At 71.9% G+C, this 42,787-nt stretch carries 45 protein-coding genes; 28 read left to right on the top strand and 17 right to left on the bottom strand.

All coding sequences use genetic code 11. The features are described from left to right. Positions 1-1,232: hypothetical protein (locus tag IT347_12065; GenBank protein MCC6350312.1), on the bottom strand; the 1,232-nt coding region annotated here is incomplete at its 3' end. A gap of 334 nt (positions 1,233-1,566) precedes the next feature. Here IT347_12065 and IT347_12060 point away from each other — a divergent pair. The 8 genes from IT347_12060 (at position 1,567) to IT347_12025 (ending at position 8,620) form a co-directional block, all read left to right on the top strand. Further along, positions 1,567-2,196 carry a MerR family transcriptional regulator gene (locus IT347_12060; GenBank protein MCC6350311.1) on the top strand — a complete coding sequence of 210 codons (630 nt, stop codon included), beginning with the start codon at positions 1,567-1,569 and terminating at the stop codon, positions 2,194-2,196. Next, positions 2,193-2,516: an iron-sulfur cluster assembly accessory protein gene (locus IT347_12055; GenBank protein ID MCC6350310.1), complete on the top strand. Its 324-nt coding sequence runs from the start codon at positions 2,193-2,195 to the stop codon at positions 2,514-2,516. Before IT347_12060 ends, IT347_12055 begins: the two co-directional genes overlap by 4 nt. A 95-nt stretch (positions 2,517-2,611) precedes the next feature. Next, a complete protein-coding gene (gene sufC / locus IT347_12050; protein ID MCC6350309.1) occupies positions 2,612-3,406 on the top strand; it encodes a Fe-S cluster assembly ATPase SufC in 795 nt (264 codons plus the stop codon). Next, on the top strand, positions 3,403-4,812 hold the full coding sequence (gene sufB, locus IT347_12045; GenBank protein MCC6350308.1) for a Fe-S cluster assembly protein SufB: 1,410 nt from the start codon (positions 3,403-3,405) through the stop codon (positions 4,810-4,812). The genes sufC and sufB overlap by 4 nt, the downstream gene beginning before the upstream one ends. Beyond that, positions 4,809-6,152 carry a Fe-S cluster assembly protein SufD gene (gene sufD / locus IT347_12040; GenBank protein MCC6350307.1) on the top strand — a complete coding sequence of 448 codons (1,344 nt, stop codon included), beginning with the start codon at positions 4,809-4,811 and terminating at the stop codon, positions 6,150-6,152. Before sufB ends, sufD begins: the two co-directional genes overlap by 4 nt. A gap of 4 nt (positions 6,153-6,156) precedes the next feature. Continuing rightward, a complete protein-coding gene (locus tag IT347_12035) occupies positions 6,157-7,449 on the top strand; it encodes a cysteine desulfurase (GenBank protein ID MCC6350306.1) in 1,293 nt (430 codons plus the stop codon). Beyond that, positions 7,446-7,847 (top strand): SUF system NifU family Fe-S cluster assembly protein, encoded by a 402-nt coding sequence (locus tag IT347_12030; protein MCC6350305.1) that lies wholly within the window; start codon positions 7,446-7,448, stop codon positions 7,845-7,847. The genes IT347_12035 and IT347_12030 overlap by 4 nt, the downstream gene beginning before the upstream one ends. Next, a complete protein-coding gene (locus IT347_12025; GenBank protein MCC6350304.1) occupies positions 7,844-8,620 on the top strand; it encodes a Rieske 2Fe-2S domain-containing protein in 777 nt (258 codons plus the stop codon). The genes IT347_12030 and IT347_12025 overlap by 4 nt, the downstream gene beginning before the upstream one ends. Before the next feature lie 36 nt (positions 8,621-8,656). Here IT347_12025 and IT347_12020 read toward each other — a convergent pair whose 3' ends face one another. The 4 genes from IT347_12020 to IT347_12005 all read right to left on the bottom strand — a co-directional run bounded on the left by IT347_12020 (position 8,657) and on the right by IT347_12005 (position 11,925). After that, on the bottom strand, positions 8,657-9,520 hold the full coding sequence (locus IT347_12020) for an ADP-ribosylglycohydrolase family protein (GenBank protein MCC6350303.1): 864 nt from the start codon (positions 9,518-9,520) through the stop codon (positions 8,657-8,659). Positions 9,521-9,539: 19 nt separating this feature from the next. Beyond that, positions 9,540-10,175 (bottom strand): hypothetical protein, encoded by a 636-nt coding sequence (locus tag IT347_12015; protein MCC6350302.1) that lies wholly within the window; start codon positions 10,173-10,175, stop codon positions 9,540-9,542. 217 nt (positions 10,176-10,392) lie between these two features. After that, a complete protein-coding gene (locus IT347_12010; protein MCC6350301.1) occupies positions 10,393-10,926 on the bottom strand; it encodes a CBS domain-containing protein in 534 nt (177 codons plus the stop codon). A 276-nt stretch (positions 10,927-11,202) separates the two neighbouring features. Next, a complete protein-coding gene (locus IT347_12005; protein ID MCC6350300.1) occupies positions 11,203-11,925 on the bottom strand; it encodes a glycosyltransferase family 2 protein in 723 nt (240 codons plus the stop codon). Positions 11,926-12,068: 143 nt separating this feature from the next. On the opposite strand from IT347_12005, the gene IT347_12000 reads away from it, so the two are divergent. The 5 genes from IT347_12000 (at position 12,069) to IT347_11980 (ending at position 15,199) form a co-directional block, all read left to right on the top strand. Continuing rightward, on the top strand, positions 12,069-13,586 hold the full coding sequence (locus tag IT347_12000; protein MCC6350299.1) for a glycosyltransferase family 39 protein: 1,518 nt from the start codon (positions 12,069-12,071) through the stop codon (positions 13,584-13,586). A gap of 80 nt (positions 13,587-13,666) precedes the next feature. Next, positions 13,667-14,362: a hypothetical protein gene (locus IT347_11995; protein MCC6350298.1), complete on the top strand. Its 696-nt coding sequence runs from the start codon at positions 13,667-13,669 to the stop codon at positions 14,360-14,362. Then, a complete protein-coding gene (locus IT347_11990) occupies positions 14,355-14,771 on the top strand; it encodes an NUDIX domain-containing protein (GenBank protein MCC6350297.1) in 417 nt (138 codons plus the stop codon). Before IT347_11995 ends, IT347_11990 begins: the two co-directional genes overlap by 8 nt. A 19-nt stretch (positions 14,772-14,790) precedes the next feature. Further along, entirely contained in the window at positions 14,791-14,943 is a 153-nt protein-coding gene (locus IT347_11985; GenBank protein MCC6350296.1) for a hypothetical protein, read from the top strand. A 7-nt stretch (positions 14,944-14,950) separates the two neighbouring features. Beyond that, complete coding sequence (locus tag IT347_11980; GenBank protein ID MCC6350295.1) at positions 14,951-15,199, top strand: hypothetical protein; 249 nt, start codon at positions 14,951-14,953, stop codon at positions 15,197-15,199. Between the two features lie 14 nt (positions 15,200-15,213). On the opposite strand, the gene IT347_11975 is transcribed toward IT347_11980, so the two are convergent. From IT347_11975 to IT347_11940, 8 genes are all read right to left on the bottom strand, one after another. Beyond that, entirely contained in the window at positions 15,214-17,118 is a 1,905-nt protein-coding gene (locus IT347_11975; protein MCC6350294.1) for a GWxTD domain-containing protein, read from the bottom strand. A 65-nt stretch (positions 17,119-17,183) separates the two neighbouring features. Further along, entirely contained in the window at positions 17,184-17,804 is a 621-nt protein-coding gene (locus tag IT347_11970) for an RNA polymerase sigma factor (GenBank protein MCC6350293.1), read from the bottom strand. A gap of 113 nt (positions 17,805-17,917) precedes the next feature. Further along, on the bottom strand, positions 17,918-18,487 hold the full coding sequence (locus IT347_11965) for a hydrogenase (protein MCC6350292.1): 570 nt from the start codon (positions 18,485-18,487) through the stop codon (positions 17,918-17,920). A 23-nt stretch (positions 18,488-18,510) separates the two neighbouring features. Further along, entirely contained in the window at positions 18,511-20,112 is a 1,602-nt protein-coding gene (locus IT347_11960; protein MCC6350291.1) for an NADH-quinone oxidoreductase subunit C, read from the bottom strand. Further along, on the bottom strand, positions 20,109-21,575 hold the full coding sequence (locus IT347_11955; protein ID MCC6350290.1) for a hydrogenase 4 subunit F: 1,467 nt from the start codon (positions 21,573-21,575) through the stop codon (positions 20,109-20,111). Before IT347_11955 ends, IT347_11960 begins: the two co-directional genes overlap by 4 nt. Positions 21,576-21,580: 5 nt before the next feature. Next, on the bottom strand, positions 21,581-22,255 hold the full coding sequence (locus IT347_11950; GenBank protein ID MCC6350289.1) for a hydrogenase: 675 nt from the start codon (positions 22,253-22,255) through the stop codon (positions 21,581-21,583). Then, the gene (locus tag IT347_11945) at positions 22,252-23,193 is read right to left on the bottom strand and encodes an NADH-quinone oxidoreductase subunit H (protein ID MCC6350288.1); all 942 of its coding nucleotides are present in this window, start codon (positions 23,191-23,193) and stop codon (positions 22,252-22,254) included. Before IT347_11945 ends, IT347_11950 begins: the two co-directional genes overlap by 4 nt. After that, complete coding sequence (locus tag IT347_11940; GenBank protein ID MCC6350287.1) at positions 23,190-25,232, bottom strand: hypothetical protein; 2,043 nt, start codon at positions 25,230-25,232, stop codon at positions 23,190-23,192. Before IT347_11940 ends, IT347_11945 begins: the two co-directional genes overlap by 4 nt. 236 nt (positions 25,233-25,468) lie before the next feature. Between IT347_11940 and IT347_11935 the strand changes: the two genes are divergently transcribed. From IT347_11935 to IT347_11910, 6 genes are all read left to right on the top strand, one after another. Then, positions 25,469-26,245, top strand: a complete 777-nt coding sequence (locus tag IT347_11935) for a glucose 1-dehydrogenase (protein ID MCC6350286.1) — start codon at positions 25,469-25,471, stop codon at positions 26,243-26,245. Positions 26,246-26,416: 171 nt separating this feature from the next. Further along, on the top strand, positions 26,417-27,238 hold the full coding sequence (locus IT347_11930; protein ID MCC6350285.1) for a hypothetical protein: 822 nt from the start codon (positions 26,417-26,419) through the stop codon (positions 27,236-27,238). Between the two features lie 2 nt (positions 27,239-27,240). Then, the gene (locus IT347_11925; GenBank protein MCC6350284.1) at positions 27,241-28,068 is read left to right on the top strand and encodes a hypothetical protein; all 828 of its coding nucleotides are present in this window, start codon (positions 27,241-27,243) and stop codon (positions 28,066-28,068) included. 52 nt (positions 28,069-28,120) lie between these two features. Further along, positions 28,121-28,699, top strand: coding sequence for a LemA family protein (locus tag IT347_11920; GenBank protein ID MCC6350283.1), 579 nt, complete (start codon positions 28,121-28,123; stop codon positions 28,697-28,699). A gap of 255 nt (positions 28,700-28,954) precedes the next feature. Continuing rightward, entirely contained in the window at positions 28,955-30,022 is a 1,068-nt protein-coding gene (locus IT347_11915; protein MCC6350282.1) for a Gfo/Idh/MocA family oxidoreductase, read from the top strand. Then, positions 30,019-30,888 carry a hypothetical protein gene (locus IT347_11910; GenBank protein MCC6350281.1) on the top strand — a complete coding sequence of 290 codons (870 nt, stop codon included), beginning with the start codon at positions 30,019-30,021 and terminating at the stop codon, positions 30,886-30,888. The genes IT347_11915 and IT347_11910 overlap by 4 nt, the downstream gene beginning before the upstream one ends. Before the next feature lie 42 nt (positions 30,889-30,930). On the opposite strand, the gene IT347_11905 is transcribed toward IT347_11910, so the two are convergent. From IT347_11905 to IT347_11890, 4 genes are all read right to left on the bottom strand, one after another. Then, a complete protein-coding gene (locus IT347_11905; protein ID MCC6350280.1) occupies positions 30,931-31,104 on the bottom strand; it encodes a hypothetical protein in 174 nt (57 codons plus the stop codon). 138 nt (positions 31,105-31,242) lie between these two features. Beyond that, entirely contained in the window at positions 31,243-32,574 is a 1,332-nt protein-coding gene (locus tag IT347_11900; protein MCC6350279.1) for a glycoside hydrolase family 1 protein, read from the bottom strand. 59 nt (positions 32,575-32,633) lie between these two features. Continuing rightward, positions 32,634-33,911 (bottom strand): MFS transporter, encoded by a 1,278-nt coding sequence (locus IT347_11895; GenBank protein ID MCC6350278.1) that lies wholly within the window; start codon positions 33,909-33,911, stop codon positions 32,634-32,636. Between the two features lie 49 nt (positions 33,912-33,960). After that, positions 33,961-34,983, bottom strand: coding sequence for a squalene/phytoene synthase family protein (locus tag IT347_11890; GenBank protein ID MCC6350277.1), 1,023 nt, complete (start codon positions 34,981-34,983; stop codon positions 33,961-33,963). A 332-nt stretch (positions 34,984-35,315) separates the two neighbouring features. On the opposite strand from IT347_11890, the gene IT347_11885 reads away from it, so the two are divergent. From IT347_11885 to IT347_11845, 9 genes are all read left to right on the top strand, one after another. Next, a complete protein-coding gene (locus IT347_11885) occupies positions 35,316-36,260 on the top strand; it encodes a heme A synthase (protein MCC6350276.1) in 945 nt (314 codons plus the stop codon). Then, a complete protein-coding gene (locus IT347_11880; protein MCC6350275.1) occupies positions 36,257-37,159 on the top strand; it encodes a protoheme IX farnesyltransferase in 903 nt (300 codons plus the stop codon). The genes IT347_11885 and IT347_11880 overlap by 4 nt, the downstream gene beginning before the upstream one ends. Positions 37,160-37,380: 221 nt before the next feature. Next, positions 37,381-38,022 (top strand): c-type cytochrome, encoded by a 642-nt coding sequence (locus IT347_11875; protein ID MCC6350274.1) that lies wholly within the window; start codon positions 37,381-37,383, stop codon positions 38,020-38,022. Between the two features lie 159 nt (positions 38,023-38,181). Further along, complete coding sequence (locus IT347_11870; GenBank protein MCC6350273.1) at positions 38,182-38,907, top strand: cytochrome c oxidase subunit II; 726 nt, start codon at positions 38,182-38,184, stop codon at positions 38,905-38,907. An 11-nt stretch (positions 38,908-38,918) separates the two neighbouring features. After that, positions 38,919-40,631, top strand: a complete 1,713-nt coding sequence (locus IT347_11865) for a cbb3-type cytochrome c oxidase subunit I (protein ID MCC6350272.1) — start codon at positions 38,919-38,921, stop codon at positions 40,629-40,631. 43 nt (positions 40,632-40,674) lie between these two features. Further along, positions 40,675-41,214 carry a cytochrome c oxidase subunit 3 gene (locus IT347_11860; GenBank protein ID MCC6350271.1) on the top strand — a complete coding sequence of 180 codons (540 nt, stop codon included), beginning with the start codon at positions 40,675-40,677 and terminating at the stop codon, positions 41,212-41,214. Between the two features lie 13 nt (positions 41,215-41,227). Next, entirely contained in the window at positions 41,228-41,659 is a 432-nt protein-coding gene (locus IT347_11855; GenBank protein ID MCC6350270.1) for a cytochrome C oxidase subunit IV family protein, read from the top strand. Between the two features lie 7 nt (positions 41,660-41,666). Beyond that, positions 41,667-42,257, top strand: coding sequence for a cytochrome c oxidase subunit 3 (locus tag IT347_11850; GenBank protein MCC6350269.1), 591 nt, complete (start codon positions 41,667-41,669; stop codon positions 42,255-42,257). Then, the gene (locus tag IT347_11845; protein ID MCC6350268.1) at positions 42,254-42,544 is read left to right on the top strand and encodes a hypothetical protein; all 291 of its coding nucleotides are present in this window, start codon (positions 42,254-42,256) and stop codon (positions 42,542-42,544) included. The genes IT347_11850 and IT347_11845 overlap by 4 nt, the downstream gene beginning before the upstream one ends. Positions 42,545-42,787: the final 243 nt, after the last annotated feature.

Genomic DNA, 42,787 nt, shown 5'->3' with positions numbered 1-42,787 from the left:
GTGAATGCGCCGTTCTGGCTGCACGCGCCGGTGTACTCGACGAGGCCCTGATTGGTCACCGCGCCCGTGAAGTCCGAGCTCGCCATCTGCAGCGTCGCGCCCGCCTCGACCACGGCCGGGGCGTTGATCGTGCTCGAGGTCATCTGCACGGTCGTGCCGCCGCTGATCGTCAGCGTGGACGGCCCGTTCACGATCGAGGTCGTGCCGTCCAGATGCGCCATGCTGCTGGCGATCCCGCTCGTCAGGTTGAGCGTCGAGTTGAGCAGCGCGATGGTGCCCGCGCCGCCGAACGTGCCGCCATTGTAGAAGTAGTTCATGCCGGCGCCGCCGGCGACCACGCCCTGCAGCGTCAGGGTACGGCTCGCGGCGACGTTGATCGTGCCGGTGGTGGTCCACGACGGCGTCGTGCCCGAGAGCACGACCGTGTAGTTGCCGCCCGTCACGTTGATCGTGCCGCTGTTCGTGCAGTCGGTCGACGCCCGGTTGGTGGACAGCGCCTGCGAGACGTTGATCGTGCCCTGGTTGTCGTACTGGGCGTGCAGGTTGCGCGCACCGCCGGAGCCGGCGAGCGCGTTGATCTGCGCGCCGGGGGCGTTGACGAGCGTTCCGGCGGTGAGCGTCAGCGTCGCCGCGGTGGCGGCGCCCGAGCTGGTCAGCTCGATCGTCGCGTTGTTCGTGAAGCCCGTCGCCACGGTGAGCTGGCCGTTCGCCGCGGCCGTGCCCGAGATGCGCAGCATCGAGCCACCGACCGTGGTCAGCGCGCCGCTCTGCGTCGAGGTGCCGGTCACGACGAGCGTGCCGCTGTTCGAGAGGGCTTGCGCGATCGAGGTGGATGCGAGGTTGAAGGTGCCCTCGTTCGCGATCGCACCGGCGCCCGTCACGCTGCAACTCGTCCAGTTCGCGACGCACTGCGCGCCGAGCGTGACGGGGCTCGAGAACGTGAGCGTGCGCGAGACCGCGGTCAGGGTCTGGGTACCGGACGCCGAGCCGTTCACGCGCAGGCCGGCGATCGAGACGTTCTGGTTGACGGTGATGGTGTACGTGCCCGGCAGGTCGACCACCGCCGTGTCGGTCGCGGTCGGGAGGTTCGCGGGCAGCCAGTTTCCGGGGACGTTCCAGTTGCCTCCGGCGGGGTTGTTCCAGCGCAGGGCCGCTGCATTGGTAATGGAGGGGGCCAGAATGGCGGCGAGCAGCAGGAAGGGTGTGGCGAAACGCAGTCGGCGGCACGACATCAGGGGCCTCGTGGAGATGTGGGAGACGAGGTGCGGGTACGCCCTCCCCGCTGGGCAAGCGGCGGAAGAGGTCTGAGGGCGGCAAATTCTCCACCAGGCGGCCGGGCGGCTTCAAGATCCGAGTTGGGCCGGGCGCTTCTTTCGCGGCCTCCGCCAACTCCCTGCGGGCGTTGGCCGTGCCTCCCGGTCGGGTCCCAGGTTCGGGTGTCCGAACGGACCCTGGACCGGCCGGCCTTCTTCCGAGCCAGACATCGAGATTGCAGGGCTGGCACGTTGACGCAGCGGCCACGAACCCCGTAGGTTCCGGGTGGACTCTAACGTTAACGTAAGGGTTATGGGCGCCACCTCACAGACCATCACGACCGACCGGCAGGGGCTCCTCCGCGTCGGCGACATCGCCCGGGCAACCGGCAAGACCGTCCGCGCCATCCGTCTTTACGAAGAGCTCGGTCTGCTCAAGCCGGCGACGCGCTCGAGCGGCGGGTTCCGGTTGTTCGACGCCTCGGCCGTGGATCGCGTGCGCTGGATTGATTCGCTGCACGGCCTGGGCTTTTCGCTGCAGGAGATGCGCGAGGTGTTGCGCAACTGGTGGACGGCGGATCGGGGTCCGGCGGCGATGGCGGACCTGCGCGAGTTGTTCCAGCGCAAGCTCGCGCAGACGCGCGAGGCGATCCACCGCCACCGCCGGCTCGAGACGGAACTGGAGGAGGGGCTGCGATACCTTGAGACGTGCGAGAACTGCGATGCGCCGGGTCCGGTGCACGCATGCGTGAATTGCCAGCAGGACCACGGCGTCGTCTCCGCACCGTCGCTGGTCGTGGGGATCAGGAGCACCCCTGACGGCGCGCCGCGAACGAGCAGGCCCGCCTTCGTGCGGGTCGAGGGCATGAACGAAACGGCCGCGGGCTCCATGCCCGGCACCGAGGCCGCCGGAACCGCTTCACGAAAGGAGCAGTCCAGATGATCACGCTGACGCCCATCGCCGCGACCAAGGTCCAGGATCTGCTCGCGCAGCGCGGGACACCCGAGATCGGACTGCGCATCGGCGTGCGCGGGGGCGGCTGCTCGGGCAACTCCTACTTCATGGAGTTCTGCGAGGCGGAGTCGCCCGGTGACGAGGTGCTCGAGGCGAACGGCGTGAAGCTCTACGTGGACCTGAAGAGTGCCGTACTGCTCGGAGGTACCGAGATCGATTACGTCGAGGGCCTCATGGGCGCCGGATTCAAATTCAACAACCCGAACGTGAAGCACAGCTGCGCCTGCGGCGAGAGCTTCTCGGCCTGATCCCACACGACGACGCGCCGCACGCGCTCCACGCCGGAGCCGCTCGCGCCGCTCGCGAACGCGCGACCTTCGAAGGACGCGGGGAAACCGACGACATGAGCAACACTCCCGAACTGGTGGTGAAGGACCTCCACGTCTCCGTGGAGGGCAAGGAGATCCTCAAGGGCCTCTCGCTCGAGATCGCGAAGGGCGAGATCCACGCGCTGATGGGTCCGAACGGCTCGGGCAAGAGCACGTTCGCGAACACGCTGATGGGCCACCCGAAGTACGAGGTGACGTCGGGCGAGATCCTGTTCCGCGGCGAGAACGTCCTCGAGATGGAAACCGACGCACGCGCCCGCGCGGGCCTGTTCATGGCGTTCCAGTACCCGGTCGCGATCCCGGGTCTGACGTTCGCGAACTTCCTGCGCGCCGCGCTCAACGCGCGCATCGCGCCGACGGCCGGCGAGGACGGCAAGATGCCGAAGAAGAAGGGCATCCCCCCGAAGGAGTTCCGCGAGCTGCTGCGTCAGAAGATGGCGCTGCTCAAGATGGACGAGAAGTTCGCGAACCGGTACCTGAACGACGGCTTCTCGGGCGGCGAGAAGAAGCGCGCCGAGATCCTGCAGATGGCGATCCTCAAGCCGGTCATCGCGATCATGGACGAGACGGACTCGGGGCTCGACATTGACGCGCTGCGCATCGTCTCGGAGGGCGTCAACACGCTCGCCGGCCCCGACATGGGCGTGCTCGTCATCACGCACTACAACCGCATCCTCAATTACATCAAGCCGCACCGGGTGCACGTCATGAAGGACGGCCGCATCGTCACGCACGGCGGCCCCGAGCTGGCGCTGGAGCTCGAGGCGCGCGGTTACGACTGGGTCCGCGAGGAGGTGGGGACGCGATGAGCACGGAACAGAACCTCGACCTTCGCGAAGGTTACGCGGAGAAGTACGGCTTTCACGACGAGAGCAAGCCGGTCTTCAAGTCCCGCAAGGGGCTCGACCGCGGCATCGTCGAGGAGATCTCGAGGATGAAGGGCGAGCCGCAGTGGATGACGGACTACCGCGTCCGCGCGCTCGAGATCTTCGAGAAGAAGCCGCTGCCCACGTGGGGCGGCGACGTCTCGACCATCGATTTCCAGGACATCTACTACTACGTGAAGCCGACCTCCGAGGAGGCGAAGTCCTGGGAGGACGTGCCCGACGACATGAAGCGCACGTTCGACAAGCTCGGGATTCCCGAGGCCGAGCAGAAGTTCCTGGCCGGCGTCGGCGCGCAGTACGACTCGGAGGTCGTGTATCACAAGATCAAGGAGTCGCTCGAGAAGCAGGGCGTCATCTTCCTGTCGTGCGACCAGGGCCTGAAGGACCACCCCGAGCTGTTCAAGCAGTACTTCGGCACCGTGATTCCGTCCTCGGACAACAAGTTCGCGGCGCTCAACAGCGCCGTCTGGTCGGGCGGCTCGTTCATCTACGTGCCCAAGGGCGTGCACGTGGACGTTCCGCTGCAGGCCTACTTCCGGATCAACACCAAGGACATGGGCCAGTTCGAACGCACTTTGATCATCGTGGACGAGGACGCCTACGTGCACTACGTCGAAGGCTGCACGGCGCCCATCTACTCCAGCGACTCGCTGCACTCGGCGGTCGTCGAGATCATCGTCAAGAAGGGCGGCCGCTGCCGCTACACGACCATCCAGAACTGGTCGAACAACGTCTACAACCTGGTCACCAAGCGCGCCGTCGCCTACGAGAACGCGACCATGGAGTGGGTGGACGGCAACCTCGGCTCGAAGCTCACGATGAAGTACCCGGCGATCTACATGATGGAGCCGGGCGCTCACGGCGAGGTGCTGTCCATCGCGTTCGCCGGCAAGGGCCAGCACCAGGACGCCGGCGCCAAGGCCGTCCACTGCGCGCCGAACACCTCGAGCAAGATCATCTCGAAGTCCATCAGCAAGGACGGCGGGCGCGCCGGCTATCGCGGCCTGGTCAAGGTCGTGAAGGGCGCGACCGACTGCCGCTCGACCGTGAACTGCGACGCGCTGATCCTCGACGAGGACTCGCGCTCGGACACCTACCCGTACATGGAGATCGAGGAGGACAAGGTCACGATCGGCCACGAGGCCACCGTCTCGAAGATCGGCGACGAGCAGATCTTCTACCTGACGAGCCGCGGCATTCCCGAGGAGGAAGCCGCCGCGATGATCGTGGCCGGGTTCATCGAGCCGATCGTGAAGGAGCTGCCGATGGAATACGCGGTTGAAATGAACCGGCTGATCCAGCTTCAGATGGAGGGCTCGGTCGGATGACGCCCGCCACCCCGACGGTCCAGACCCGATTCGAAGCCGCCTGGGCGGAGTGCGCCGCCGGGCACGCCCGCGAGGCCCGCGAGGGCGCGTGGGCGGCGGAGCGCCGCCGCGCCGCGGCCGGCACGCTCTCGACCCTGCGTCCGCCACGGCGTGACGAGGAACTCTGGCGCCGCACCGACTTCGCCGCGCTGGAGCAGGCCCTGCCGGGGCTCGATCCGTGCGTGACCGGACCCGGCGCCCGCAACGTGGACGACCTGCCGGCGGCGGTGATCGAGCGCATCGCGGCCGAGGCGGGCAACCTCGCCCTCGTCGTCCAGCGTGACGGGGGCACGATGTTCGAGCAGACCCATCCCGCGCTGGCGCGCCAGGGCGTGACGGTGTGCTCGTTCGATCGGGCGACGCGCGAACACGAGGCGCTGCTCGCCGGCCGCTACGGCTCGCTGCTGCACGACGACTACGACTGGTACGCGGCACTGAACGCCGCGATCCATTCGGGCGGGGCGTTCGTGCACGTGCCCCGGGGCGTGCGCGCGGCGCTGCCCATTCGGCTCTTCCACTGGCTGAGCGGCGCCGGCGTGGTTTCGGCCCCGCGCTCGCTGGTGATCCTCGAGGAGGGAGCCGAAGCGACGGTGATCGACGAGCAGCTTTCCGAGCCGGCGGAAGGGGCGGCGTTCCATTGCGGCGGCACCGAGGTGTTCGTCGGCGCGGGAGCGAAGCTGACGTTCGCCTCGCTGCAGGACTGGAGCCGCAACGTGTTCCACTACTCGAACGCGCGTGCCGACCTGGCGCGCGACGCCGAACTGCAGTGGATCCAGGTCATGGTCGGCGGCCGCGCCACCAAGGCGAACGCGTGGTTCAACCTGAACGGACCAGGCGCGCGCGCCTACGTGCACGGCTTCATGTTCGGCGACCAGCGGCAGCACTTCCACCTGCACACGCTGCAACGCCACCTGCAACCCAACTGCACCAGCGACCTGCTCATCAAGGGCTGCCTGAAGGACAAGGCGCGCAGCGTCTACCAGGGATTGATCCAGGTGGCCGAGGGCGCGCAGAAGACCGACGCCTACCAGGCGAACCGCAACCTGCTGCTCTCCGACCAGGCGCGCGCCGACAGCATCCCGGGACTCGAGATTCTCGCCAACGACGTGCGCTGCACCCACGGCGCCACCATCGGCTACGTCGAGCCCGAGCACCTGTATTACCTCATGGCGCGCGGGCTGCCGCGGATCGAGGCCCAGCGGCTGATCGTGGAAGCGTTCTTCGAGCCCGTGCTCGACCGCATTCCGCTCGAAGCGGTGCGCGACCGGCTGCGCGACGAGATCGCGCGCAAGATCGGCTGACGCGATGAACGCGACGCGAACGGGAGCGGTCGCCGGCCCGCAGGACGCGCCGGCGGCCGCCGCGTTCGACGCGGCCCGTGTGCGCGCGGACTTCCCGATCTTCACCACGCCGCGCGAAAAGCCGCTCGTCTATCTCGATTCGGCCGCGACCTCGCAGAAGCCGGAGGCGGTCCTCGAGGCGATGGACCGCTACTACCGCACGTGCAACGCGAACATCCACCGCGGCATCTATCGGATCGCCGAGGAGGCGACGGCGCTCTACGAGGACGCGCGCCGGCACGTCGCCGGGTTCGTCAATGCCGCGAGCCCGCGGGAGATCGTGTTCACGCGCAACAGCACCGAGGCGATCAACCTCGTGGCGCACGCGTGGGGACGGACGTTCCTGAAGGACGGCGACGCGATCGTCCTGACGCCCATGGAGCACCACTCGAACCTCGTGCCGTGGCACCTGCTGGCGGCCGGGCGAAAGGTGGAGCTGCGCTTCATTCCCATGACGGCCGACGGCCAGCTCGACCTGGACGCGCTGCCCGGGCTGCTCGCCGACGGCCGGGTCCGGCTCGTTTCGTTCGTGCACGTCTCCAACGTGCTCGGCACGATCAACCCCGCCGCCGAGATCGCGCGCATCGCCAAGGAGCGCGGCGCGACGGTGCTGGTGGACGCCTCGCAGAGCGCCGCGCACATGAAGCTCGACGTGCGCGCGCTGGGCGCGGACTTCGTCGCGTTCACCGGCCACAAGATGCTCGGCCCGACCGGCATCGGCGCGCTGTGGGGCCGCCGCGAGCTGCTCGAGGCCATGCCGCCGTTCCTCGGCGGCGGCGAGATGATCCGCGAGGTCTCGCTGACGTCCTCGAAGTGGAACGAGCTGCCGTGGAAGTTCGAGGCCGGGACCATGCCGATCGCCGAAGCGGCCGGGCTGGGCGCGGCGGTGCGCTATCTCGAGGCGCTCGGCATGGAGCGCGTCTTCGCGCACGACCGCGAGCTGGTGACCTACGCGCTCGACCGGCTCGCCGGGGTGCCGGGCCTGAAGGTGCTGGGCCCCTCCGCCGAGCGGCGCGGCGGGCTGGTCGCGTTCACGATGGACGGCATCCACCCGCACGACGTGGCCACCGTGCTCGACCAGCGCGGCGTGTGCGTGCGCGCGGGGCACCATTGCGCGATGCCGTTGCACGAACAGCTCGGCGTTCCGGCCTCGGCGCGCGCGTCGTTCCATTGCTACTCGCAGCGCGACGAGGTGGACGAACTGGTCGCCGGCCTGCACGAGGCGCGGCGCGTGTTCGTCCGGCGGGGGAGCGCATGAACGACCTGTTCCGCGAGAACATCCTCGAGCACTACCAGCACCCGCGCTGCCAGGGCACGCTCGAGGACGCGGATCTCTCCTGCGAGGACGCCAATCCGCTGTGCGGCGATCGCATCCGCATGGACGTGAAGCTGGATGGCTCGCGCATCGGTCAGGTGCGTTTCTCGGGCCACGGCTGCTCGATCAGCCAGGCCGCGGCCTCCATGCTGTGCGAACACGTCGAGGGCAGGACGCTCGACGAGGTGAAGAAGCTGACGCGCGAGGACGTGCTCGAAATGCTCGGCATCGAGCTCGGGCCGGTCCGGCTCAAGTGCGCGCTGCTGGCGCTGAAGACCCTGAAGTCGGGCATCTATGGGACCGCCCCGTGGCCCGGTGAAGACGAGGATGGTTCGTCGTGAGTGACGCTCTGGGATTCGTGACGGTCGCCCGCACCGGCGAGATCGCCGTGGGCGGCGTCAAGGTGACGCAGGTGTACGACACGATGGTGGCGGTGTTCCGGCTCGACGACGGTTTCTGGGCGATCGAGGACATCTGCACCCACGACGGCGGTCCGCTGGCCGAGGGCACGCTCGAGGGCGCGATCATCGAGTGCCCGCGTCACGGCGCGAAGTTCGACGTGCGCACCGGCGCGGTGAAGTGCCTGCCTGCCACCCGGCCCGTTCCGGCCTACGCGGTGCGGGTCGTGGGCGACGACGTGCAGGTGAGCCTGGATCCGGCCGCGCTGGCCGCCTCCCCGGTCAACCCGCATACCGGCGAACGCACGCCCTGGGTGGAGCCGGTGGCGGCCGCGTCACCCGCGGCCTCCGCCCCGGGCGCGGCCGCGGACGCGGCGCCGCCGCCCCGCAAGCCGGTCGGGCCGCCCGAGTTCTCGAGCATGCCGTCGCAGCAGGAGATGGCCGTGCGCTCGGCTCTCGAGACGGTGATGGACCCCGAGATCAACCTGTCGGTCATCGATCTCGGACTGGTGCGCGAAATCCACTTCCTGCCGCAGCGCACGTTCGTGCGCATGATGCTGACGACGCCGTTCTGCCCGTACGCGCCGCAGCTCATCGCCGACGTGAAGGCGGCCGCCGAGAGCGTCGTGGCGCAGCCCTGCGAGGTCGAGCTGATGCCCGACCCGTGGAGCCCGGACATGATGCCCGACCCGGGATTGCTGGGTTTCACGTACTGAAGGCGGCGCCTTCGGGAAGGCCCGGCCGCCCCGCGCTCAGCCTTCCAGCGCGCGCGGCAGCGGCTCGCGCATCCGCAGCCACTCCGGCGGGATGCGCGGATCGAGCAGCGCGGCGAGTCCGCCGACGATCGCGCCGAGCGCGTCGTGCGCGCCGGGCTTCTCGCACGCCATGGTGACCGCGCGCTCGAAGTTGCGGCCGTGCCGCGCGACCACCCACAGGCAGAACGGCACCGTGTCCACGCTCGTGAGCTGTCTTCCCGTGCCGAGCGCGGACGCCGCACCGTCGAGGTCCGCGGCCGGGTGCCGGACCGCCGCCTCGATGCCGGCGCGCGTGCGACTCTTCGGCAGGCCCGCGACGATCGCGCGCAGCAGCGGGTCGCCGCGCGGAGGGTCGGGCGTCGCCAGCATGGCCGCGGCGACGGCCACCGCGACCGCCCCGACGCGCCCCTCGAGATGCGAGTGGGTGACGACCGACGAGCGGTCGATCTCCATCGCCGCCCGCGGTGGATCGCCCGCGAAGAACGCGCCGACCGGGGCCGCGCGCTGGGCCGCGCCGCTTCCGTAGGAGCCCTGCCCGCCGAACAGCGACGGCGCGATGGTGCTCCAGTGCTCGCCGGCGAGCAGCCCTTCGAGCACCGCGACCGCGCCGACCGCGTAGCCGCGGTGCCGCTCCTGGCCGTAGCGGCGCGCCAGCGCCGTCGCCAGCGTGTCGGGATCGAGCGCGCCCCTGGCGAGCAGCGCCTCGACCACCGACAGGGCCGTGTGCGTCGCGTCGGTCCACGGCCACGAGCCCGGATCCCCGCCGACCGGCATGCGGAACGCGCGCAGCACCCGCGACTGGCCGTACGCGTCGCCCACGGACAGTCCGCGAAGACTGCGCAGCGCTTCGGCGCGGCCCATCGCGCGATTCCTCCCTCCGCTAGTGGAAATTCCAGCTCAGGCCGGTGTTGAACTTGAGCTGGCGGAAATGGCTCACGCCGTGGTGTTCCAGCTCGACGAAGTTCGACAGGCGCTGGTTCATGGGGAACGTCACGCCGCCGTGCAGCGTGTAGCCGCCACGCACCGTGGAGTTGTGCTGGTTCGCGGCCTGAAGCTGCGACGAGCTGACCTTGTCCGAGAGGAAGTGCACCGCCATGCCGGCGCCGACGTACGGTTCCCAGTGCTCGCGGCGGAACGTCCAGCGCACCTGGCAGCCGAGGGTCGCGTCGTTGCGCGTGGTCTTCAGGTCGTAAATCGTGACGCTGCTCGTGTTCTGCCACATCTCCACCGCCGGCATGATCTCGATGGCCGGCAGAAGCGCGCTCGAGCGCAGGCGCAGCCGCAGGGCGATCCCCGAGAACGAGCTCTGTCCCTGCTGGAACACGGTCGAGGTCATGACGTCCACTCCCGAGACGCCGCCATGCTCCTCGGCGGGAATCGCGGCCGGCGTCGCGGCCGGCGTGGCCTGCCCGGGAACCGGCGTCGAAGGATCACCGCCCTGTGCGAGCGAGGCGGCCGGGAGCGACACGACGAGGACGAGAGCGAAACCGATCACGGCGGACGGGCGAATGCGCACGATGTTCCTCCTGTGGGGTACGAACGGGGACGGGGCACACTGTAGTGGAGTTTCCGGGATCGGGCATCAGCCGGCGTGGAACGACTCGGAAGGGCGACGGCCCGATCCGATTCACGGTCACGCGACAGCGCCCCGGTGGGAGTCCGACCGGGGCGCTGCCGATGACGGGTTTGCGGTCGTGTGTCGAACGAACACGGGTCCGAAGCGGACCCGAGACTCAGGAGGCGCTCGGCTCCGCCAGCTGCTCGTCGAGCTCCAGCAGGTCCACCATCGTCTTGAAGATGTCCGATTCGGTCACCACGCCCATGAGCTCGCCGGCGGGGGAGACGACGGGCAGCCCGGAGACCCGGTGCTGAACCATCAACCGGGCGGCTTCCTTGAGGCTCGAATCCGGCGCGGTGGTCACGACCTCGCGGGACATGGCCCGCTCCACCTTGAGCTGTTCGGTCAGATAGCCGAGCTCCGTGCGATTGAGCGTCGAGACCTCGGACGGCCCCGCGCCCCGCACGTCGCCCAGCGTCAGGATGCCCACCAGCCGGCCGTTCTCCACCACCGGCAGCCGGCGCAGGTTGTGCTCGCGCATCAGCAGGTGCGCAGCGGTCAGCGAGCTCGAGGGGTCGGTGCAGACCGCGGGCGCCGACATCAGGTCCCGCACCTGGAGGGCACCCAGCCAGGAGATCTTGTCGCGACCCTGCTCGGGCCGCGGGTCCATCAGGCTCGCGATGGCGTGCTGGAGTCGGGCGGCATTCATGGGTCACCTCGGGATTTGGGAGTTCAGGACGCCCGCGCCGCGCGCGCGGGGCGTCGGGGTTCGGCGGAACGGCAGGCCGTCGTCGTGGCCGCCACGACGGCATCGGGCGGCGACCCGGACGACGGCGCGATCATGGCCAGCGACCGTCGTTCGAACAAATAGAAAGTTGCGTTCGCATGCATCGGGAATCCCGATGGAAGCCGCCATCGCTCCGCGGGCGCTTCGAGCCGTGTCCGGCGGGCCGGTCCGTGGGACGACCGCGGCGCCGACCCGAGGTCAGCCGCGGCCGTCGCGGACGCGGTAGCGGACGAGCCGCGAGCGCAGCCACAGCACGCCGTTCAGGTCGGCCAGCCCGCGCCACAGGCGGTTTCCGACGCCGTACTTGGAGACGCCGTGCCGGCGGGGGCGGTGGGCCAGTTCGACCTCGGCGAAGCGCGCGCCGCGGAACACGCACAACGCGGGCAGGAAGCGATGCACGCCGACGAACATCGGCAGGCCCTCGAGGGCTTCGCGGCGGTAGGCCTTGAACGAGCAGCCGATGTCGGTGACCGGATCGCCGAGCACCGCCCGGCGCACGCCGTTGGCGACGCGCGACGAGACGCGCCGCATCCACGAGTCGTTCCGCTTCGCCCGGATCCCCGAGACGACGTCGGCGTTCGCCAGCGCGGCGAGCAGCTTCGGCAGGTCGGCCGGGTCGTTCTGCAGGTCGGCATCGAGCGTCACGACGATGTCGCCCCGCACGCGCGAGAGTCCGGCGGCCAGCGCCGCGCTCTGGCCCGCGTTCTTCTCGAGCACCAGCGGCACGAGCCGCGCGTCGCGTCCGGCCTCGGCGGCGAGGGCCCGGTCGCTGCCGTCGGTGCTGCCGTCGTCCACGACGATCAGCTCCCAGGTCCGCCCGATCGAGCCGAGCGCGGTGCGCAGTTCGGACAGCAGCGGGGAAAGGTTCTCGGCCTCGTTGTAGGCCGGAACGACGACCGAGATCTCGGGGCGCGGGTCCATGGCAGGCGGCGGAGAATGCCCGTCGCGCCCCCGCCGGGCAAACCGCGCCCGCACGGCCCCGGCCGGCCTCGCGGCGCTTGCCCGCCCGGGCGCAGGACGGCAGGATGCCGCGTCGCCCGCGCTGCCGCACCTCCGGAGGTGTCTTGACCGCACACGAAGTTCCGTCCGCGCGCGCTCCGGTCGCCGCCGGACCGCTCGCGCTCGTCGCGCTCGCGGTTCTCGCCGCGCACGCCCTGTCTCTCACGCAGTACGGCTGGTTCCGCGACGAGCTCTACTACCTGTCGTGCGCGAAGCGCCTGGCGTGGGGCTACGTGGATCAGCCGCCGCTCTCGATCGCGCTGCTCGCGCTCGTGCGCGCGCTGGCCGGGGACTCGCTCGCGGCGCTGCGCGCGGTGGCCGCGCTGGCCGGCGCCGGCGTGGCGCTGCTGGCGGGGTGGTTCGCGCGCGAACTCGGGGGTGGCCGCTTCGCGCAGGTCCTGGCTGCGGCCGCCGTCGGATTCGCGCCGCTGCTGCTAGGAGCCGGGCACTACTGGTCCATGAACGTGTTCGACTTCGGCTTCTGGCTCGCGGGCACGTTGTTCGCCCTGCGGGCGCTTCAGCGCGGCGCGCCGCGCGACTGGCTGGCGCTCGGCCTGGTGCTCGGGCTGGGACTGCTGAACAAATGGAGCGTCGCCTGGCTCGGCGCCGGCATCGCGGTGGCGCTCGTCGTCACGCCCGCACGGCGATCGCTCGCGACGCCGTGGCCGTGGCTCGGAGCCGCGCTCGCGGGCGTGATCCTCGCGCCGAACCTGGCGTGGCAGGTCGCGCACGGCTGGCCGACGCTCGAGTTCGCCCGCAACGCCTCGGCGCACAAGATGCGCGCGCTCGAGGCCGTTCCGTTCGCCGTGGACCAGCTGCTGGCGCTGGGGCCCGGCGGAGCGCCCCTGTGGATCGCGGGGCTCGCCGCTTCGCTCGCCCGGCCGCGCTGGCGGCCGCTGGCGATCGTGTGGCTCGTGACGCTCGCGATCCTGCTCGTGAACGGCAGCGCGCGCGCCGAGTACCTCGCGCTCGCCGCGCCGGCGCTGTTCGCGGCCGGAGCCGTCTGGTGGGAGCGACGCGGCGGCCTCGCGCGCGCGATCGTCGCCGTGCTGCCGTTCGTGTTCGCCCTGCCGCTCGTGCCGTTCGCGCTGCCCTGCCTGCCGCCCGCGCGATTCATGGCCTGGCAGCGGGCGCTTCGGTTGGAGCCGCGCAGCGAGGAGCGCCACCGCATGGGCGCGCTGCCGCAGCACTGGGCCGACATGTTCGGCTGGCCGGAGATGGCGGACTCGGTCGCGCGCGTCGCCGCGACGCTGCCCGCCGCGGAGCGCGCCCGGGCCATCGTCGTCGTCGGCAACTACGGTGAAGCCGGCGCGCTCGAGCGCTTCGGCGCCGGCCGCGTGCCGGCGATCGCCTGCCAGCACAACAGCTGGTTCTACTGGCCGCCCGCCTGGGACGGGGGCACCGCGATCTTCGTCGGGCGCGACAGCGCCGGGGTGGCGGGCGAGTTCCGCTCGGTCGAGGTCGCGGGCGTCGCCGGACACCCGCTCGCGATGCCTTACGAACGGGACCTGCCGATCGTGATCGGTCGCGGGTTCACCGGCGACTATCGCGCGGCGTGGCGCGAAGGAAGGCACTTCGAGTAGCCGCGACAGCCCAGCCGGGCAGTGCGTCCGCGAGTCGGGTCATTGACCGCGCCCCGCCGAATCCTGTTCACTGCCGCGCGATGCTTCGGCTCGCGTCGCTCATCGAACGGCTGGCCAGGGCCGCCCGCAGGATCGGGCGCGAGGGCGCCGCCATGGTGGCCACGCCGCTGCACGCTCCACGCGCCGCGCGGCGGCGCCGGCCGTCGGGGCCCGCGCCGGCGCGCCGCCGCAGGCCGCGTGTCCGGCTGCTCGAGCAGACGGCGCTGGACCTGGGTCCGCCGCGGCCGCGCTGGACGTTCTCGCGCCTCGCCGAACGTTCGCCGCACAAGGCGCGCATGCTCGAACACCTCGAGTTCACGCGAAGGTTCTTTCCCGAGCTGGAGGGTGTGACCATTCATGTCGGGCTCGCGCAGAAGCGCGGCGTGCTCGGCTGGGGTTCGATGGACCCGGAGCGGCCCGGGGTATGGATCCGTCCGAGGCGGCTTTACCTGTTCACGATCGCGCACGAGTTCACGCACTTGTTGCAGGCACGCGGGCTGGTGCCGCGCGGCGAACGTTCGTGCGATCTGTTCGCGCTCGCCCGCTCGTCCATGCTGGTGGATCACGCGCCGAGCTACCTGAAGTTGCCGCGCGCGCTGCGCCGTCCGAAGCTGCGGCCGGGCCAGGCGCGGCTGCTCACCGACTGCGCGCGGCTCGCGCTCGCGGCCCGCGAGGCGGGCGACCGGCGCTACCTGCAGCGCTTCGAGCGGCTCCTCGAGGAGGCCGTGCTTGGCTGAAGCGCGCGCGACGAAGCGCGTGCGCGTCGTCGCCGCGGTGGTCTGGGACGGCCCGCGGCTGCTGATGACGCAGCGCCCACCCGGCGGACCGCTCGGCCTGCAGTGGGAGTTTCCCGGCGGCAAGCTCGAACCGGGTGAATTGCCCGAAGCGGCTCTCGTCCGGGAACTGCGCGAGGAGCTGGGCGTCTCCGCGTCGGCCCACGAGACGCTCGGCGTTCATTCGCACGACTACCCGCACGGCGTCCAGGTGGACGTCGTGTTCATTCGCTGTACGCTGGAGTCCACGTCGTTCACCCCGAGCGGCGCCGTGAACGCGTCGCGCTGGGTGGAGCCGCGCGAGGTGTCGCTCGCGGAGGTGCTCGAGGGCGACCGCGAATTCCTGATGGGCCTCGGGGCCCGTGCGCAGTAGAGCCGAGAAGGGGTGACTCATGGTCCTGCCGGACGGAATCAAGTTCCTGAGCCTCGGCTGGTGGGTGCTGCACGCGATCGCCTTCCTGCTGGTCTGGCAGTTCGGCTACAACAAGGGCCGCGCGGACGAGAAGCGCGAGTGGCGCGCGCGGGAGATCGAGAAGGGAAGGTAGGTGCGAGATGGACGAAACGCCCCGCTACTGGTTCCGGGCGAAGCGCTACGGCTGGGGCTGGGGGCCGCCGCGGACCTGGCAGGGGTGGGTCGTGCTCGCGGTGTTCTTCCTGCTTCTCGGCGCCGACGCGCTGCTCTTTCCGCCCGATCGGGAGATCGGCTACTTCCTGGGCCTCTCGCTGGCCATCGTCGTCGGGCTGCTCGTCGTGGTCTGGCGGACGGGCGAGCCGCCGCGCTGGCGCTGGGGCGGCGACTGAGCGCATGCCGCGTCTCAGTTCCGGCGCTCGAAGCGCGCGACCGCCTTCGCGACCGCGTCGGTCGCGAGGTCGCGGACGATGACCTCGACCTCGTAGCGTCCGGGCGGCAGCCCGCGCACGGGCACGCTCAGGAACTGGCGGCGCATCGCGCCCGCCGTGCTTTCGCCGCGGCTCATCGCGATCGGCGGCGGCGCTTCGCGCGGCGTGAGCGCCCGGCTCAGCCAGCCGCGCCGGTCGGTGGGCACGGGTCTCACGGTGCAGTCGTAGACGAAGTTCGCCTCGCCCCGCGGAGAGAGCGCGAGGTGGTAGATCTCGAAGTAGGCGTTCAACTGATCGCCGCCCGCGGGAAAGAGCCCCGTCTCGGGCTCGAGGCGCACGCCCGAGCCCGGCACGACGCTCTGCGAGGGCGGGCTGCAGGTGACGACGAGATCGCTGAGCTCGAGCGCGCCCGTGGGCGGCGCCACGATCAGGTCGCGATGCGCGACGCCGCGACGGCCTTGCCCGTCGCTCACCTGCATCGCGACGCGCCAGCGGCCCGGCGAGAGCGATGGCGCGAAGCTCGCCGAGCGCGCCGCGTCCGCCCGGCAGGCCGAAGGAGACATCGGGGACTCCTCGCGGAGCACGGGCGCGAAGGCGCTGTCGAGCACCGCCCAGCCGACCGTGAAGCGGTCGTCCGGTCCGCCGGGCGCCTCCGCCTGCGCGAGCAGGTTCGTCCGTTCGCCCCCGTGGAACCGCGCGAGCGCGAGCCGAGTGTCCAGCGCCTCCACGCCCGGCGGGAGCCGGTGAAAGACCGCCCAGCCGCGGTGCACCGCGTCCACCTCGCCGTGGCGCTCGAGCGAGTCGGGGAAGGCCTGCGCCCAGGTCGGCCAGCCCGAAACGCGCTCGCCGTAGCCGAAGTAGCGCGAGCCGGAGCCCATCCACAGCCGCATGCCGAGCCGCAGGTAGGACCAGGTCGTCCAGTCGCCGTTGTGGAGACGTTCGGGTTTCGAGATCGGGTTCAGCTCCACGGCGTCGGGGCGCCCGAAGCGGACGTAGTACTGTGCGCGCACGTCCCACTCGCCGGGCCGCGACGTGCCGTAGAGCGCGCAGGCCTGCGTGACGCGCGCCCAGTACTCGAGGCGCGCTTCGTTCGCCGCCGTCACCGGGTCGGGGTCGGCCTGCGCCCAGAAGCGTTCGGTGAATCGTGCGCGCGCGTCGGGCTCCAGTTCCTCGAAGCCCTCGACGATCCACGGCGGAAGCAGCGGGCCGATGTCCTCGTAGCGATGCCGCACGGGTGCGGGCAGCCGCGGCACCGACGCCCGGAACAGGCGGTCGGCGGTTTCGAGGTCGCCCGTGTCCTGCGCGAGCGCCGCCAGCATCACCTGCGCCGCGGCGTCGCCCGGCGACAGGCGTGCCGCGAAGGCCGCGGCGCGGAACGCGCCTTCGCTCTCGCCCGCGTCCACGAGCAGCGGCACCATCTCGAGCCAGATCGCGGCGTTCGCGGAGTCGAGCCGCGCGGCGCGCGCGAGGCACAGGAGCGCCCGATCGCGCGAGATCTCGTCCTGGAAGAGCAGCCATTCACGCCGACACACGCGACCGGCGAGCGTCCACGCGCCCGCCCCGGCCGAATCGGAGCCGGTGAGCCGTTCGGCGACCCGCCGCGCGTTCGTGAGCAGGTCGGCTTCGAGGTAGAGCTGGCCGAGCAGCAGCGCCACGTCCGTTCGTGACGGGTCCAGCAGGGCCGCGGCTTCGAGTTCGGCCCGCGCGAACTGGCGCTGTTCGTGCGAGCCCGCGGCGATGCGCCGGCGCGCGGAGTCGAAGAGCGCCTGGGCACGCCCGCTCCGGGCCGCGGCGGTGGGCGGCGCGGCGACCACGAAGAGGGGAAAGGCGCTCAACGTGGCGGCGAACGCGAGTGCACGGATGAACGACCGGTGCTTCATGGCGGCCTCCTGCTCGCCCGGCGACCGGATTGCACTCCCGGCACCCGCCCGGGTCAACGGCGATTTTAGGCGGGGCCGGGCCGTCCGGACTGCGGGCCGCCGCACTCGCAGTCGAGGCAGCCGTGCGTCGCGCAGGTGCCGCAGCTCGCCTCGAGGCTGCGGCGCAGCGCCTGCCGCGCCCGGTGCAGCCGCACGCTCGCGTTGTTCGCGGTGATCCCCAGCTCGCCCGCCACCTCCGCGACGGGGCGTCCCCCGAGGTCCACGCGCCGGACGACCTCGGCGTACTCGGGCTTGAGTGTGGGCAGGAGCGATTCGAAGCACCGGCACACGGTCGCGAGCAGCCCGGGATCCTCGGCGATCGCGTCGTCGTCGCCCGCCCCGGGGTCGAGCACGCGCGCTTCGCGTCCCCGGCGACGCCAGTGATCCACGAGGGCGTTGCGCAGCAGACGGTAGAACCACGCCACCGCGCTCTCCTCGTCGCGGATCGCGCCGCCGCGCTCGAGCGCCTTCACGAACGCGGCCTGCAGCACGTCCTCCGCCACGGCGCGGTCGCGGAGCCGGGCTTCGAGGAACGCGAGGAACTCGCGATGCGCGAGCACGAGCCGCGCGATCACCTCGGGCGAGGCGGGCCGGAGCGCGGCCGCGGGCGATGCGGCTTCGGACTCGTTCGCGTCGGAAGGGTTCATGCGGCCGACTGTAAGGCCGGCACGCGCCTCTCGTCAGGCCGGCCGCCTCCGCGGGCGTACGGGGGATCCGAAGGCGGCGCACGTTCGGGCGCTCCGGGCGGGCCGCGCCCGCGTCAGCCGGCGATGCGGTTGCGCACGCTCTCGCGGCCGAGCGCCTCGAGCAGCGCCGAGAGGATCGTCGCCGGGCGCGGCGGGCAGCCGGGAATGAACACGTCCACCGGCGCGATCCCGCCCGCCCCCCGGTGGACCGCGAAGGAGTCGCGACAGAAGCCGCCGTCGCAGGCGCAGTCACCCACCGCGATCAGCAGCCGCGGGCGCGGCGTGGCCTCGTCGGTCAGCCGCACCGCCTCTTCGAGATGGCGGGTGACGGGGCCCGTCACCAGCAGGCCGTCGGCATGGCGGGGCGAGGCGACCAGGTCCACGCCGAAGCGCTGCAGGTCGTGGAACGGGTTGAGCAGCGCGAGGAGTTCGCTCTCGCAGGCGTTGCACGAGCCGGCATCGAGGTGGCGCAGCTTCAGCGAGCCGCGAAACAGCCGCCGAACCTCGGTCCGCAGCGCCTCGCCCAGCACGCGCACCTCACCCTCGGGCTCGTGCGGAGCGGCTTCGAGCCCGGCGGGCAGCGACACGGCCGGCCGGCCGGCCTGGCTGCCGAGCTGCAGCGAACGGATCAGCGATTCCCACATGCCGTCGGATCCTCCGTCACGCCCTACTTGTCGGTGCACGCATAGCAGAGGTTGAAGCTCTTGTTGATCAGCGGAAAGTCGGGAACGATGTTGCCGGGCATGACGTGCGCGACCGCGGGCCAGATCGCGTGCGAGGCCGAGCGAACGCGCCACGAACCGATACGACCGTGCGCGTCGGCGCGCAGCCAGTGCGAGGCGAGCCCGCGCGGGGACTCGACGAGCCCGAAGCCCCAGCGGCCGGGCGGCAGCTCGCCCAGGTGCTGCGCGATCGGTCCGCCGGGAAGGCGCAGGATCATCTGGTCCACCAGGTTCAGCGACTCGTGCACTTCCGCGAGGCGCTGCTCGTAGCGCGCGTGCACGTCGCCGGCCTGGCGGCCGACGACCTGGAAGTCGAGGTCGCGGTAGAACGCGTACGGATGATCGCGGCGGCCGTCCATCGCGAGCCCGCTGGCGCGCGCGGCGACCCCGGTGACGCCGAGGTCGCGCGCCACCCCGCCCGGCAGCACGCCCGTGCCCACGAGCCGGTCCATGACCGAAGGGTTCGCGGTCGCGAGCTGGCTCGCGCGCTGAACCTCGGCGCGCACCTCGGCGAGCGTGCGGCGCAGCCAGAGCTGCTGCGTGTCGTCGAGGTCGCGGGCGACCCCGCCGGGCACGCACACGCCGCGCAGGAAGCGGTGCCCGAACAGCGCGTCGCACGCCTGCTGGACGACCTCGCGCTGGCGCGCCAGGTCGGCCGCACCGACCCGCCAGGCGACGTCGGTGAGGATGCCGCTCATGTCGAGCAGGTGGTTCGCGATCCGTTCGAGCTCGCCCGCGAGCGAGCGCAGCGCCCGACCGCGCTGCGGAACCGGGGCGCCGGCCAGCTCCTCCGCCGCGAGGCAGAAGCCGAGGGCGTGCGAGTAGGCGCAGGTGCCGCACAGCCGCTCGGCGATCTCGAGCCCGCGCGTCAGGCTCGCGCCCTCGGCGAGCTTCTCGAGCCCGCGCCACGCCCAGCCGAGCTTGAGATCGAGCTTGAGGACCGCCTCGCCGACGCTCGAGAAGCGGAAGTGCCCGGGCTCGATCACGCCGGCGTGGATGGGACCGACCGGAATCTCGAAGACGCCTTCGCCCTCGACCGGGACGAACGAGAACCTCGGCGGCCAGGCGACGTCCGCGGGCGGCGAAAAATCCCGACGCAGCGGGTGCATGCCCGCCGGCCAGCCGTCGTGCCCGACGAGCGGGCCCGGGGACGGGTGCCCGGCGGGCGTCACGCCGAGAAGCTCCGCCAGCTCGCGTTCGCACCAGTGGGCGGCGTGCACGGTGGTGGTGACGGCGGGGTAGGAGGGCGCGTGCTCGGGTACGGCGCCGACCAGCGTGAGGATCGCGTCCTCGGGCGCCATCGAGAACATGACGTGAAGGCGGAAGCGTCCCGCCTCGGCGCGTTCGTCGAGCGCGAACATCGTCAGGAACGTTCCGCCCCACTCGTTCGCGACGGCGCCCGCCACCTCGGCCAGCCGTTCGGCGGGGAGCACCACGAGGTGCTCGCGCATCGAGGTCCGGTCGGCGTCGATCACCGCGCCGGCGAAGCGGTCGCGAATGCCCCGCAGCGCCCGATCGAGCGGAAACAGCTCGCCGGCGATCGTCACGGGCGCACCACCTTCGTGGCCTGCTCGATCAGCGCCCGAAGCGGCGCCGGCAGGAACACCCCGAGCACGAGCAGCGCGCCCGCGAGCGCCCACATCGGCGCGTGCGACGCGGCCGGCAGCGGGTCGGCGAAGTCCTCGCGCGGCCGGCCGAGCAACATGCGCGTCCAGTGAAAGGCGAGCCCCAGGAACGCGACGACCAGGGCGACCAGCGCGACCCGCGCGCCGGCGCCATGGCGGCTCGCGAATCCGCCCGCGAGCGCCAGCCACTCCGAGACGAACGTCGCGGCGGGCGGCATGCCGACGAGCCCGATGCCGGCGACGAAGAGCAGCGCGCCGAGCGCCGGACTCGCCGTCAGCACGCCCGGAACATGATCCATCCGGCGCGAGTGGGCGCCGCGGCCGAGGCTGCCCGCGAGCAGGAAGGCCAGCGCTTTCGCGAAGGACTGGGCGAGGAGATGGAACAGTCCCGCGAACACGGCCAGCGGCGTTCCGAACCCGATCGCCAGCGTGACGAGGCCGGTGTGCTCGATGCTCGAGTAGGCGAGCAGGCGCTTGTACTCGCCCTGCACCAGCAGGAAGGGCACCGCCATCACCACCGAGAGCGCGCCGAAGAACGCGAACAGTCCGCCGGGCCACGCCGGCCCCGCGCACGCCGCGGCGATCGCGAAGAACCGCAGCAGGGCCGACAGCGAGGTCGCGAGCAGCGCGGTGGACATGAGCGCCGCCACCGGCGCGGGCGCCTGGCTGTAGGCGTCGGGCAGCCACCAGTGCATCGGCGCGAGGCCGGCCTTGGCCCCGTAGCCGGTGAGCGCGAACAGGAACGCCAGCTTCACGAAGCGCGGATCGAGCTGGCCGGCGGCGTCGCGCAGGCGCGTCCACTGCAGCGCGACCCCCTCCTCGCCGAAGATCCGACCGGCCGAATAGTAAAGGAGCACCGTCGCCAGCAGCGCGAGCGAGATTCCGACCGAGCACAGGATCAGGTACTTCCACGCCGCCTCGACCGCTCCGGGCCGCCGGTAGTAGCCGACGAGCAGGGCCGAGACGAGCGTCGCGCCCTCGATCGCGATCCACATGAGCCCGAGGTCGTTCGCCGCGGTCGCGAGCAGCATGAACGCCAGCAGCGCGAGCAGCAGCGCCTCGTAGCGGCCGGCGGGCCAGCGCGCGTCCGTCCGGTCGCGCCCGGCGACGAACGGCATGTAATGCGCTCCGTACCAGGCGCACGGCAGGGCCGTTCCGGCGACGGCGAGCGCGACCAGCGCGACCAGCGCGTCGGCGTGCAGCCAGCCGTGCGCGGCCGTGAAGGCGCCGCCGCTCAGCACCCGGCCGCTCAGCGCGAGGGCGGCCGCGAGCGTCGCGGCGGCCGCGGCGATCGCCAGGCGCCGCGGCCACGGCGAGCCGCCGAGCAGCAGGCAGGCGGCGCCGGCGAGCGGGGCGGGCAGCAGCAGCGGCAGGAGCCAGGCCATCGCGCTCAGCCCTTCAGCGAGGTGAGCCGCGTCGTGTCGGAGTCGCCCAGCGTCTCCTCGATGCGGCCGACGAACAGCCCGAGCAGCGCGACGCCGACCAGCAGGTCGAGCAGCACGCCCATCTCGACGAGCAGGGGCATGCCGTAGGTGAGCGAGACGGCGGCGAGGAAGATGGCGTTCTCGACGATCACGAGCCCGACCACCTGCATGAGGGCGCGCCGGCGGCTGACCATGAGGAACAGGCTCACGAGCGTGACCGCCACCGACACCGGCAGGCAGGAGGCGAGGATGCTCGAGCCGGCGCCGAACAGCGCGCGGGTCTGGCTGAACGCGATCACCACCAGCGCGCCGCACGCGAGCATGCCGGCCGGCACGCCCATGAACGGCTCGGCGAGCGTGTCGCCGCCGGCGCGCTGCACCTGTCGCCGCAGCAGGACCGGGATCGCGAGCGCCTTGCCGGCGAACACGAGAATCGCGGCGAGCGCGATGTGCCGCGAGCCGGTGACCACGGCGACCACCGCGGCGATGAGCCCGAGCGCGATCGAGTTCCACTGGTAGGCGGCGATGGCCGCGCGCTGGCGGCGCTGCGCGGCGGCGTACAGCGCCGAGAGCAGGAACGCCCCGGCGAGCAGGTTCACCGTGTTGCTGCGCGGCAGCCAGTCGGGAAAGGACAGGTTCATCCGCGCCCCAGCGTGTCGGAGGCCAGCGCGATGAGCGCGAGCAGGAACGCCATGCCGAGGAACTCGGGCACCCGGAACAGGCGCATCTTCGCGGTCAGCGATTCCGTGAGCGCGACGACCACCGCGAAGACCGCGAGCTTGCCGAGCCAGGCCAGCAGCGCGACGCCGAGCGCCCTCGGCTCGAGCGAACCGGCGATGCCCCACGGCAGGAACAGGTTCGCCACCAGCGTCAGCAGCACCAGCTGGCGCACCGACGCCGCCCACTCGAGCAGCGCGAGATGGTGGCCCGAAACGTCGAGCGCCATGCCCTCGTGGATCATGGTGAGCTCGAGGTGCGTGTCCGGATTGTCCACCGGCCCCCGGCCGGTCTCGGAGACGACCACGATCCACACGGCGGTCAGCGCCAGCAGGTGCGACGGCGACAGCCACGCCGCCGGCGCCGCGACGACGGCGGCGGCGATGCCGGCGAGGTCGGTGCTGCGGGCGTTGAGCGCGAGCGTGAAGACCGCGAGCATGAGCGCCGGTTCGGCGAGCGCCGAGAGCGCCAGGTGGCGGCTCGCCGACATGCCGCCGAACGTCGTGCCGGCCTCCATCGCGAGCAGCGCCAGCAGCACCCGCATCGCCGCGAGCAGCGCCACGGTCATGACGAGGTCGCCCGCGAACCCCATCCCGGGCCGCGTCGTCAGCACCGGGGTCCAGGTGCACAGCGTGAGCGCGGCGCCGAGCATGAGGTAGGGCGCCACCCGCGCCAGCGGCGAGGCGTGCTCCGAGAGGACCGTTTCCTTCCCGGGCAGCTTGAAGAGGTCGCGGTAGCGCTGCAGCACCGGCCGGCCGCGGCGCATTTGCAGCCGCGCCTCGAGGCGCGCGACGACGCCGCCCCACAAGGGCGCCAGCGCCACCAGCAGCGCCGTCTGCAGGACGAGCACGCCCGCGTTCATCGGGACCACAGCAGCAGACCCACCAGCGTCGCCAGCAGGTAGGCCAGGTAAAGGTGGAGGCTGCCGGTCTGCAGGCGGCGCGCCTGCTCGGAGGTCCACAGGACCGTCTGCACGAACGGGCGGTACAGCCACTGCTCGAAGACCGCGGGCAGGGCCGAGCGGTAACGCAGGCGGCGCCCGAAGTAGGGCGAACCCTCCTCGAGCACCTCCACCTCGCGCCGCGCGCGCAGCACCGGTTCGAAGACGAGCCGCAGCGGCTTGGTCAGTCCGAGCGCGGTGTACTGGGCGCGGGCGTCGGGGAGCGTGCCGCACGTCCACGACGGGGCCCGCCGCAGCGCGCGCCGCTCGCCGCGCGCGACGCGCAGGGCCGCCAGCGCGAGCAGCGCGAACAGGCCGATCAGCAGCGCCACCACCGCGGGCGCGATGCTCGCCCCGCCGGCCAGCCCGGGCAGGAGCGAGAAGCCCGCGTGGCCGGCGAGGCTCGCGGCGTCGAAGCCAGGCAGCAGCGCGGCGAGCGGCGCCGCCAGCGTCAGCGTCATCAGCGGCGCGGCGACGCCCCAGGCCACCGGCAGCGCCGCGAACGCCAGCAGCGCCGGCGTGACGAGGCCGGGCGCATCGCCCGCCGCCGCCGCCGCCGCGCCGCGCGGCCGGCCGAGGAACGCGATGCCGTAGAGCTTGACCAGCGCCGCGACCGCCAGCGCGCTGGCCAGCGCCAGCGCCGCTCCCGCGAACGGCGCCAGCAGCCGCAGCTGCCCGGCGCCCGCCGAGTAGCCGAGGATCAGCGACTGGAACAGCAGCCATTCGCCCGCGAAGCACGGCAGCAGCGGCAGGCCGCAGAGCGAGAGCGTCGAGACGAGCGCGGCCAGCGAGGTCCGCGGCATGCGGCGCGCGAGCCCGCCGAGCTGGTCGAGCTGGCGCGAGCCGCCCGCGTGCGTCGCTTCGCCGACCGACAGGAAGGCGAGCGCCTTGGCGAGCCCGTGGCCGACCGCGTGGTAGAAGGCGGCCGCGAGCGCGACGCCCGCGATCGCGCGCTGGCCCGCCCCGGCGAGCAGCGCCGCGAGCCCGACCGCGAGCGCGAGCACGCCGGTGTTCTTGAGCGTGGACCAGGCGAGCAGACGCTTGGCGTCGGGCTCGACCGCCGCGTAGAGCGCGCCGGTCAGCATCGAGGCGATGCCGGCGACGACCATCACCGTCCCCCAGTGCGGCGGGGGGGCGCCGGGCATCGCCCACGCGAAGCGCAGCAGGCCGTAGAGCCCCGCCTTGACCATGACGCCCGACAGCATCGCCGAGACCGGCGCGGGCGCCTCGGGATGGGCCATCGGCAGCCAGACGTGCAGCGGCACGAGCGCGAGCTTGACCGCGAAGCCGGCGGTGAACCACCAGCCCAGGCGTGCCGCTTCGGCCACCGGCAGCCGCGCGTACGCCGCGGCGAGCGCCTCGAACTGGAACGAGCCCGCCCGCGCCGAGAGCGTGAACAGCGCCAGCGCGATGCAGGCGGCGCCGGCGTGCGAGAGGGCGAGATAGACCCACGCGGCGCTGCGCCCGCGCGAGCTGTGCGGATCGTGCGCGACGAGCGCCGCCGACAGCAGCGTCATCGCCTCCCACGCGACGAGGAAGAGCAGCGCGTGCCGCGCGCCGAAGGCGGCGAGCAGCGCGAGCGCGAAGCCCGCCTGCAGCGACAGCCGCGCGGACGCGCCCCGATCGGTGCCGAGCGGCGCGTGCGCGGCGAACGACACCGCTCCGACCGCGCCGAACAGCACCAGGAACGGCGCCGAGAGCGCGTCGGCGGCGAGCGTGAACGGCTGGCCGGGAAAGCCGGGCCACCAGGCGAGGGCCGGCGCCTCGGCTCCCGCGAGCGCGCGCAGGCCGGCCGCGGCGGCGAAGGCGCAGGCGGCGGCCGCGATGGCGCGCGGCGCGGCGTGGCGCAGGGCGCGCGGAAGCGCGGGCGCGAGCGTGGCGACCACGGGCAGCAGCAGCGCCGCCACGAGTCCCCACACCGCGAGCGCCAGCAGTGCGCCGTCGAGGCCGGGGAGAGACATGAACCGTCCGTGGTCGGGGTCTCTGCGGCCGCGCCGGGGGGTCGGCCCCGCGCGCGGCGTGGGCGTGAACGTGTCGGCGCATTGGAGCACGCGGGGCGGAAGCCGGGCAAGGCCCGAGCGGCGGACGCCACGGCGCCCGCGCAAGGGCCCGGCCGCTGGCGGCCCGCCGCGCGCCCGGGCTAGGCTGCGCGCGCTCACGACGCCGGATCCCGATCCTTCACATTGAGGAGGCGAGCATGACGCAGCCGCGGCGATTCGCGGGCCGGACGGTGCTGGTGACCGGGGCGAGCAGCGGAATCGGACGAGCCTGCGCGCGGGCGCTGGGCGCCGAGGGCGCGAACGTGGTGCTCGCCGGGCGGCGGCGCGAGCGCCTCGACGAGGTGGCGAACGAGCTGGCCGCTGCCGCGGGCGAGACGCTCGTCGTGACCGGCGACACGCGCGACGCGGACGCCTGCGCGGCGTGGGTGAGCGCGGCCCTCGCGCGGTTCGGCGCGCTCGACGGGCTCGTCAACGCGGCCGGCGTGCTCGGCAACGGCACGGCGTTCGCGACGCCCCCCGAAGAATGGTCGCGAGTGATGGACGTGAACGTGACGGGCGTCATGCAGCTGACCGGCGCCGCCGCCGATGCGCTGAAGGCGCGCAAGGGCGCGATCGTCAACCTGTCGTCGGTCGCGGGCATCCGCCCCTACGCGAACCTTGCGGCCTACTGCGTGAGCAAGGCGGCGGTCGAAATGTACACGCGCTGCGCGGCGCTCGACTTCGCGCCCTTCGGCGTTCGCGTGAACGCGGTGGCGCCGGGCGTCGTGGTGTCCGAGCTGCACACCGTGACCGCCGCGGTCGCCGACTACCCGGCCTTCCTCGAGCGCGGCAGGGTCACGCACCCGATCGGCCGCGTGGGCACGGCGGAGGAGGTCGCGGCGCTGGTGCTGTACCTGCTGAGCGAGCAGGCCGGCTGGATCACGGGCGCGAGCATGTCCATAGACGGCGGTCGAGCGCTCGCCAGCGCCCGCTGAGGGTTGCCCGCCGGTCCGCCCGATCCCCGCCCGGCCGGCGCCGGCGGGGCCGGTGCGGCCGCACCCCATATAAAGGAGCCGGGGACGCCGCCCGCGGGGCCGCCCCGCCCCGAAGCGGCCGCGGAATCCGTGCTCAACGCGCGCTCCGCCGGGGCCGATAACTCCGGCGTCATGTCCGCAGGCTTCGTCGTCCCCGTAACCCCCGCCGGCATGCTCGCGGCGGCCGCGTGCGTGGTCGCGGGCGGCCCGCTCTTCGCGAGCGGGCTGCGCGCGCTGCGCCAGCGCCGCCTGCTGGCCGGTCTTTCACCCGCGCTCGCCGGCCCCGGCACCAACGGTCTCGTGCAGCTGGTGGGAACGGTCGCGCTCGAAAGCCCGCTGTTCTCGCCGCTTTCGCAGCGGCCCTGCGCCGGGTACGAACTCGTCGTCCGCGCGACCGACACGAACATGTCGGGCCGCGTCGGCCAGCGGCGAGGCTTCCGGCTCGTCTCGGGCGAGTGCGACGCCTTCGTCGAGGACTCGCGCGGCGCGTGGGTGCTGCCCGTGACGGCCGAGCGCGCGGTCGCGGCGGGCGAGCAGATCAGCGCCAACATGGCGGCCCTGCTCGATCAGGACGAGACGCTGCGCTGGCTGCGTGTCCGCCGCGCGCCGCTTCACATCGTCGAGCGCTCGCTCGCGGCCGGAGCGCGCGTCGAGGTGATCGGCGTCGCGCGTTCGAACGCACCGGCGCTGCCCTACGTCGCCCGGCTCGAGGCGACGGGCACCGACGGCGCCGCCTTCGCGGATCCGCCCGAACCGGCCGACCGGCCGCGCCTGCACGTCACGGGTCACGAGGCGCTGGATCTGCACGTCGTCGCCGACGGCAGCGCCAGCGCGCTGCGCTTCGCGCCCTCGGGCTGGCGGATGATCGGGGCGGCGCTCGGACCGTTGCTCAGCCTGACCGGACTGCTCTATCTCGCGCACGCGGCGGAAACCACGATCGCGGGGCGGTTCTGAGCATGCACCCGCTCGAGGTGGGGTTCGGGATCGCGTGCACCGCCGCCGGACCGTGGATGTTCGCCCACGGCTTCCGGGCGCTGCGCACCCAGTCGCTCATTCGCAACACGCCGACCGCGCGGGTGCGCTCGATGGCCATGGGCCTGGTCGAGGTCAACGGCACCTTGCAGCCGCGCAGCCGCGTGACCGCGCCGTTCTCGAGCCGGCCGTGCGTGTGGTGGAACGTCGAGATCCAGACGCTCGCGAACAAGTCGAAGAGCGGAACCCGCTCGTGGCACACCGTGCACCGCGCGGACTCGGGCCACCCGTTCTACCTGCGCGACGAGACCGGGGTCGCGCTCGTCTATCCGCAGGGCGCCGAGTGCAAGGTCGCCTTCGACGTGGTCGAGGAGACCAACGGCTTCGGCGTGCCGCAGATGTACACCGACTTCATGGAGAGCCGTGGCCTGGCGATGCGCCACCTGTGGTCGGTCGGGCCGATGCGCTTTCGCGAGCGCCGGCTCGAGGAGGGCAGCGCCGTGTACGTGCTCGGCCGCGCCAACCCGCGCTCGATCGCCCGCGTCGTGTCGTTCGACGAGGAGGCGCTCGAGGCGACCGGCACCGACTCCTACGGCGCGAAGCACGTGCGCACGCTCGATGACGAGGTTTGCGGCGTCATCCGGCGCGGCTCCAGCGACCCGGCGTTCCTGATCAGCACGTCGTCGGAGAAGTCGGAAACGCTGATGTACGGGCTCAAGGCGTTCGGCGGACTCGTCGGCGGCCCGCTGCTGGGTGTCTTCGGGGTGTGGTGTCTGCTCGAGCTGGCGAAGTCGGGGCACTGGTTCGGTTGAGGTCGGGGCCGGTGGGACGACCGGCCATTCCATTTCATGCGAGGAGGTCGTGATGCACGCCGGTGAGATCCTGTGGACGGTCGTGATCGGGTTCCTGCTGGTGGGCTCGGTCGGCTACTTCCTGTCCATCTACAACACGCTGGTCGAGATGAAGAACAACATCGGCCGCTCGTGGGCGAACATCGACGTGCTGCTCAAGCAGCGGCACGACGAGCTGCCCAAGCTCGTGAAGGTCTGCGAGGCGTACATGCAGCACGAGCGCGCCGTGTTCGACAAGCTGAGCGAGGCGCGCGGCGCCACCGCCGCGGCGCGGACGGTCGGCCAGCGCGCGCAGGCCGAGAACCAGATCACGGCCGCGCTGGGCCAGTTCTTCGCGGTCGCCGAGAACTACCCGGACCTCAAGGCGAACGCGTCGTTCCTGGCGCTGCAGCAGCGCATCAGCGAACTCGAGAACCAGATCGCCGACCGGCGCGAGTTCTACAACGACACGGTGACGATCTTCAACATCCGCATCCAGCAGATTCCCGACACCTGGGTGGCCGGCGGCATGAACCTGCAGCCCGCCGAGCTGTTCAAGATCGAGGAGCGCGACCGCGAGGACGTGAAGATCGAATTCAAGATGACGGCCTGATCCACCCTCCCGCACGACATCGTCCCGACGGGCCCGCGCCGACTGCCGGCGCGGGCCCTCGTCGTTGCCGGGGGTCGGGGCGCGATCACGAGCTCCGCCCGCGCGCGGTGCCGGACCGTGTGGCCCGACTGCGCCCGGCTCCATGGACGTGTCCCTGCCCGGGCGGTCCGCGGTGGGTCTTGCCGCGCGCCGTCCGCCCCTGTACGGTCGCGCGCGCCGCGGTGCGCCAGGGAGGCGTCGCGCGGCACGAACTCCATGGGCACTGCCCTCTCCTCCACGACGGATACCCAGACGGATGCCCGCGCGGCCGGGGCCCTGCGACTCGTCGTGCACGGGCTGGGCCGCGCCGGCATCGAGCACGCCATGGCGGCCGCGCGACTGCCCGGCTGCGAGCTGGCGGGATTCGTCGAGGCGCGCCCCGACCGGCGGCGCTTCGCGCGCGGAGTGGGCTTCACGGCGCCCTCGGCCGCCGGTCTCGAAGCGCTGGCCGCGACCACCGCGTTCGACGCCGTGATCGTCTGCGTTCCTCTCGCGGAACGTGCGGCGGCGGTCACGACCGCCCTCGGGCGCCGTCTGCCGGTGCTCGTGACCGGCGTGCCCGCGGCGAACGAGACCGAGGCCGCGGCGATCGAGGCCGCCATCGCCGCGGGCGGCCGGCTCTCCTGCGGCGTGCCGGCGCTCTTCCACCCGCTGTTTCGACGCGCGCAGGAGCTGTTCGCCGCCCGCGCCATCGGCCGGCCCGCGCGCGTGCGCGCCTCGACGTTCGTCTCGCGCGTGTTCGCCGCGGGCGCCGACCCGCGCGGCGGGGACGTGCTCGACTTCGTGATGGCCGACCTGCTCTGGCTGCTCGATTCACTGCTCGGCCCGACGCACGCGGTGCGGGCTTCGGTGCACCGCCTGTTCGGCGAGCGGCTCGACGAAGTGCACGCGACCCTCGAGCTTCACGAAGGTCTCGACGCCGCCGTGGACGGCTCGTGGAGCGTGCCCGGCTATCCGCGCGCGGCGCTGGTCGTCGAGGCCGAGGGCGAGCGGGGTTCGATCATCGCTTCCGACGACGCGCTCGAGACCCAGCTCACGATTCCGCCCGCGGGCTACGAGGCCGGCGAGTCCCGCCGCGTACTCGCCGAGGAGGCCGATCCGCTGCCGTTCGATGCCGGCGATGCGACGCCCGTGGTGATGGCGTTCCGCCACGCGCTCGCCGGCGCGCCCGAGCCGGCGCTCGACCCCGCGCGCGCGCTGCGCGTCGTGCGCGTGCTCGAGGCCCTGCGCCGCTCGGCGGCCGGTGAAGGCGTCGTCGGCGAGCGTGTCGAGGTGCGCCCGTGAGCGCGCCGCGGCTGCTGCTCGGCGCGACGTCGCTGGAGCTGCCGGCGGTCGCGACGCGCGACCGCGCGCTCGAAGTGGCCGCGCGCTTTCGCGAGCCGGAGTCGCTCGCGGTGACGCTCGTCAAGGCGCTCGCCGCCGGAGCCGACGGAGTCTATGGCCCGCCCTCGGCGACGATGCGGGCGGCGCTGCGCGAGCTGCGCCGGGGCGTGCCCATGGTCGTGCGGCTGCCCCTCACGCCGCCCGACGACGACGTACACGAGGCGCACTCGCTCGACGAGCAGGCCGACGGCGGAGCCACCCGGGCGTTCACGGTGGCGCGCGGGGGATTCGCCGGGCTCGCGCTGCTGCCCGCGGCGCTCACGGGCCACCTCGCGGCTCGGGCGGTCGCGCGTTGCGAGCGCGAGCTGAAGACCTTCACGGCGCGCGCGCCGCTGGGTGTCGCCTTCGCGGCCAGCGTCACCGACCTCGCCCTCGCGGCCGGCAACGCCCGGGCTTTCGAGCGCCTGGTTCGCTGGGGCCGCGCGCGATTCGGCGGGCTCGCGGGCTTCGAGACGCGCAACCTCGGCACGTTGCTCGCGCGGCTGCACGAGTGGGGCGTCGAGCCGGATTTCGTGATCGGCGCGGTCAACCCGCGCGGATTCGCGATGCGGCCCGATCCGGCGAGCGTGCTGGCGGCGCTCGGACGCCCGGGCATTCCCGTGCTCGCGACCGAGTTGTGCGCGGGCGGCACCGTGCCGCTCGAGGAGGCCGCGCGTTTCGCGCTCGATCACGGCGCAGGGGGCCTCGTGCCCGAGCTGATCGAGCTGGACGACGTGGCGGGCGAACTGCGCGGTCTGGCCGCGCACACGAAGCGCGCGGGCGGCTGAGCCGCGGCGCTTCTCAGGAGCCGGGCCGCGCCAACGGACGCGTCAGTACGCCTGCGTCCAGTCGTGCACGGTTCGCACGATCGTCAGGTTGGTCCGGCGGCAGGACTCGTCGTAAGCGCCGCTGTTCGGCCAGGAGTGCCGGCCGCATTCGCAGGCGATCCGGCCGCTGGGCTGCTCGACGATCCGGCATTCGTGGTCCTTGCAGAACGGGCACATGGGACGGGGCTCCTTTCGAGCGCGACGGGCAGAATAGCGATCGGCCGGCGCGACGCGCAAACACGACGCCGCCCGCGGGACCCCCGTCGCAGGGGCGCGGCGCACCGGTGGTGGCGCAGGGCCAGCCGCGGAACGAGGTCAGCGGCCCGCTTCGACCGCCGCGCGCGCGTCGGGCCCGAGCGCGTTGGCGCGGGCGATGCGGGCGAACACCTCGGCGCCGCGCGTGCGGCGGCGGGCGAGGGCCTTGTCGGCGAAGTCCACGGCGTAGAGCCCGAAGCGACCGTGATGGCCGTCGGCCCACTCGAAGTTGTCGAGCAGTGACCAGTGCAGGTAGCCGAGCACGCGCACCTCGGCGGTCATCGCCCGGTGCATCGCCGCGACGAAGTCCACGATCGCGGCCGGGCGGAACGCGTCGCGTTCGTCGGCGAAGCCGTTCTCGGTGACCAGCACCGGCGCGCCGGTGAGTCGCGCGCACGCCTCGATCGCGCGCGTGAAGCCCTCGGGCCAGATCTCCCAGCCGAGATCGTTGCGGGGCGCGCCTTCGGGCACGACGTGCGCGACGGGCGAGAGCGAGCGCACGCGCCAGCGCGTGTAGTAGTTGAGCCCGATCCAGTCGAGCGCTCCCTTGAGCGCCGGCACCGTCCGCCGCACGGCGGTCGCGCCCGGGATCGCCAGCTCGACGCGGCCGTCCACGGCGGCGCGCAGCACGGCGTCGTCGAACACGCGCCGCTCGAAATGCGCCTGCAGCCGGTCGAGCGGGTGCCAGGCGCGCAGCGGCTCGAGCTGCACGTAGTGTTTCGCAAACCCGACGCGTGCCGCGCGGCCGTCGCCGTCGGCGTCGGTGCGGTCCTCGGTATGGATCACGCGGTAGGCGCGGCCGTGCGCCTCGAGCTGGTTCGCGATCACCGCCAGCGCGCGCGAGTTGTCGCGCACGGCCGGCGGCCAGATGCCCTCCGACCAGCCGCGGAACGCGAACACCTCGGGCTCGTTGACCGTGCACCACCAGTCCACCTCGGCCCCGTACTCGCGCGCGCAGAAGCGCGCGAAGCGCTCGAACGCCTCGACCGTCGCCGCCGACTCCCAGCCGCCCGCGTCGGCGATCCACAGCGGGTTCGTGAAGTGGTGGAGCGTCACGATCGGCGTGAGGCCGTGGCGGCGCAGCGACGCGAGCACCTCGTGATAGTGGGCGACCGCGGCGGAATCGAAGCGGCCGGGCCGCGGCTCGATGCGGCTCCATTCGAACGACAGGCGGTGCGCGTTGTGCGCGTCGGCGGCCGCGAGCGCGAAGTCCTCGTCGAAGCGCTCGAAGTGCCGGCACGCTTCGCCGCTGCGCGCGCCGCCGCGAATCACGCCGGGAAGCTGTTCGAAGCGCCACCAGTCGTTGCGCGTGTTGCCGCCCTCGACCTGGTGCGCCGAGGTGGCCGCGCCCCACAGGAACCGCTCGGGGAAGCGAAGCGACGTGTCGGACATGCGAGCCGCAGGTTAGCCCGACCGGTGCGCGTCCCGCGAGCCGAAACGACCCCGCCCGGTCAGCGTGCGGCGCCCGCGTCCACCGAGGGCGGCACCACCGGCCGCTCGCCGGCGGCGATCGCCCGCAGGCGCAAGGCCACCCACAGCGCCCCGCCCAGCATGAACAGCGCGCACACCGTGGTCGCGACCGGCGCCCCGAAGCGCTGCGCGAGCCCGCCGGCGAGCAGCGCGCCGAAGGGCGAGGTGCCCACGAACATGAGCGTGTACAGGCTCATCACGCGGCCGCGGAACTCGTCGGCCGTCGTCATCTGGATGAGCACGTTGGTGCTCGAGACGTAGAGGATGAGACCGAAGCCGGCGATCGCGCCCATCAGCATCATGACCGGCAGCGAGCGCACCCAGGCGAAGCCGACGAAGCCCAGCCCGCCCAGGGTGAGGCCGACGAGCAGGTGGCGGCGCAGGGCCCAGCGATCGAGGCGCATGGTCATGCGCACCGCCGCCAGCAGCGAGCCGACCCCGAACGCCGCGAGCAGCGCGCCGTAGGCCTGCGGTCCTTCGTGCAGCAGGGTGTCGGCGTAGACGGGCAGCAGGACGCTGTACTGGAACCCGAATCCGGCGCAGACGCCGAGCAGCACGAGCAGGTGCCGCAGCGACGCCGTTTCCCACGCGTAGCGCACGCCCTCGACGAGCGTGTGGGTGAGCGGCCGGCTACTGCGAACGCCGACCTGCGGCGGAACCTGCAGTACCGCGAGCGCGGCCAGCACGGCCACGAACGACAGGGCGTTGATCCAGAAGCAGCCCGCCACGCCGATGGTCGCGAGCATCAGTCCCGCGAACGACGGCCCGAGGATGCGGGCGGTGTTGAAGGCGGCCGAATTGAGCGCGATGCCGTTCGAGAGATCCTCGCGTCCGGTCAGGTCAATCACGAGCGCCTGGCGCGCCGGAAGGTCGAAGGTGTTGGCGACGCCGTAGGCGAACGCCAGTCCCAGCACCATCCACGGCTTGACCACGCCGAGGCTCACCGTCAGCGCGAGCACCGTCGCCTGGACGAGGAAGGCGGTCTGCGTGCCGAACAGCAGCCGGCGCTTGTCGGTCCGGTCGGCGACGACGCCCGCCAGCAGCGCGAACGGCAGCACTGGAATGAACTGCATGAAGCTGAGCAGGCCCAGCATCCACGGCGAGCCGGTCAGCTCGTGCATGAGCCAGCCCTGGGCGACGCTTTGCATCCAGGTGCCGATGAGCGAGACGGCCTGGCCCGACCAGAAGAGCCGGAAGTTGCGGTGCCGCAGCGCGCGGAAGCCCGAGAAGACGCCTTCCGGCGCCGGAGCGGAACTCATGGGGCGCCGACGCTAGCACACGCGCACGCGGGAACGGCGCGGCGTGCGGTCAGGCGCGTGCCAGCAGCCGACGGGTGCCGGCGCGGCTGTGCAGCACCAGCAGGGAGCGGGCGGCGACGCTCCAGAGCCGGGCGCGCGTCAGCTTCGGACGCCCGCGCAGCGGAAAGTCGGGATCGGCGTGCGCGAGATGGAGCGAGGCGCGCGCCCACAGCGCCGGCCACAGGCAGAAGAGCCGGTAGCGCACGTGGCGCGGCGGAACCGTGTCGAGGTAGTCCGCGACCTGGTCGAGCGCGGCGTGCGCGAGCGCTTCGAGCCGCAGCGCCAGCTCCCGCGCGGCGGGCGCGTCGCCGCCGGCGAGGTCGCCGGGCGAAAGGCCGAAGGGCGCGAGCCAGGCGGAGGGCAGGTAGCAACGGCCGCGCCGCACGTCGTTGGGCCAGTCGAGCAGGATGTTCGTCAGCTGCAGCGCCTCGCCGACGCGCGGCGCGAGCCGCCGCCGCCGCTCTCCGAGCGCCGCGTCGCGATCCGGGCCGGCGCGCCGCTCGTAAAGCTTCGTGAGCATCGCACCCACGCAGCCGGCCACGATCCAGCAGTACTCCCGAAGCTCGGCCTCGTCGTCCAGGTAGCAGACGCCCGGTCCGCGCCGCGCGGCGCGCGCGGCGTAGCGCCGCATGCCGGCCGAGAGAATGCCGACGCCCTCGGCGATGGCCTCGCGGTCGCCGGCCTCGAGCAGGCCGAACGCCCGCAGCACCAGCGGCAGGTGGGCGAGCAGCTCGAAGTCCGCTTCGAGCGGGGCCGACCCGCCGCGCACCGCCGCGGCCAGGCGCGCCGCCGCGCCCCCGTCGCCCGCGAGCGCCGCGTCGAAATCGGCGAAGCGGTCCCCGATCTCGCCCGCGCTCCCTGCCCAGCGGTCCTCGATCGTGTCGGCCGCGCGGCACAACAGGTAGGCGACGCGCACCGACTCGCGAAACGAGCCGCTCAGCAGTTCGATGTTGAGGGCGAAGGTGCGCGAGACCCGCGGCAGCGTGCGGCGGCAGTACTCGCGCGCCTCCGCCGGCGGGGGCAGGTCTGCCATCGGATTCCGTCCGGGACCGGGGGGGTGGAATGCGCGCCGGGCACTATAGCCGGAACCGGCGGAGCGGGCGGCGCCGCCAGCCGTCGCCGGGCAGCGGGAGATCGTGGGCACGGCACGGTGCGGCCGGCCGCCGCGTCGCGGCGTGTGATGCGGTCGGCTCCCGCTCGGCGGGCCGCGGTGCGGCCGGCTGTCGTGCGAACCGGCCGCTGTGCTAACTTGCGCCGCGGCTTTCCGGCCCCATCGCCGACTGCCGCCGGCGCGGCGCCCTGAAGGACGCCGAACCGGCGCACGCGAGCGCGGCCAACGTCCAACCGGCCAGCCGAGGTCCCCAGATGTCGTCCACGCGTGCGTTCCGCGCCGTCTCGCGGCTCGCCACCATCACCGCGGCCCTGATGTTCGCGCTCATCGTCGTGGGCTCGATCGTCCGCACCACGGGCTCGGGGCTTTCCTGCCCGGACTGGCCGCTGTGCCACGGCAAGCTCATCCCGCCGTTCGACTTCAACATCTGGATGGAGTGGTTCCACCGCCTGCTGGCGCTGCTCGTCGGCCTGCTGCTGCTGACGACCACGGTGGTGACGCTCGCGCGGCGCGAGACGCGGGCGAAGCTGGGAGGCGTCGCGGCGCTGTCGGTCGCGCTCTACTTTTCGCAGGCGCTGCTCGGCGCCCTGACCGTCTGGAAGCTGCTCGACCCCTCCGTCGTGAGCGGGCACCTCGCGGTCGGGCTGCTGCTGTTCGCGACCTTCGTCACGATCGCGGTGATGGCCGGCATCGAGGCCGATCCCGCCGCCCTCGCCGCGGCGGGTCCGCGCGCGGCGGACCACCTGCCGTTGTTCTCGGCGACCACGGCGTTCGTGTGGCTGCAGGCGGTCCTGGGCGGCATGGTGAGCACCCACCACGCCAGCCTCGTCTGCCCCGACTGGCCGACCTGCCACGGCGAGTGGTTCCCGCCGCTCGAGGGACTTGTCGGCCTGCAGATGGCGCACCGCTGGGCCGGCTACGCGCTGGCGGTGCTCGTGGTCGTCGTCAGCGTGCGCGCCGGCAGGGCTGGGGACCGCGTCGTGCGCTACGCGGGCCACCTGCTGCCGCGCCTGGTGATCCTGCAGATCGCGATCGGCGTCGCGAACGTGCTGATGGGGATTCCCGTGTGGGTGTCGGCGATCCATCTCGGCAACGCCACGCTGATCCTGGCCATCGCGCTGGTCGCGACGCTGCGGCTCGCGGCGCAGCCCGCGGCGCGCGCGGACGCGCGGGCGGCGCTGGCGGAGGCCGCGCGATGAGCGTCGCGCTCGGCGCTCCGACGCGTGCGGCCACGCTGCGCGCGTGGGTCGAGCTGACCAAGCCGCGCATCGTGATGCTCGTGCTGTTCACCGGGCTGCCCGCCGCGTTGCTCGCGGGATCGGGCTCTCCGCCGGCGCGCGTCTTCTGGGGCGCCGGCATCGGCATCGCGCTGTCGGCCGCCGCGGCGGCCGCGTTCAACCACTACTACGACCGCGACATTGACGGGCTCATGGTGCGGACCCGTTCGCGCCCGCTGCCGGCGGGCATCCTCACGCCGGCGCACGCGGCGACGCTCGGGCTGCTGCTGTCGTGGGCCTCGTACGTGGTGCTGGCCGTCTTCTGCAACCCGTTTTCCGCCCTGATCGCGATGGCGAGCATCTTCTACTACGCGGTCGTGTACACCATCTGGCTCAAGCGGCGCACGCCGCAGAACATCGTGATCGGCGGCGGCGCCGGGGCCACCGCGCCGATCATCGCCTGGGCCGCGGTGACGGGACACGTCGGGCTACCCGCGATCCTGATCGCCGCGATCGTCTTCCTGTGGACGCCGCCGCACTTCTGGGCGCTGGCGCTCTACCGGCGCGAGGACTACCAGCGCGCGAACCTGCCGATGCTGCCGGTGACGCACGGCGAGCCCGAGACGCGCAGGCAGATCCTGCTCTACTCGATCGTGCTCGTGGCGCTGACGCTCGTGATCGGACCGTTCACCGGGCTCGGCGCGATCTACACGACGGCGGCGGCCGTGCTCGGCGCGCTGTTCATCATGGGCGCGGTGCGGCTGTGGCGCGAGAAGTCCGTGCCGCGGGCCATGCAGCTCTTCCGCTTTTCCATCCTTTACCTGTTCGCGCTCTTCCTGTGCATGACGGTGGACGCATGGCTGCGGCTGCGCGCCGGCTGACGAGCGTCGCGCGGCCCGCCGGCTCGCGCCCGCTTCGGCCCGGGCGGGACGGACATGCGACTTCGCATCGGGGAATCGTCAATGTCGGGTAGTCACGTCCGCCGCGACCGTGGTATACACACCCGTCACGGTCACGACCGCCCCCGCGCCGGGGCGGGCAACTGTCCCTCGGGCAGCACCGCACCGTTCCGTTCCTGATCAACGTCGTCGTGGAGGTCGCCTTGCTGAACAAGGCCTATGCCGCCTTGATCGGAGCCGCGCTTTCGGCCGCGTTCGTCGCGGGCTGCGGCACCCAGCCGGCCGCTGAACGCAGCAGCCAGCTCTACGAGACCTGCATGCCGTGCCATGGCAGCTCCGGCGAAGGCAACCTCGCGCTGCGCGCGCCCGCCATCGCGGGCCTGCCGAAGTGGTACGTGCTCGCTCAGCTCGAGAAGTTCAAGAAGGGTGTGCGCGGCGCCCATCCCGACGACATGGAAGGCCACCGCATGCGGCCCATGGCGCGCTCGCTGCTGGGGCCGAACGATCCCGAACTGGTCGCCGATCACGTCTCGAAGATGCGGGCCGTCTGGGAGAAGCCCGACTTCGCGATGGCCGACACGTCCGCGGGCGGGACGACCTACCGGGGCCTGTGCGTGACCTGCCACGGCGAGGGCGGCGAGGGCAACGAGGCGCTCGGCGCGCCGCCGATCACCCGCCAGCACGACTGGTACATGGTCGCGCAGCTGCGGAAGTTCCAGTCCGGCATGCGCGGTTCGAATCCCGACGACATCACCGGCGCGCAGATGCGCGCCATGTCCCTCACGCTCGCCGACAGCGTCGCGATGCACGACGTCGTCTCGTACGTGAAGACCCTGCCGCACTGACCCCGCGGAGACCCGATGGCCGACCACGACGATCGTCCGTCCGAGAACTGGGGCCACGACGTGGCCAAGTGGACCTTCATCTTCACCGCCGTGCTCACGGTGCTCTACGTCGGCGCCGTGTTCGTCTTCATCCTGAAGTGAACGAGGGAGTCCGCGCCGATGCTTGACCACCTCATCGCCAGCGCCGCGAGTTTCTCGGGGGACGTGGACGGGTTGTTCGTCCTGATCACCGTGCTCGTGGGCGTCTGGTTCATCGCCGCCGAGGCGATGTTCTTCTGGCTGATCTTCCGCTTCCGCGCGAAGGACGGCGAGAAGGCCCAGTACGTCACGGGCAAGGAGAAGCACCTCAAGAAGTGGATCAACATTCCGCACGCGCTCGTGCTGGTCTGCGACGTCGTCATCATCGTCGCCGCGATCCGGGTGTGGGTGACGATCAAGCAGACGCTTCCGCCGGCGGACCGCACCGTTCGGGTCGTCGCCCAGCAGTGGGCGTGGACGTTCGCCGATCCGGGTCCCGACCAGAAGCTCGACACGCCCGACGACATCCGCACGACGGACGAGCTGCACGTCGAGGTCGGCAAGACGTACCACTTCCTGCTCGAGTCGAAGGACGTCGTGCACAGCTTCTTCGTGCCGGCCTTCCGCCTCAAGCAGGACGCCGATCCCGGCCGCATCTACACGGGCTGGTTCAAGCCGACGAAGACCGGCTCGTACGACATCCTGTGCGCGGAGATCTGCGGCATCGGTCACGGCGTGATGGGAGCGCTCCTCGTCGTGGACACGCCCGAAGCCTTCCAGGCCTGGGAGCAGGCGCACGCCGCGGAGACGCCCGCGGAAGCCGCGTCCGCCACCGAATCCACCCCGGCCCCGGCCGCCGGTCAATGACGGGGAACGACATGGCCCAGCATTCGCACGAGGCGGCCCATGTGGCCGGCGCGTCGCACGACGCGCATCACCACCAGAACTGGTTCCAGAAGTACTGCTGGTCCACAGATCACAAGATGATCGGCATGCAGTACATGTTCACCGGCATGGCCATGGCGCTCCTCGGCGCCTTCATGGCCTACGTGTTCCGCATGCAGCTGGCGTTTCCGGGCCACGCGGTTCCCGGCTTCGGCCTGGTCTCGCCCGGCCAGTACAACATGCTGATCACGAACCACGGCAGCATCATGATCTTCTGGGTCGCGATGCCGGTGCTGATCGCCGGGTTCGGCAACTTCCTGATCCCGCTCATGATCGGCGCGGACGACATGGTGTTCCCGCGCCTGAACCGCCTCAGTTACCAGCTGTTCCTGCTCAGCGCGCTGGTGCTGATCGCCTCGTTGTTCGTGCAGAACGGCGGATTCGGCGGCGCCTGGACGGCCTACCCGCCGCTGTCGGCCGACAAGCACTACAACCTCACGCCCTGGGGCTCGTCGTTGTGGCTGATCGCCGTCGTGCTGGAGTTCGTGGCGTTCCTGCTCGGCGGCATCAACTTCATCGTCACCTCGATGAACTCGCGCGCGCCGGGCATGAAGGCGTTCGACGTGCCGATCGTCGTGTGGACGATCGTGATCGCCAGCATCCTGTTCCTCGCCTCGGTCGGACCGCTCGTCGCCGGCGCGATCATGCTGCTGTTCGACCAGCTGCTCGGGACGAGCTTCTTCAATCCCACCCGGGGCGGCGACCCGGTGCTGTGGCAGCACCTGTTCTGGTTCTTCGGGCACCCCGAGGTGTACGTCGTGATGCTGCCGGCGATGGGCATCGTCGCCGAGGTGATGACCGTGTTCGCCCGCAAGAAGCTGTTCGCCTACAAGACGGTGATCTACACGATCATCGCCACCGGCGTGCTCAGCTTCTTCGTCTGGGCGCACCACCAGTTCGTGGCCGGCATCGACCCGCGCATGGCGAACGTGTTCACGGTCACGACCCTGCTCATCTCGATTCCGGTCGCCGAGATGTGCTTCGTGTACATCGCGACGCTCTACGGCGGTTCGATCCGCCTGACGACTCCGATGCTGTGGGCGCTCGCGTTCATCGCCGAGTTCCTGATCGGCGGCGTGACCGGCATCTACCTCGGCTCGAGCGGTCTGGACGTGTTCTTCCACGACACCTACTTCGTGGTCGCGCACTTCCACTACACCTTCTTCCCCATCGCGATCATCGCCGTCATGTCGGGCGTGACCTTCTGGTTCCCGAAGATGTTCGGACGCCAGTTGAACGAGTTCTGGGGCAAGGTGCACTTCTGGGGAACGATCATTCCGTTCAACGGCATCTTCATTCCGCTGTTCATCCTCGGAGCGGCCGGCGAGCACCGACGCATCTTCGACTACTCGAACTTCGAGCACATGTCGAAACCGTGGATGATCGACATGCGGATCGCCGCCACCGTGTCGCTGGTCGTCATGCTGGCGTTCCAGATTCCGTTCCTGATCAACTTCGTGTGGAGCATGTTCAAGGGTCCGAAGGTGGGGAAGAACCCGTGGAACGCGAACACGCTCGAATGGACGGCCGATTCCCCGCCGCCGCACGGCAACTGGGCGGTCATGCCCGAGGTGCACCGCGGGCCGTACGAATACAGCGTTCCCGGCCGGGAGAGGGACTTCTGGCCGCAGGACGAGAAGGTTTGAGGAGGCCCGCGGCGTGAAGACCATCGCGACGACGCGCAGCGCCATGAACATCCCCACGGGCCGGCTCGCGGTCTGGTGGGTTCTGGTCTCCGAGATCGTGATCTTCGGCGGCCTGCTGGTCTCGTACGTCATGCACCGGCTCGGCCAGCCCGAGTGGGCCGAGCAGGCCGCGCACACGCACCTGTGGTTCGGCGCCACCAACACGTTCGTCCTGCTCACCTCGAGCCTGTCGGCGGTGCTCGCGCACCGCGCGGCGGAGGAGGGGAACGGCCCGAAGGCCGCGAAGCTACTCCATCTGACCTGCCTCGGCGCGCTCACCTTTCTCATCATCAAGTCCGTCGAGTGGACGGACGAGATCCGAAGCGGCTTCACGCTTCAGGACGGCGGGTTCTGGTCCTACTACTACACCGCGGCCGGGCTGCACGCGTTCCACGTCATCGTCGGCGCCGTGATCATGCTGTGGGTCGCCGCCTCGGCGCGGAAGAACCAGGACCTGCACCGGGTCGAGAACATCGGCATCTACTGGCACTTCGTGGACATCGTCTGGATATTCCTGTTCCCCCTGCTGTACATCGCCAAGTAGGCCGGAGGAGAGCATGTCCGCGCACGGAACCACGCAGGCAGCGACGCAGGGACATGGGGCCGCGGGGCACCATCGCAACTACGTGAAGATCTGGGCCATCCTCGTCGTGCTGCTGGTCATCAGCGTCGTCGGTCCGATGACCGGCATTCGCGTCGTCATGCTGATCACGGCCTTCGGCGTCGCGCTCGTGAAGGCCTATCTCGTCGCCAAGAACTTCATGCACCTCGACATCGAAAAGCCCATCGTCCACTGGCTGCTCGGTCTGGCGCTCATGTTCATGGTGCTGCTGTACGCGGGCGTCGCCCCCGACGTGCAAAAGAGCGACGGCCAGAACTGGAAGAAGGACGCCGGCTACCACCACCTGCCTCCACAGCCGCTGGAAGGCGCGGAGCATGGGGGCGCGGGTGGGGGGCACGGCGGAGCGCACGAGGCCGCGAAACCGTAGGAGCAGCGTGCAGACTCTCCCGGAATCCGCCTTCGCCGCCCGACAGGGCAGGCGGTTCACGCACCACGCCACGATCGGCATGGCCCTGTTCGTGTTCGCCGAGGTCATGCTCTTCTCCGGGTTCATCTCGGCGTTCGCGATCGTCCAGGGCTCGGCGATGCCCGGCATGTGGCCGCCGCCCGGCCAGCCGCGGCTGCCCATCGAACGCACCGCGCTGAACACCCTGGCGCTGCTCGCGAGCGGCGTTTCGCTTTTCATCGGCGGGCGGCGCTTCCGGCGCTCGGGCGCCCCCGCCGCGCAGCCGTGGATGCTCGCCGCGCTGGGACTGGGCGGGGCCTTCGTTCTGCTGCAGGGCGCCGAGTGGGTGGCGCTGCTGCGCCAGGGCCTGACGCTCACCTCGAGCCAGCTCGGGTCGTTCTTCTACGTCATCATCGGCACGCACGGCCTGCACGCGCTGGCCGCCGTTTTCGCGCTCGGCTGGGCCGTGGCCGCGATGCGCGCCCGGCGCCTGAGCCCATCGGCGCTCGGGGCGGTCGAGATTTTCTGGTACTTCGTCGTGCTCGTCTGGCCGCTGCTCTACTGGAAGGTCTACCTGTGAGCGGGCCGCGCGGCCTGCGGGCGCCTGGCGTGGCGCTGCTCACCGCGGCGCTTCTCTCGCTGCCTTCGCTCGCGGCGGCCTGCGCGGCCTGCGGCGTCGGCAACGGCCGGAACAAGATGGCGTTCTTCCTCACCACCATCTTCCTCTCGCTGCTGCCGCTGGCGCTGATCGGCGCCGGGCTCTTCTGGCTCGCGCGCAAGGGCCGCGACTTCGTCGCCAGCGAGTTCCGCGAGAGCGACGAGCCGCCGCCGGCCGCCGCGCCCGAGCACGGGCCCGCGCGAAGCTGAGCGGAAGCGGGCGGGCCGAAGGGTCGCCCGAACGACAACGAGCCCCGGCGGGTTACCCCACCGGGGCTCTCAAGTTGGTAGCGGGGGCTGGATTTGAACCAGCGACCTTCGGGTTATGGGCCTTCCGACTTTCGTGTGGCTGAGAACAGCGGCTTGATGGCCTGATAGGCTGCGCGCGGACCCTGACCGCGAGGACGCGCGATGACGATCGACAGCCGGACGCTGTACGCGACACTGCTGGGC

The sequence above is a fragment of the Candidatus Eisenbacteria bacterium genome (genome assembly GCA_020847735.1).
GTDB lineage: Bacteria > Eisenbacteria > RBG-16-71-46 > RBG-16-71-46 > RBG-16-71-46 > CAIXRL01.
This window is presented reverse-complemented; position numbering and strand designations above follow the sequence as displayed.

Excerpts from the sequence above, each read along its gene's own strand:
- IT347_11935 (MCC6350286.1), top strand. The coding sequence starts at position 25,469 with ATGACGCAGCCGCGGCGATTCGCGGGCCGGACGGTGCTGGTGACCGGG.
- IT347_11900 (MCC6350279.1), bottom strand. The coding sequence starts at position 32,574 with ATGTCCGACACGTCGCTTCGCTTCCCCGAGCGGTTCCTGTGGGGCGCG.
- IT347_11975 (MCC6350294.1), bottom strand. The coding sequence starts at position 17,118 with ATGAAGCACCGGTCGTTCATCCGTGCACTCGCGTTCGCCGCCACGTTG.
- IT347_12020 (MCC6350303.1), bottom strand. The coding sequence starts at position 9,520 with ATGGGCCGCGCCGAAGCGCTGCGCAGTCTTCGCGGACTGTCCGTGGGC.
- sufB (MCC6350308.1), top strand. The coding sequence starts at position 3,403 with ATGAGCACGGAACAGAACCTCGACCTTCGCGAAGGTTACGCGGAGAAG.
- IT347_11945 (MCC6350288.1), bottom strand. The coding sequence starts at position 23,193 with ATGAACGCGGGCGTGCTCGTCCTGCAGACGGCGCTGCTGGTGGCGCTG.
- IT347_12060 (MCC6350311.1), top strand. The coding sequence starts at position 1,567 with ATGGGCGCCACCTCACAGACCATCACGACCGACCGGCAGGGGCTCCTC.
- IT347_11870 (MCC6350273.1), top strand. The coding sequence starts at position 38,182 with ATGCTTGACCACCTCATCGCCAGCGCCGCGAGTTTCTCGGGGGACGTG.
- IT347_11895 (MCC6350278.1), bottom strand. The coding sequence starts at position 33,911 with ATGAGTTCCGCTCCGGCGCCGGAAGGCGTCTTCTCGGGCTTCCGCGCG.
- IT347_11955 (MCC6350290.1), bottom strand. The coding sequence starts at position 21,575 with ATGGCCTGGCTCCTGCCGCTGCTGCTGCCCGCCCCGCTCGCCGGCGCC.
- IT347_12055 (MCC6350310.1), top strand. The coding sequence starts at position 2,193 with ATGATCACGCTGACGCCCATCGCCGCGACCAAGGTCCAGGATCTGCTC.
- IT347_11970 (MCC6350293.1), bottom strand. The coding sequence starts at position 17,804 with ATGAACCCTTCCGACGCGAACGAGTCCGAAGCCGCATCGCCCGCGGCC.
- sufC (MCC6350309.1), top strand. The coding sequence starts at position 2,612 with ATGAGCAACACTCCCGAACTGGTGGTGAAGGACCTCCACGTCTCCGTG.
- IT347_11985 (MCC6350296.1), top strand. The coding sequence starts at position 14,791 with ATGGTCCTGCCGGACGGAATCAAGTTCCTGAGCCTCGGCTGGTGGGTG.
- IT347_11915 (MCC6350282.1), top strand. The coding sequence starts at position 28,955 with ATGGGCACTGCCCTCTCCTCCACGACGGATACCCAGACGGATGCCCGC.
- IT347_11890 (MCC6350277.1), bottom strand. The coding sequence starts at position 34,983 with ATGGCAGACCTGCCCCCGCCGGCGGAGGCGCGCGAGTACTGCCGCCGC.
- IT347_11855 (MCC6350270.1), top strand. The coding sequence starts at position 41,228 with ATGTCCGCGCACGGAACCACGCAGGCAGCGACGCAGGGACATGGGGCC.
- IT347_11920 (MCC6350283.1), top strand. The coding sequence starts at position 28,121 with ATGCACGCCGGTGAGATCCTGTGGACGGTCGTGATCGGGTTCCTGCTG.
- IT347_11940 (MCC6350287.1), bottom strand. The coding sequence starts at position 25,232 with ATGTCTCTCCCCGGCCTCGACGGCGCACTGCTGGCGCTCGCGGTGTGG.
- IT347_11930 (MCC6350285.1), top strand. The coding sequence starts at position 26,417 with ATGTCCGCAGGCTTCGTCGTCCCCGTAACCCCCGCCGGCATGCTCGCG.
- IT347_11885 (MCC6350276.1), top strand. The coding sequence starts at position 35,316 with ATGTCGTCCACGCGTGCGTTCCGCGCCGTCTCGCGGCTCGCCACCATC.
- IT347_12035 (MCC6350306.1), top strand. The coding sequence starts at position 6,157 with ATGAACGCGACGCGAACGGGAGCGGTCGCCGGCCCGCAGGACGCGCCG.
- IT347_11905 (MCC6350280.1), bottom strand. The coding sequence starts at position 31,104 with ATGTGCCCGTTCTGCAAGGACCACGAATGCCGGATCGTCGAGCAGCCC.
- IT347_11965 (MCC6350292.1), bottom strand. The coding sequence starts at position 18,487 with ATGTGGGAATCGCTGATCCGTTCGCTGCAGCTCGGCAGCCAGGCCGGC.
- IT347_11950 (MCC6350289.1), bottom strand. The coding sequence starts at position 22,255 with ATGAACCTGTCCTTTCCCGACTGGCTGCCGCGCAGCAACACGGTGAAC.
- sufD (MCC6350307.1), top strand. The coding sequence starts at position 4,809 with ATGACGCCCGCCACCCCGACGGTCCAGACCCGATTCGAAGCCGCCTGG.
- IT347_11995 (MCC6350298.1), top strand. The coding sequence starts at position 13,667 with ATGCTTCGGCTCGCGTCGCTCATCGAACGGCTGGCCAGGGCCGCCCGC.
- IT347_12005 (MCC6350300.1), bottom strand. The coding sequence starts at position 11,925 with ATGGACCCGCGCCCCGAGATCTCGGTCGTCGTTCCGGCCTACAACGAG.
- IT347_11925 (MCC6350284.1), top strand. The coding sequence starts at position 27,241 with ATGCACCCGCTCGAGGTGGGGTTCGGGATCGCGTGCACCGCCGCCGGA.
- IT347_12030 (MCC6350305.1), top strand. The coding sequence starts at position 7,446 with ATGAACGACCTGTTCCGCGAGAACATCCTCGAGCACTACCAGCACCCG.
- IT347_11980 (MCC6350295.1), top strand. The coding sequence starts at position 14,951 with ATGGACGAAACGCCCCGCTACTGGTTCCGGGCGAAGCGCTACGGCTGG.
- IT347_11880 (MCC6350275.1), top strand. The coding sequence starts at position 36,257 with ATGAGCGTCGCGCTCGGCGCTCCGACGCGTGCGGCCACGCTGCGCGCG.
- IT347_11865 (MCC6350272.1), top strand. The coding sequence starts at position 38,919 with ATGGCCCAGCATTCGCACGAGGCGGCCCATGTGGCCGGCGCGTCGCAC.
- IT347_12010 (MCC6350301.1), bottom strand. The coding sequence starts at position 10,926 with ATGAATGCCGCCCGACTCCAGCACGCCATCGCGAGCCTGATGGACCCG.
- IT347_11860 (MCC6350271.1), top strand. The coding sequence starts at position 40,675 with ATGAACATCCCCACGGGCCGGCTCGCGGTCTGGTGGGTTCTGGTCTCC.